Annotated in this window: 48 protein-coding genes (1 of these 48 running past the window's edge); 28 read left to right on the top strand and 20 right to left on the bottom strand. The window is 64.8% G+C overall.

The features are described 5' to 3' along the window. The first annotated feature begins 128 nt into the window (after positions 1 to 128). The 3 genes from VOI18_RS08160 (at position 129) to VOI18_RS08170 (ending at position 4,010) form a co-directional block, all read left to right on the top strand. A complete protein-coding gene (locus VOI18_RS08160; protein WP_323761902.1) occupies positions 129 to 1,337 on the top strand; it encodes an NAD-dependent epimerase/dehydratase family protein in 1,209 nt (402 codons plus the stop codon). A 126-nt stretch (positions 1,338 to 1,463) separates the two neighbouring features. Further along, positions 1,464 to 2,834, top strand: a complete 1,371-nt coding sequence (locus tag VOI18_RS08165; protein WP_323761903.1) for a DUF1800 domain-containing protein — start codon at positions 1,464 to 1,466, stop codon at positions 2,832 to 2,834. 9 nt (positions 2,835 to 2,843) lie between these two features. After that, positions 2,844 to 4,010, top strand: coding sequence for a DUF1501 domain-containing protein (locus tag VOI18_RS08170; protein WP_323761904.1), 1,167 nt, complete (start codon positions 2,844 to 2,846; stop codon positions 4,008 to 4,010). A 71-nt stretch (positions 4,011 to 4,081) separates the two neighbouring features. Here the strand turns inward: VOI18_RS08170 and argE are convergent, their stop codons facing one another. After that, positions 4,082 to 5,251, bottom strand: a complete 1,170-nt coding sequence (argE, locus tag VOI18_RS08175; protein WP_323761905.1) for an acetylornithine deacetylase — start codon at positions 5,249 to 5,251, stop codon at positions 4,082 to 4,084. Between the two features lie 247 nt (positions 5,252 to 5,498). Between argE and VOI18_RS08180 the strand changes: the two genes are divergently transcribed. Continuing rightward, positions 5,499 to 7,058 (top strand): pilus assembly protein TadG-related protein, encoded by a 1,560-nt coding sequence (locus tag VOI18_RS08180; RefSeq protein WP_323761906.1) that lies wholly within the window; start codon positions 5,499 to 5,501, stop codon positions 7,056 to 7,058. 43 nt (positions 7,059 to 7,101) lie between these two features. On the opposite strand, the gene VOI18_RS08185 is transcribed toward VOI18_RS08180, so the two are convergent. The 3 genes from VOI18_RS08185 to VOI18_RS08195 form a co-directional block, all read right to left on the bottom strand. Beyond that, positions 7,102 to 7,812 carry an FKBP-type peptidyl-prolyl cis-trans isomerase gene (locus tag VOI18_RS08185; RefSeq protein ID WP_323761907.1) on the bottom strand — a complete coding sequence of 237 codons (711 nt, stop codon included), beginning with the start codon at positions 7,810 to 7,812 and terminating at the stop codon, positions 7,102 to 7,104. Positions 7,813 to 7,836: 24 nt separating this feature from the next. Continuing rightward, complete coding sequence (locus VOI18_RS08190; protein WP_323761908.1) at positions 7,837 to 10,713, bottom strand: M16 family metallopeptidase; 2,877 nt, start codon at positions 10,711 to 10,713, stop codon at positions 7,837 to 7,839. 83 nt (positions 10,714 to 10,796) lie between these two features. Next, on the bottom strand, positions 10,797 to 12,656 hold the full coding sequence (locus VOI18_RS08195; protein WP_323761909.1) for a dipeptide ABC transporter ATP-binding protein: 1,860 nt from the start codon (positions 12,654 to 12,656) through the stop codon (positions 10,797 to 10,799). Positions 12,657 to 12,896: 240 nt separating this feature from the next. Between VOI18_RS08195 and VOI18_RS08200 the strand changes: the two genes are divergently transcribed. Next, complete coding sequence (locus VOI18_RS08200) at positions 12,897 to 16,382, top strand: PAS domain-containing protein (RefSeq protein WP_323761910.1); 3,486 nt, start codon at positions 12,897 to 12,899, stop codon at positions 16,380 to 16,382. Positions 16,383 to 16,418: 36 nt separating this feature from the next. Here the strand turns inward: VOI18_RS08200 and VOI18_RS08205 are convergent, their stop codons facing one another. Genes VOI18_RS08205 through VOI18_RS08215 form a run of 3 tightly spaced genes read right to left on the bottom strand, consistent with a single transcriptional unit; the run spans position 16,419 to position 19,803 of the window. Next, on the bottom strand, positions 16,419 to 17,654 hold the full coding sequence (locus tag VOI18_RS08205; RefSeq protein ID WP_323761911.1) for an ABC transporter permease: 1,236 nt from the start codon (positions 17,652 to 17,654) through the stop codon (positions 16,419 to 16,421). After that, positions 17,651 to 18,331: an ABC transporter ATP-binding protein gene (locus tag VOI18_RS08210; protein ID WP_323761912.1), complete on the bottom strand. Its 681-nt coding sequence runs from the start codon at positions 18,329 to 18,331 to the stop codon at positions 17,651 to 17,653. Before VOI18_RS08210 ends, VOI18_RS08205 begins: the two co-directional genes overlap by 4 nt. Further along, positions 18,331 to 19,803, bottom strand: a complete 1,473-nt coding sequence (locus VOI18_RS08215) for an efflux RND transporter periplasmic adaptor subunit (RefSeq protein ID WP_323761913.1) — start codon at positions 19,801 to 19,803, stop codon at positions 18,331 to 18,333. The genes VOI18_RS08210 and VOI18_RS08215 overlap by 1 nt, the downstream gene beginning before the upstream one ends. A gap of 202 nt (positions 19,804 to 20,005) precedes the next feature. Here VOI18_RS08215 and VOI18_RS08220 point away from each other — a divergent pair, with 202 nt between their 5' ends. From VOI18_RS08220 to VOI18_RS08240, 5 genes are all read left to right on the top strand, one after another. Continuing rightward, entirely contained in the window at positions 20,006 to 20,323 is a 318-nt protein-coding gene (locus tag VOI18_RS08220) for a hypothetical protein (protein WP_323761914.1), read from the top strand. 2 nt (positions 20,324 to 20,325) lie between these two features. Further along, a complete protein-coding gene (locus tag VOI18_RS08225) occupies positions 20,326 to 21,375 on the top strand; it encodes a helix-turn-helix transcriptional regulator (protein WP_323761915.1) in 1,050 nt (349 codons plus the stop codon). Between the two features lie 107 nt (positions 21,376 to 21,482). Beyond that, positions 21,483 to 22,022 (top strand): hypothetical protein, encoded by a 540-nt coding sequence (locus tag VOI18_RS08230; protein WP_323761916.1) that lies wholly within the window; start codon positions 21,483 to 21,485, stop codon positions 22,020 to 22,022. An 85-nt stretch (positions 22,023 to 22,107) separates the two neighbouring features. Next, entirely contained in the window at positions 22,108 to 22,455 is a 348-nt protein-coding gene (locus VOI18_RS08235) for a zinc ribbon domain-containing protein YjdM (RefSeq protein WP_323761917.1), read from the top strand. Between the two features lie 111 nt (positions 22,456 to 22,566). Continuing rightward, positions 22,567 to 25,299 (top strand): pitrilysin family protein, encoded by a 2,733-nt coding sequence (locus VOI18_RS08240; RefSeq protein WP_323761918.1) that lies wholly within the window; start codon positions 22,567 to 22,569, stop codon positions 25,297 to 25,299. Positions 25,300 to 25,395: 96 nt separating this feature from the next. Here the strand turns inward: VOI18_RS08240 and VOI18_RS08245 are convergent, their stop codons facing one another. The 3 genes from VOI18_RS08245 to VOI18_RS08255 form a co-directional block, all read right to left on the bottom strand. Then, positions 25,396 to 25,821, bottom strand: a complete 426-nt coding sequence (locus tag VOI18_RS08245; protein ID WP_323761919.1) for a hypothetical protein — start codon at positions 25,819 to 25,821, stop codon at positions 25,396 to 25,398. Positions 25,822 to 26,078: 257 nt separating this feature from the next. Next, positions 26,079 to 26,762 carry a hypothetical protein gene (locus tag VOI18_RS08250; protein ID WP_323761920.1) on the bottom strand — a complete coding sequence of 228 codons (684 nt, stop codon included), beginning with the start codon at positions 26,760 to 26,762 and terminating at the stop codon, positions 26,079 to 26,081. Positions 26,763 to 27,057: 295 nt separating this feature from the next. Further along, on the bottom strand, positions 27,058 to 27,837 hold the full coding sequence (locus tag VOI18_RS08255) for an SDR family oxidoreductase (RefSeq protein ID WP_323761921.1): 780 nt from the start codon (positions 27,835 to 27,837) through the stop codon (positions 27,058 to 27,060). An 855-nt stretch (positions 27,838 to 28,692) separates the two neighbouring features. On the opposite strand from VOI18_RS08255, the gene VOI18_RS08260 reads away from it, so the two are divergent. Beyond that, entirely contained in the window at positions 28,693 to 29,145 is a 453-nt protein-coding gene (locus VOI18_RS08260) for a hypothetical protein (protein WP_323761922.1), read from the top strand. Between the two features lie 111 nt (positions 29,146 to 29,256). Here VOI18_RS08260 and typA read toward each other — a convergent pair whose 3' ends face one another. The 3 genes from typA to VOI18_RS08275 all read right to left on the bottom strand — a co-directional run bounded on the left by typA (position 29,257) and on the right by VOI18_RS08275 (position 33,058). Further along, the gene (gene typA / locus VOI18_RS08265; RefSeq protein ID WP_323761923.1) at positions 29,257 to 31,083 is read right to left on the bottom strand and encodes a translational GTPase TypA; all 1,827 of its coding nucleotides are present in this window, start codon (positions 31,081 to 31,083) and stop codon (positions 29,257 to 29,259) included. A gap of 111 nt (positions 31,084 to 31,194) precedes the next feature. Beyond that, positions 31,195 to 32,460: a cache domain-containing protein gene (locus VOI18_RS08270; protein ID WP_323761924.1), complete on the bottom strand. Its 1,266-nt coding sequence runs from the start codon at positions 32,458 to 32,460 to the stop codon at positions 31,195 to 31,197. A 73-nt stretch (positions 32,461 to 32,533) separates the two neighbouring features. Next, the gene (locus VOI18_RS08275) at positions 32,534 to 33,058 is read right to left on the bottom strand and encodes a MarR family winged helix-turn-helix transcriptional regulator (RefSeq protein WP_323761925.1); all 525 of its coding nucleotides are present in this window, start codon (positions 33,056 to 33,058) and stop codon (positions 32,534 to 32,536) included. A gap of 191 nt (positions 33,059 to 33,249) precedes the next feature. Here VOI18_RS08275 and hppD point away from each other — a divergent pair, with 191 nt between their 5' ends. The 12 genes from hppD (at position 33,250) to VOI18_RS08335 (ending at position 43,128) form a co-directional block, all read left to right on the top strand. Further along, entirely contained in the window at positions 33,250 to 34,329 is a 1,080-nt protein-coding gene (gene hppD / locus VOI18_RS08280; protein ID WP_323761926.1) for a 4-hydroxyphenylpyruvate dioxygenase, read from the top strand. 9 nt (positions 34,330 to 34,338) lie between these two features. Further along, entirely contained in the window at positions 34,339 to 34,872 is a 534-nt protein-coding gene (locus VOI18_RS08285) for a VOC family protein (protein WP_323761927.1), read from the top strand. Positions 34,873 to 34,997: 125 nt separating this feature from the next. Then, positions 34,998 to 36,527: an alpha/beta hydrolase gene (locus tag VOI18_RS08290; RefSeq protein ID WP_323761928.1), complete on the top strand. Its 1,530-nt coding sequence runs from the start codon at positions 34,998 to 35,000 to the stop codon at positions 36,525 to 36,527. A gap of 119 nt (positions 36,528 to 36,646) precedes the next feature. Then, entirely contained in the window at positions 36,647 to 36,880 is a 234-nt protein-coding gene (locus VOI18_RS08295) for a hypothetical protein (protein ID WP_323761929.1), read from the top strand. A gap of 212 nt (positions 36,881 to 37,092) precedes the next feature. Beyond that, positions 37,093 to 38,085: a PhoH family protein gene (locus VOI18_RS08300; RefSeq protein WP_323761930.1), complete on the top strand. Its 993-nt coding sequence runs from the start codon at positions 37,093 to 37,095 to the stop codon at positions 38,083 to 38,085. 87 nt (positions 38,086 to 38,172) lie between these two features. Beyond that, on the top strand, positions 38,173 to 38,604 hold the full coding sequence (locus VOI18_RS08305) for a hypothetical protein (RefSeq protein ID WP_323761931.1): 432 nt from the start codon (positions 38,173 to 38,175) through the stop codon (positions 38,602 to 38,604). Continuing rightward, the gene (locus tag VOI18_RS08310; protein ID WP_323761932.1) at positions 38,601 to 39,377 is read left to right on the top strand and encodes a hypothetical protein; all 777 of its coding nucleotides are present in this window, start codon (positions 38,601 to 38,603) and stop codon (positions 39,375 to 39,377) included. The genes VOI18_RS08305 and VOI18_RS08310 overlap by 4 nt, the downstream gene beginning before the upstream one ends. After that, positions 39,374 to 40,132 (top strand): hypothetical protein, encoded by a 759-nt coding sequence (locus tag VOI18_RS08315; protein ID WP_323761933.1) that lies wholly within the window; start codon positions 39,374 to 39,376, stop codon positions 40,130 to 40,132. The genes VOI18_RS08310 and VOI18_RS08315 overlap by 4 nt, the downstream gene beginning before the upstream one ends. Next, positions 40,129 to 40,869: a hypothetical protein gene (locus VOI18_RS08320; protein WP_323761934.1), complete on the top strand. Its 741-nt coding sequence runs from the start codon at positions 40,129 to 40,131 to the stop codon at positions 40,867 to 40,869. Before VOI18_RS08315 ends, VOI18_RS08320 begins: the two co-directional genes overlap by 4 nt. After that, positions 40,866 to 41,663: a hypothetical protein gene (locus tag VOI18_RS08325; RefSeq protein WP_323761935.1), complete on the top strand. Its 798-nt coding sequence runs from the start codon at positions 40,866 to 40,868 to the stop codon at positions 41,661 to 41,663. Before VOI18_RS08320 ends, VOI18_RS08325 begins: the two co-directional genes overlap by 4 nt. Beyond that, complete coding sequence (locus tag VOI18_RS08330) at positions 41,660 to 42,406, top strand: hypothetical protein (RefSeq protein ID WP_323761936.1); 747 nt, start codon at positions 41,660 to 41,662, stop codon at positions 42,404 to 42,406. The genes VOI18_RS08325 and VOI18_RS08330 overlap by 4 nt, the downstream gene beginning before the upstream one ends. After that, positions 42,403 to 43,128: a hypothetical protein gene (locus VOI18_RS08335; protein ID WP_323761937.1), complete on the top strand. Its 726-nt coding sequence runs from the start codon at positions 42,403 to 42,405 to the stop codon at positions 43,126 to 43,128. Before VOI18_RS08330 ends, VOI18_RS08335 begins: the two co-directional genes overlap by 4 nt. 73 nt (positions 43,129 to 43,201) lie before the next feature. Here VOI18_RS08335 and VOI18_RS08340 read toward each other — a convergent pair whose 3' ends face one another. After that, a complete protein-coding gene (locus tag VOI18_RS08340) occupies positions 43,202 to 43,891 on the bottom strand; it encodes an SOS response-associated peptidase (RefSeq protein ID WP_323761938.1) in 690 nt (229 codons plus the stop codon). Positions 43,892 to 44,751: 860 nt separating this feature from the next. Between VOI18_RS08340 and VOI18_RS08345 the strand changes: the two genes are divergently transcribed. The 4 genes from VOI18_RS08345 to VOI18_RS08360 all read left to right on the top strand — a co-directional run bounded on the left by VOI18_RS08345 (position 44,752) and on the right by VOI18_RS08360 (position 50,758). Next, a complete protein-coding gene (locus VOI18_RS08345) occupies positions 44,752 to 46,482 on the top strand; it encodes a hypothetical protein (RefSeq protein ID WP_323761939.1) in 1,731 nt (576 codons plus the stop codon). A 70-nt stretch (positions 46,483 to 46,552) separates the two neighbouring features. Then, positions 46,553 to 46,969 (top strand): endonuclease domain-containing protein, encoded by a 417-nt coding sequence (locus VOI18_RS08350; RefSeq protein ID WP_323761940.1) that lies wholly within the window; start codon positions 46,553 to 46,555, stop codon positions 46,967 to 46,969. Next, on the top strand, positions 46,966 to 50,214 hold the full coding sequence (locus tag VOI18_RS08355) for an error-prone DNA polymerase (protein ID WP_323761941.1): 3,249 nt from the start codon (positions 46,966 to 46,968) through the stop codon (positions 50,212 to 50,214). The genes VOI18_RS08350 and VOI18_RS08355 overlap by 4 nt, the downstream gene beginning before the upstream one ends. 133 nt (positions 50,215 to 50,347) lie before the next feature. Further along, entirely contained in the window at positions 50,348 to 50,758 is a 411-nt protein-coding gene (locus VOI18_RS08360) for a hypothetical protein (protein WP_323761942.1), read from the top strand. Between the two features lie 83 nt (positions 50,759 to 50,841). Here the strand turns inward: VOI18_RS08360 and VOI18_RS08365 are convergent, their stop codons facing one another. From VOI18_RS08365 to VOI18_RS08375, 3 genes are read right to left on the bottom strand one after another with little or no spacing between them, the layout of a single operon-like run. After that, positions 50,842 to 51,612, bottom strand: coding sequence for a DUF1295 domain-containing protein (locus tag VOI18_RS08365; protein ID WP_323761943.1), 771 nt, complete (start codon positions 51,610 to 51,612; stop codon positions 50,842 to 50,844). 9 nt (positions 51,613 to 51,621) lie between these two features. Continuing rightward, positions 51,622 to 53,322, bottom strand: a complete 1,701-nt coding sequence (locus VOI18_RS08370; RefSeq protein WP_323761944.1) for a sodium:solute symporter family protein — start codon at positions 53,320 to 53,322, stop codon at positions 51,622 to 51,624. Further along, entirely contained in the window at positions 53,319 to 53,648 is a 330-nt protein-coding gene (locus VOI18_RS08375) for a DUF4212 domain-containing protein (protein WP_323761945.1), read from the bottom strand. The genes VOI18_RS08370 and VOI18_RS08375 overlap by 4 nt, the downstream gene beginning before the upstream one ends. A 125-nt stretch (positions 53,649 to 53,773) precedes the next feature. Between VOI18_RS08375 and VOI18_RS08380 the strand changes: the two genes are divergently transcribed. Further along, the gene (locus VOI18_RS08380; RefSeq protein ID WP_323761946.1) at positions 53,774 to 54,139 is read left to right on the top strand and encodes a BlaI/MecI/CopY family transcriptional regulator; all 366 of its coding nucleotides are present in this window, start codon (positions 53,774 to 53,776) and stop codon (positions 54,137 to 54,139) included. A gap of 3 nt (positions 54,140 to 54,142) precedes the next feature. On the opposite strand, the gene VOI18_RS08385 is transcribed toward VOI18_RS08380, so the two are convergent. The 3 genes from VOI18_RS08385 to VOI18_RS08395 form a co-directional block, all read right to left on the bottom strand. Then, positions 54,143 to 55,093: an alpha/beta fold hydrolase gene (locus VOI18_RS08385; protein ID WP_323761947.1), complete on the bottom strand. Its 951-nt coding sequence runs from the start codon at positions 55,091 to 55,093 to the stop codon at positions 54,143 to 54,145. A 111-nt stretch (positions 55,094 to 55,204) separates the two neighbouring features. Then, positions 55,205 to 57,502 (bottom strand): TonB-dependent receptor, encoded by a 2,298-nt coding sequence (locus VOI18_RS08390; protein ID WP_323761948.1) that lies wholly within the window; start codon positions 57,500 to 57,502, stop codon positions 55,205 to 55,207. Further along, positions 57,499 to 57,671, bottom strand: the final stretch of a protein-coding gene (locus tag VOI18_RS08395; protein WP_323761949.1) for an alpha/beta hydrolase. Its footprint extends 739 nt past the window's final position; only the last 173 of its 912 coding nucleotides appear in the window; the start codon falls outside the window, past its right edge — the gene reads right to left on this strand; its stop codon occupies positions 57,499 to 57,501. The genes VOI18_RS08390 and VOI18_RS08395 overlap by 4 nt, the downstream gene beginning before the upstream one ends.

The following is a 57,671-nucleotide window of genomic DNA, read 5'->3' on the forward strand; positions in this document are numbered from 1 at the left end:
ACGGCGCGCCGGTCGGGGCCCGTCGCCCTTCGCGGCAGCAGCGTCCGCAGCAGGCCACCCCTTGCCATGCCCGCGCGCCACTGCGAGAACAAAATGTCTAGGGATTTAACGTCAAGGGCAGACGTCGCATGAAAGTAATCGTTCTGGGCGGAGACGGCTTCTGTGGATGGCCGACCGCACTTCACCTCTCCAATCTCGGCCACGACGTCGTCATCGTCGACAACCTGTCGCGCCGCAAGATCGATATCGAGCTCGAGGTCGAGAGCCTGACCCCGATCCGGCCGATGTCGGAGCGCCTGGCCGCGTGGAAAGAGGTGTCGGGCCGCGACATCGCCTTCGTCAACATGAATATCGGCAAGGACTATCAGGAACTGGTCGACCTGATCGAAGCCGAGCAGCCTGACACGATCGTCCATTTCGCCGAACAGCGCGCCGCGCCCTATTCGATGAAATCAGCCCGCCACAAGCGCTACACGGTCGACAATAATCTCAACGCCACCAATGACGTGCTCGCCGCCATCGTCGACAGCGGTCGCGACATCCACCTCGTTCATCTCGGGACGATGGGCGTCTATGGCTATGGCACCGCCGGGATGAAGATCCCCGAGGGCTATCTGAAGGTGAAGATCGAAACCGATGAGGGCCTGAAAGACCAGGAAATCCTCTACCCGGCCAATCCGGGCTCGATCTATCACATGACCAAGACCCAGGATCAGCTCTTCTTCCATTTCTACAACAAGAACGACAAGGTGAAGATCACCGATCTCCACCAGGGCATTGTCTGGGGCACCCAGACCGAAGAGACCAGACGCGATGAGCGCCTGATCAACCGCTTCGATTATGACGGCGATTACGGCACGGTGCTGAACCGCTTCCTGATGCAGGCCGCCGTCAACTATCCGATGACCGTGCACGGGACGGGCGGCCAGACACGGGCCTTCATCCATATCCAGGACACGGTGCGCTGCATCCAGCTGGCGGTCGAAAATCCGCCCAAGCCGGGCGACAAGGTCCACATCCTCAACCAGATGACCGAGACCCACCGGGTCCGCGATCTGGCCCGGATGATCTGCGACCTGGCCGGCGCCGAGATGCAGCTGGTCCCTAATCCGCGCAATGAGGCCGACGAGAACGACCTGCATGTCGAGAACAACACATTCCTCCAGCTCGGCCTCCAGCCGACCACCCTGGCCGACGGCCTGATGGAAGAAGTCACCGACATTGCCCGCAAATATGCGGACCGCTGCGACAACTCGAAAATCCCGTGCATCTCCTACTGGGGCAAGGGCCGGGAAGATGCGGCGGCAGCACCGGCGGAGACCACAGCGGCTGAGTAGTTTCCACTCGCCATTCGCACACAAAGGGCGCCCGCTGAGGCGCCCTTTTTTGTGCTTCTTGCCGGAAGCGCGACGGAAATGCCGGCGCCGCCCGTATAATAACGGGAATGGCAGGGGAGTTTCGCGATGAGTCGACTGGATACCGCCATAGCCCTCACCCGCTTCGGCGTGGGCGCCAGACCCGGCGAGATGGACCGGATCGGATCCGCCGGCCGGGACTGGTTGCGTGAGCAGATTGGTCAGGTGGAAACGCCGCAAGGGCGCGACTTGCGGACGTCCCGCGAAGCGATCCTTTACTTCCGCGAAGAATACCAGCCACGCCTTGCCGCGCTGCAGGATGGCACAACCGAGGACCCGGAACGGGCCCGCACCGAGCTCGGTCGCCTGCTCCGCTCAGGTTCGGCCGCCGCCATTCTGGCCCGCACCCAGCTGGCCCTGACGACCGAGGCCGGATTCGTCGAGCGGTGGGTCCGTTTCTGGTCCAATCATTTCAGCGTCTCGATGACCTCGCCGCCGATGGCCCTGCTCGCACCGACGCTGGAGATGGAGGCCATCCGGCCGCACGCCTTCGGCCGCTTCGAGGACCTCCTGCTCGCGGCCGAACTGCACCCGGCCATGCTCTTCTATCTCGACAATGCCAGCTCGGTGGGTCCAACCTCGCGTGCCGGCCGACGACGGGGTCGCGGCCTCAATGAAAACCTCGCGCGTGAGACCCTGGAGCTGCACACGCTCGGCGTCGATGGCGGCTACAGCCAGGACGACATTGTCGCGTTGGCACGTCTTCTGACTGGCTGGACCATCGGCAATGAGCGCCTGCGCCATCGCAGCAACCAGATCGGCCGGACCGTATTTGACGAACGCATCCATGAGCCCGGTGCGCAGACATTGCTCGGCGAGCGCATTTCAGGCGCGGCCGAAGACAAGGCCCCGACGGCCCTGCGGCAACTGGCCCGACACCCCAGCACTGCACAGTTTGTGGCCACCAAGCTCGCCCGGCACTTCATTGCCGATCATCCGGACGCCGCTGACATCGCCCATATCGCCCAGGCATTTATCGACAGCGACGGTGACCTGGCTCAGGTCGCCAACGCCGTGATCACAGCGCCCGGCGCCTTCCAGCCGGACCCGCAAAAGTTCAAGACGCCGGAGGAATACCTGGTCTCGACGGTGCGCGCGCTCAATCTGCCCCGACTCCAGATGCGGGCCCTCCGGGCATCACTTGCCGCCCTCGGCCAGGTGCCGTTCCGGGCCCCTTCACCGGCCGGTTGGCCGGATACCGAGGCGGAATGGGGCGGGCCGGACGCCCTCATGAAACGTCTCGACTTTGCCAATGAGCTGGCCCGGCGGGTCGGCGCCAGTGCGCGGCCGCGCGAACGCGCCCCGGAAATCCTCGGCCCGCGGCTCGAGGGTGCCACCGCCCTCGCCATCGCCCGGTCGGAGTCGGCCGAACAGGGTCTGACCCTGTTGCTCATGTCGCCCGAATTCCTGCGCCGCTAGGAGATCACCATGACCCGTTTCCCGCTTCACCGACGCGCCCTGATGACCGGTGCCCTCGCCACCGGCGCCCTGGCACTGGGTGGCCCCGGCATCGCCCATGCCCGTACCGCAAGCGACCGCAAACTCGTCGTTGTCATCCTGCGCGGTGCCATGGATGGCCTCGCGGCGCTGATCCCTGCTGGAGAAGCCCGGTATCGCGAGCTCCGGCGCGATCTCGCCATTTCCGGCGGATTCGATGTCGGTCAGGGCTTTCGGCTCCATCCGCGCCTCACCAATCTGTACCGGGCCTGGGGTGACAATGAGCTGGTCTTGCTGCCGGCAACCGCGACCGGATATCGCGAACGGTCGCATTTTGACGGCCAGGATTATCTGGAAGCGGGCACCGCGGTAATCCGCGATGGTTGGCTCAACCGCGCCCTGCAGCTGACCCGGCCGAACCCCTCCGCGGTCGGAATCGGCCAGACCGTTCCGCTCATCCTGAGGGGTAATGCCGCTGCGACATCGTGGTCACCGGGCGTCCTGCCAGACCCCAGCGACGACACGATCAGCCGGCTCATCGACCTTTATGCCGGCGACCCGAGGCTCGCCGAGACCCTCGCCATGGCCGTCGAGACGGATGCCATCGCTGGCGGCATGTCGATGGCCGGCATGGGCGGTGGGAGCGGGCCGGGCCAGGCCTATGTGCAAACCGCCCGCGCCGCCGCCAACCTGCTCGCCGCGCCGGACGGGCCCGGGCTGGCCGTTATGAGTCTGGATGGCTGGGACACCCATGTCCGCCAGGGCAGCGATGAGGGTCAGCTCGCCAACCGGCTGGGCGCGCTTGACGAGGCCCTGGGCATCCTGCGCGACGGGCTCGCGGCGCACTGGCCGCGGACCGCGGTACTCATGGTCACAGAATTTGGCCGCACGGTCCGCGCCAATGGGTCCGGCGGAACCGATCACGGCACCGCAGGTACTGCCTTCCTGCTGGGAGGGGCCGTCCGGGGCGGCCGCCTCATCGGCGACTGGCCCGGCCTCGGGACGCTCCATGAGGACCGCGACCTGATCCCGGCCAACCGAACCGAGGACCTGTTCCGAACCGTCCTCGCAGAGCATTGGGGTCTGGCCCGCAGCGATCTGGACAGGCACGTGTTTCCGGACCAGCCAGGCGCCGGGTTTGAGGGCCTGATCGGATAGACCTGCATACTCGGCGCAAACCGGGCTGGGCCATTCTGGAAACGTCGCGCTTTCAGCCCGGTTCCAGGCCGCTAGCCCTCCAGGGCCCGCACCATTTTTTCCAGAAACACGCAACACTGATCGAGTTGGTCGATCGCCACGAACTCGTCGGGCTGGTGTGCCTGGCTGATCGAGCCGGGGCCGCAGACGACGACGCTGAGACCCGCTGCCTGGAACTGCCCGGCCTCGGTACCGTAGGACACGACGCGGGTGGAATTGTCGCCGGTCAGCTGACGGGCGAGGCGTTCCGCGGCGCCGTCCTGTTCCGGCGCAAAGGCGGGGACGTCAGAGCGGACCTTGATCTCGATCGAGGCATCCGGCGCACTCTTTTTCATCTCCGCCTCGATGATGGCGGCGCGCTCGCGCAGGCCGGCGGCTATCGCGTGCGGATCGTCCCACGGGCAGGGCCGCATCAACGTGCCGAATTCGCAGTCCAGCGCCAGAATGTTGAGCGCGGTGCCGCCCTTGATCTCGCCGATGGTCAGCGTGCCATGTGGAGGATTGAAAGGACTGTCGGCGGGCGCGGCGGCCACCATGGCTTGCGCCTGATCGACCAGGTACTGCATCAGCGGCACCGCATGGGTGATGGCGCAGGCGCCATCCCTCACCAGCGAGGAGTGCGCTTCACGGCCCCGCACTGTCACAATCACCGAAAACAGGCCCTTGTGGGCCGTGACGACTTGCATGTCGGTCGGCTCACCCACCACCACCATGGCCGGCTTCACCGGTCTCTCCATGATGCGGTCGATCAGTGCCGGGGCGCCCAGACAGCCGACTTCCTCGTCAAAAGACAGGGCGATATGGACCGGCTTTTTCAGGTCCGCCGCGGCAATTTTCGGCGCCAGGGCCAGAATGCAGGCGGAAAACCCCTTCATGTCGCAAGTACCGCGGCCATAGAGCCGGCCATCGCCCTTGTCGGTCAGCAGCCAGGGATCAGAGGTCCAGGGTTGGCCATCGACCGGTACGACATCGGTATGGCCGGACAGGACCACACCACCATCGATCGCCGGACCGAAACGGGCATGCAGGTTGGCCTTGCTGCCGTCCTCATTGGGGATGCGTTCGCACACCGCTCCCAGCGCCAGCAGCCTGGCTTCGACATGGTCGATCAAAGGCAGGTTGGAGTTGCGCGAAGTGGTGTCGAAAGCGACCAGATCGCGCAGTTCGGCAATGGCGGTGTCGAGATGGGTTGAGGCGGGCATGGCGACAATCTGATCCGTATTTGATTGCGGCTGTTATGGAGTTTTTCACGGCGATATCAAACAACGCTGCACCGGGCAGGCCAAAGCAGGCATCCTGTCGGCTTCAGCACGGGACCCGACGACAAAATACGGCCCACGCGTCCCGATCCGGATGCAGGCCGAATTAACGTCCCGATAACCGTGACTTATAACACCGCCTTAATCCCCCATCGCTAGGATTGAGCGCATTGTGTACGGGATAAATGCCATGCCGCTCAAAGGCCTGATCAAACTTGGCGCCCGCTTCTGCCGCGAGACCCGTGGCAATGTGGCGACGATTTTCGCCCTCACACTGGTCCCGGTTGCCCTGCTGTCGGGCGGCGCGGTTGATCTGAGCCAGTCGATGAACGCCCGCTCGCGTTTGGCCCAGGCCCTGGATGCGGCCGCCCTCGCGGTCGGCGTCAATACCAGCCTGTCGAGCGCGGAAGCGACCAGCATCGCCAATGATTTCATCGACGCCAACTATCCCGGCCGGGAGCTCGGCGTCGTCCAGAACGTCAATGTCCGCATCGATGACGTCACCGACACGGTGACCGTGTCCGGCGAGGCGCGGGTCCGCACCACCATGCTCGGCATGATCGGACTCGACTACATCACGGTCCACTGGGAGAGCGAGGTCCAGCGGGCCCGCCAACGGTTGGAACTGGTCATGGTGCTCGACAATACCGGTTCGATGGGCGGCTCGAAGATCCGCAATCTGCGCGACAGTGCCGAGCTGCTTACCGAAATCCTGTTCGACGCCGCCGATGATCCGGAGGACGTCAAGATCGGCCTGGTGCCCTTCGCGGCGACGGTCAATCTGGGCACCAATTACCAGCGCGCCTGGTGGCTCGACCCCGATGCCCTGTCTCCCCTGCACGCCGAATGGGCCGGCGGCAGCACGGTCGAGGTCGAGACCTGCACCGGGCGGCGCCGGCGCCGTCGCTGCACGACCGAGGAAATCACCATCAATCACTGGGACCTGTTCGACGATTTGCGCAACACGTCCTGGGGCGGCTGTGTGGAGGCCCGCGCCATCCCGCACGACATCGAGGACACCCCGCCGTCTCGCGGCAATCCGCAAACCCTGTTCGTGCCCTATTTCGCGCCGGACGAGCCGGACAATGACAGCGATTATTCCAACGACTATCTCAGCGACGGCCTGACCGGCGGCCTGCTGGGACGCCTGCTCAACCTCGCCAAGTATGACCGGGGCCGGCCCAGCGGTGGCAGCCCGAACATGGCCTGCACAACGGAACCGGTCACGCCGCTGACCACCGATCGCTCGCGTCTGCTCAACGCCATCCGGGACATGGATGCCAGCGGGACCACGAATATCCCGCAGGGTGTCGGCTGGGGCATCCGCCTCCTGTCCCCGCAGGAGCCCTTCACCGAAGGCGCGGCCTATGACGACCGCGAGATCATCAAGGCGATGGTCATCCTGACCGATGGCGAGAACGTTCTGAGGGGGCGCTCCACGGATCTGCGGTCCGATTATTCTGCCTATGGCTTTTCGGCTCACGGACGGTTGGGCACGACTTCATCGAGCAGCAGTACCTTGTCGAACCGCCTGGACAACCGGCTGGAAGACGCCTGCATCTATGCCAAGGCCCAGGGCATCCGCGTCTACACCATCACCTTCCAGGTCAACTCCAGCTCGACCCGCAGCCTGATGGAGGATTGCGCCAGCCATCCGAGCCTGTACTTCGACTCGCCGTCATCGGAAGCGCTGGAAGACGCTTTCGAGATGATTGCCGGCGACCTGACAAACCTGCGCCTGTCGCGTTAAACGACAGGCGTCAGGTCGTTTCATTCAATTTCCGGACGTCGGCTCAGCCCGGCAGGTCGAGCAATTCCAGCTCGAACACCAGTGCCATGTTCGGACCGATCGGTCCGCCCGACGTGCCGCGCATGCCGTAGGCCAGGTCCGGATGGATGAAGAGTTCCCAGCGCTCACCAACCTGCATCAGCGGCAGGGCCTCGACCCAGCCGGCGATCAGGCGATCGGACGGGAAGGTCGCCGGCTCGCCGCGCGCCCATGAGCTGTCGAACTCCTCGCCATTGAGCAACTGGCCGCGATAATTGACCGTTACCATATCGCCACGCATCGGGCTCGCGCCCTCTTCCACGGCGGTCCGGATCCGGAACATCAGGCCCGACGGCAGGGCGAACACGCACGGCTCGTCTCGCATGGCGGCCAGATAGGAATCCGCCTGGGCGCCATTGGCCGCCGGGTCGGTGGCATCCTCCGGCAGGTCGACCAGCGGAATGGTCACGCTCTCATCGACGGAGCAGGTGCGCGCCTCATCAACAATCAGCTGGCGCGCGATCAGTTGATCGAGATTGGGAACGACGCGCTGTGCCAGTTCGAGGCGGGCGCGCAGGGCGGCCTCATCACCGGTGGCGACGGGTTCGGTTTGCGTGGTGTTTGAGGTCATGGTCTCGGTTTCAGTCTCGGTTTCCGGTGTGGCCGTGTCGACGGGTTGCGAACAAGCCGACAGCGCCAGGGCGCAGCAGGTCGCGGCGAGGGCAAAACGGGTCATGGTATCAGTCCTGTAGGCTGGAAGTTATTCGGCATCGCGCGGCACGATGGTGACGCGCCAGCTGCGCTCGGGAGCGATGTAGGTTTCGGCCAGGGCGACGAGATCCTCGCGGGTCACGTTTTCATAGTCCGACTGCAGGGACCGGATCCGGTCGAGCCGGTCCGGATGGGCCCAGGACTGTGACAGCCAGGCCATCCAGGCGCCATTGCTCTCGCGTGCATTCTCGATCTGTTCAAGCAGGGGCGTGCGCGCTCGCAGCACCTCATCATCGCTGATCGACCCGGCTGCCAGGTCGGCGGCCAGCTCATTGATCGCAGTGTAGGTCTGGTCAAGCGTCTCGAGGCGGACATCGGCGCCGACATAGAGATATCCATACCCGGGATAGACATCGGACTCGCTCGCCGCGTTCGAGGCCGAATAGGTCAGCCCTTCCCGTTCGCGCAGGCGCTCGGTCAGCTTGAGATCGAACACCGCATTGAGCAGCGACATCGCCCGCGTACGGGCCGGGTCACTGTCGTCGAAGGTCGGCCAGTAGACATTGGCGCGGGCCTGGTCGGCCGGTCCATTGTGCTCGAGCACCACCGGCTCATCGACCGGTTCCGGGAAGACCAGCGTGCGGGCCTCGTCATAGTCGGGCCAGCTGTCGGCCCGGTCCGGCAGGGCGCCCAGGGTCGCGGCCAAGGCATCGACCAGGGCGCTCTCGCTGACATCACCGACAATCGTTACCTCGATCGGCGCGCGTTCCAGCGCCGGCGTGAGAAACTCGCGTACCGCCGCCATGTCGACACCGGCAACCTGTTCCGGGTCGGGCAGGCCATAGCGCTCATCCCCGGACCGGATCAGCCGTGCAACCTCGGCCGACATGACACCGCCCGGCGTGGCATAGGCGTTGCGGCGGATTTCCGGGATCACGGCGCGGAACTGGTCCATGCCTTCCTGGCGCCAGCCCGGATCGGTGAGGAAAGCGGTCAGAAGGTCCATCTGGATGCGCAGGTCGCCCGGCGTGGTCGCCGTGTTGAAGCTGAAACTGTCATCCCCGACACTGAAGCTGTAGCCGATATTGCGGCCCGCCAGGACACGGCCGAGTTCATCGGCAGAATGCGCCCCCAGGCCGGACGCCGTGAACACGGACCCGGCGATGATGTCGACCGCCGGCATCGCCCGCGGTTCCAGCTCGCCGCGGCCGAAGTCGAGGCGGACACGGACTGTTCCGTCCTCGAAGTCAGTCGGTTTGAACGTTACCGCCACGCCGTTTTCAAAGCGCAGGCGGACCAGGCCCAGATCGGCAATTTCCTCCCGCGAGGCGATCGCGCCGGCCGGGCCGAAATCAGTGTAGGCGAAGTTCAGCTCGCCCTGGTCTTCCGGCGCTTCGACGGGTTGGGTCGCGCTGGACTGCCAGGCGTCGATCAGGCGCGATTGCGGATCTTCCAGCTCGACCGAGGTGGCAAGGAAGAGCAGCGGTTCAACCCCGTCCCAGCGGGCCCGGAAGGCTGCCGAAACAGCCTCCGGGGTCACGTCCGGCAAGGTTGCCTCGAAGCGCTCCAGCATAGATTGCGGCGTGGTCAGGACCTGGTCCGAGCGCCAGTTCGACCAGATCTGGTCGGCAAGGCCGGAGGTCGGCCGCGTGCCCGCCTGCTCGGCACCATCGCGCAAGGCCGTGTGCAGATTGGCGATCTGTTCGGTCAGCTCGGCGCGGGTGAAGCCATGCTCGAGCGCCCGGCGCAATTCCTGCTCAACCGCAGCGACGCCCTCTTCCCAGCGCTCCGGGCGGGCTATCGCCAGCACCGACGCCCGGTCGGCAACGCCGAAATCCGAGCCGTGATTGGCCGCTGCCTGAATCAGCGGCGAGGTGCCCGAACTGGTCAGGGTGGCGAAACGGCGACTGAGAATCGCGTCACCGATATTGGCCAGGTTATTGTCAAAACGGGCCGCTGCACTGTCGAGGACCGGCGTGAAGGGGCGCACCGCATCGACCGTGAAGATGGTGTAGATTTCCGGGTCATGGAAATAGCCCGCCGAGATCGGGCGGTCTGCCGACACGGTGCCAAGGTCGGGATCTTCCCGCGGGGTCTCGAGACCGTCCCAATCCGCGAAACTGGCCTCGATCCGGGCAATCACGGATTGCGGATCAACATCGCCAACCACGACGACCATGCCGCGCTCGGGCGTGTAGAAATTCTCGTAGTAGTCGATAAAACGGTCGCGTTGGGCGTTTTCCAGCACTTCGGTCGTACCGATGGCATCGCGATCCGGGATCAGCGTGTCGGGCAGGCGAAAGCGCCACAAGGCATTGTTCCAGCGACGGATCGGGGTGTTGCGGACGCGTTCCTCCGACAGCACCACGCCGCGCTCTCGGTCGATCGCCTCGGGGTCGAACAGGATTTCGCTGGCAGTCTGGCGCATCAGGAACAGCGCGGTCTCGACCGCATCATCGCCGGCATCGGGCAGATCGAGCTGGTAGCCGACGGTCTCATAGCCGGTGAAAGCATTGGTATCGGGCCCGAATTGCAGGCCATAACGCTCCAGCAGGGGCACCATCTCGCCCTCGGGCACGTCGGTGGTGCCGTTGAAGGCCATGTGCTCGATGAAATGGGCCAGGCCGCGCTGGTCGTCGGCTTCGCCGAGCGAGCCCATGTTGAAGACCATCCGCACCGAGGCGACATTGGGCGGCGTCTCATTGGTCCGCACCGCATAGCGCAACCCGTTCTCGAGCTGGCCATAGATGATGTCCGGATCGGCGGGAAGGTCCGTCACCTCGTGGACAAAGGCATAGTCGGTCGGGATAGCGGCGGCCGGTTCAGCGGCTTCCTGAGCCGGTTGGCAAGCGGCGAGCGCCACAGCCAGCACGACAGTCGCTGTCAGGCCGGTGACGCCCGTTCCCGTTCCGAATTTCAATGCCATCTATGCGCTCCAGGTCATGGTTTCAGGACCGGAACCTAGTGGTGTCCGGTCCAAAGTCGAGTGAATTAGCCGCAAACCACGTATCAGTCGGCAGGGCGCTCGAACGGGTCGTGTTCGGCGACCCAGTGCCCCTCGGCCACTTCCATCAGCTGCGGTCGGTACTGGTCGGCATCAGGATCGTCGACCAGCTTGGACTTCATGAAGCGGAGCTGGGCCCGGCTGTCCATGGGCGAGGGAAGCTCGCCGTCCAGCTTGACGCGGACACGCGCCTTCTCGACCACGGGATCCGGCACCGGCACGGCAGAGATCAGTGCCTGGGTGTAGGGGTGACGGGCATCTTCATAGATGGCGGTCCGGTCCGCCAGCTCCACGATCCGGCCGAGATAGAGGACCATGACCCGGTGCGAGACCTCTCGCACGACGGACAGGTCGTGCGAGATGAAGATCATCGACAGGTCCATTTCCTGCTGCAGCTTGATCAGGAGCTCGACGATCTGGGCCTGGATCGACACGTCGAGCGCCGACACTGCCTCATCACAGATGACGAGTTTGGGCCGCAGGATCATCGCCCGGGCGATGCCGACGCGCTGGTTCTGGCCGCCCGACAATTCATGCGGGTAGCGATTGATCATGTTCGGGTCGAGGCCGACCTTTTCCATCATCTCCTTGACCACGACTTCCCGTTCCGCCCGCTTCATCGACTTGCGGAAAGTCAGAAGCGGTTCCTCGATCGAGGCACCGATGGTCATGCGCGGGTCGAGCGAGGCAAGCGGGTCCTGGAAGACGATCTGGAATTCCTCGCGGGTCTTGCGCAACGCGTCGCGCTTGAGACCGAGCAGGTCGCGACCGATCCACGACACGGCGCCTTCCTGGGCCGGAACCAGACGCAGGACGGCGCGGGCCAGGGTCGACTTGCCACAGCCGGACTCGCCAACCACGCCGAGGGTTTCGCCGGGCCTGAGGTCGAAGCTGATGCCGTCGACGGCGCGCAGCATCTTGAAGGTCGGACGCAGGCCTCCGCCGACCTGGATCGGGAACTGGACCTTGACGTTGTCGACCGCGAGCAGCGGCTCGGCGTCGGCCGCGGCGGCAACCGGTTTGAGCGTCGTATGGCCGGGCCGGTCCGGCCGATCAAGGCGCGGCATGGCTTCCAGCAGCATGCGCGTATAATCATGTTGCGGATTGGCGAAGATGTCCTCGATGGTGCCACCCTCGACATAGACGCCGTGCTTCATCACCTGGGCCCGGTCGGCCATGCGGGCGACGACGCCCATGTCATGGGTGATCAGGGCCAGCGCCGCGCCGGTCTCGTGCTTCAACTCGTCCATGATATCGAGCACTTCAGCCTGGACCGTCACATCAAGCGCGGTGGTCGGCTCGTCACAGATCAGCAGGTCGGGCTCGCACAACATCGACATGGCGATCATCACACGCTGGCGCATGCCACCGGACAATTCATGCGGATACTGCGCCAGTCGGCGCTTGGCCTCGGGAATGCGGACCCGGTTGAGCCAGTCCAGGGCGCGGGCATCCGCCGCCTTGCCGCGCATCTTCATGTGAATGCCCAGCACTTCGCGCATCTGGTCGCCAACCGTCATGTGCGGCGTCAGCGAGGTCAGCGGGTCCTGGAAAATCATCGTCATCGAGCGACCGCGGACCCGGTTCAGCTTGCTCGCGGACAGGCCGAGGATCTCCATGTCGCGGTACTTGATGGAGCCGGTCGCCTTGCCGTTCGAGGCCAGCAAGCCCATCGCTGCAAGGAAGGTCTGGCTCTTGCCGGACCCGGACTCGCCGACAATCGCCAGGCATTCCCCGGCATTGATCTCCAGCGACACACCCTTGACCGCCTCGACCTCGCCGTCGGGGGTCTGGAAGTTCACATTGAGGTCGGAGACCTGCAGGATCGGTGCTGTCGCGGACAGGCTGGCATGGGCCTTGGGCACAATTATACTCCCCAAATACTCGGTAGCGGGGGAGCATATCGACACAATGGCTCATGACCAGCCTCGTTCTCAGGCCCAGCTGCCCGAGGGGCGGGATGTCTTTGCGTGACGGCACCACCGCGACGGTGCTAAGTTTCCGGGGCATCAATCCTTTTCCTTCCGGGCGGGACTCAGTCACACTGTCACAGACGCAAATGCCAAGAGGTTGTGGATGACACACGCTGCGGGAGCCTGGACGCGATGACCTCACGGTCCGCCGATATGCAACGCGCGTTGTTCGCCAGCTCGCCGCTGGCCATTCTCTCCCTCGACGCCAACGGCACCATCACGGCCGTCAACGCCGCTGCGGCCGAGCTGTTGGGCTATGACCGGGCCGACCTGGCCGGCAAGCGGGCCCAGATCGTGTTCGCCGACCCGCGCGCCTATGACGGGCTCGAGGCGAACCGGTTCAACATTCCAGACGACTTGGCAGAGGGTCGTTTCACGGCCCGCTACCGCACCCGCGCCAGCCGCGTTTTCGACGGCGAGACCGTTGCCGCCCGGGCGGCCGGCGGGGAAGACGGACCGGAAGACGGGAGGGAAGACGGGAGGGAAGACGGGAGGGAAGACGGGGGGCCAGCAACCCTGCTGTTCATCCGTGATGTGTCCGCCGAGCTGAGCCTGAAGGCCAAGCTGGAAGCCAGCGACATCCAGTTGCGGGCAGCGCTGTCCTCGGCCAATGAAGGCGCGTTCTCGCTCAACCTGGTCACGCGTCTGGGCTCCACGCGCGGCTTCATCAACGAGTTCCTCGGCATTTCCAGTGCCGACGCCACGATCTCGCTGGAACGCTGGCTGGAAACCACCGCCGAGGACGATCGCGAAGCGCTCGCCGGCGCGTTCGAAACCCTGCGCACACAGCCCACGCGGCCGCTCGACATCGTGTTCCAGGCCACCCGGGCCGACGGCGAAGCGCGCTGGCTCCACATGCGGGGAAAAGTCACGGAATTCACCCGCGAGGGCGAGCCATTGCGCGTCTCGGGCGTGGTCGCCGATGCCACCGAACGCCACCGGCTGGAAGCCCGGCTCGCCGCGCGCGAGCGACAGCTCGCCGAAGCGATCGAATTCGGGTCCAGCGGAGTCTGGGAAGTCGATCCGTCCACCTTGAAGGTGACCCCGATCGGACCGATCCGCGCCATGCTGGGCCTTGGGGAGCACGACGAGGAGGAGATGGATGGCGGGCTGTGGCTCGAACGCATCCATGTCGATGACCGTGACGAAGTCGCGCGTCAATTGCGGGCGCTGGCGGATGGCACGGCCAACGTTCTGGACGTGGAGTATCGCCTGCTCGACGCCCGCACCGGGTCATGGGTCTGGCTGCGTTCGCGCGGCGAGGTCAAACCCGACACCCGGCCTCCGGTCGCCATCGGCATGCTGGTCGACATTACCGAGCGCAAGGTGTTGGAACTGAAACTGGCCGAGACCGAACAGTTGATGCGCGAAGGCCTGGAAGGCGCCAATGACGGCGCCTGGAGCTTGGATATCGCGGCCGGTCGCCTGCGGATTTCCGGCCTGTTGTCGCGGCTGTTGCAGGTTGAGGACGGGGCCACCATCACGCTGGAAGACTGGTTCGGCCTGATGCCAACCGACGCCGAACAGCTCGCCCGTGACCGGTTTCAAGGCTTCACCGATCAGGTCCGGGGCAAGGATGATGCCGGCACCAGCCAGGATCTCGGACGGTTCCGCGTCATCGGACCCGACAGCTCGGAAATCTGGTTGCGCTCGCGCGGCCGGGTCGTGGAATGGACACCGGAGGGGCGCGCCGCCCGCGCCGCCGGGATTGTCAGCAACATCACCGAGGAGCGACGCCTTGAGCGGGCCCTGGCAGAAAGCGACCGGCGACTGCGCGAAGCCCTGCTGGCGGCCGGAGAAGGGGCCTGGCGGATCAATCTGAAAACCCGCATCGCCGAAATCAGCGCCGTCATCGCCGAGATGATGGGCCTGCCACCCGCCGATGCCCGCGTCACCTACGACGACTGGGAAACCCGCGTTCACCCGGATGATCTGGAAACCACCCGCGAGGCCATTCGGGGGCTGCAAACGGGGGACAGGGACGCAGTCGATTTTGTGGTTCGTTACCAATCCGACCGGGATGGCTGGATCCGGATCCACAATCGCGGCCAGATTTCCAAGCGTGATGCTGCCGGCAATCCGGTCAGTGCCACGGGATTCATCGCCGACATCACCGAACGCCTCACCACGCAGGAGGCCCTGGCCGATCGTGAACAGCAGTTGTTGCAGGCGGTGACCGCGGCTGCGCTCGGCACCTGGCGCATCGACCTGGTCGGCCAGACCATCAATTTGCGCGGCACGATTGTCCCCGAATTGTTCGGGGATGACGAAGCGCACACCGTGCCGCTGGACGAATGGCGCAAGCGCATCCACCCGGACGATCTGGTCGCGGTCGATGCCGCGGTCGCGCACATCCTGACGTCGCCCGATGTCCAGGCCGACGACCAGTACCGGTTGCGCGACTGGCATGGCGACTATGTCTGGCACCGGGCAACCGGGCGCATTGTCGAACGTGACGAGACCGGTCGGGCAACCGCCGCGTCCGGCGTGTTGTGGAATATCGACGCGACCCGGCGGCTGGAAAACCTGATGGCGGACGAACGGGCCCGTTTCGAACGCATCTATCGTGCGACACCGGCGATGATGCACACGATCGATGCCGATGGTTTTATCGTCGAGGTCAGCGATTTCTGGCTGTCCCATCTGGGCTATACCCGATCGGAGGTCATCGGTCGGCGCTCAACCGATTTCCTCGCCCCGGAATCGCGTGATCGCGCCATTCAGGTCGAACTGCCCAAACTGTTCCAAGCTGGCCAGAACACCCATACGGAGTACCGCTTTTTGCGAAAGTCCGGAGAGCCGGTCGATGTTATCCTGTCGTCCTTCCTGGAGCGCGACCCGGAGGGCAAGCCCCAGCGCAGCTACGCCACCCTCACCGACATCACCGAGCTCAAGACCATCAATGAACAGCTCGAGCGGACAAATCTAGAGCTGGACCGGTTCGCCACGGTTGCCTCGCACGACCTGCAGGAACCCCTGCGCAAGGTGGCGGCGTTCTCGTCGCTGGTGCGGCGCCGCTATTCTGACAAGCTGGATGAGGACGGGGCCCGCAGCCTCGACTTCCTCGCCGACGCCGCCGAACGCATGCAGCGGCTCATCAACGACCTCCTGTCCTATTCCAAACTCGCCAGCCAGCCGCTCAACCTCCAGAAAGTCGACATGACCGCGCTGGTCGCCGACATCATCGACCAACTGGAAACCCCGATCAGCGAGAGCAGGGCCCGCATTACCGCGGCCGAGCTCCCGGTAATCCAGTCCGACCGCGTCCTGCTCACCCAGATCATGCAAAACCTGATCTCAAATGCCGTGAAGTATCGCGGCGAGCCCGATCCGCTCATCCTGATCGAGGCCGAGGCTGATGAGACGGACTGGACTTTTTCCGTCACCGATAACGGGATCGGACTGGAGACGCGGTTTGCCGAAAAGATCTTTGCGCCATTCCAGCGCCTGCACACGCGCGACCAATATTCAGGCACGGGGATCGGGCTGGCCGTGGTCCGTCAGGCCGTCGAGCGACTGGGTGGGCAGATCCGGGTCGAGTCGACACCGGGTCAGGGCTCAACATTCATTTTCAATCTGCCCCGCACCCCGCCCGCCCCGATCCGGGACGCCGGCTGACAGGGCCCGAACGGCCAACCTGTTCAACCTGTCAGCCTATTCAAAACGCAGCGCATCAATCGGATTGAGACGCGAGGCGCGGTGCGCCGGATAGAGCCCGAAGAACACACCGACAAAGGCCGAGGCACCGATGGCGATGGCCACGATGACCGGGTCGATCACGATCTCCAGCTGGCCGACCTCGGCATAGATGAGCGTGCCGCTGACGCCAACCACAAGCCCGGCCAGCCCGCCAATCACGCACAGCACGATACTTTCGATCAGGAACTGGTTGCGCACATCCGCCCGGCGCGCGCCAACGGCGAGGCGCAGGCCGATTTCACGCGTTCGCTCGGTGACCGAGACCAGCATGATGTTCATGATCCCGATTCCGCCGACCAGCAACACGATGCCCGCACCAACGGCAAGCAGCAGGCCGAGCTGGCTCTCGGTCTCATTGCGGGCGCGAATGAATTCGGCCAGCGACCCGACCGCGAAGTCATCCTCGGCACCGGGCTGGATCTCGCGCCGGATGCGCAGCAGGTCCTCGATGTCGGCGATGACCCGCGACGTCGACTCGCCCGGCGCGATATCGGCGTAGATCGTCGACACGCCGTCGCGGACTGTCACCCGCATCCCGGCGCCGAAGCGCTGCCGCACGGTCGAGAGCGGGGCGAAAACGACATCGTCCTGGTCCTGCCCCCACGAGCTCTCGCCCTTGGGCTCCAGCGTCCCGATAACCTCGAAGGGCTGGCCGCCGATACGGATCGACTGACCGAGCGGGCTGGCGCCATCAAACAGCTCGCGAATGATCGTCTGACCCACAACAACAAAGCGTCGGCCGCCTGTATCCTCGGCTCCCGAGAAGGCCCGGCCTTCGTCGATCACCCAGCCGCGGGCCGAGAAATAGTCCGGGTTCACACCCTGGATGCGAGAACTCCAGTTAATGCCGCCGAACACCAGGGTCGTTGACGCGGAAACCTCGCCCGAGACGCCCGCAAGGCCGGCCACTTCATTGCGGATCGCCTCGACATCACCGTCCGTCATCGGATCGGCCGAACCGGCCCCGCCGCGGCGGCCGCCAAACATCGACGAGCCCGGCCGTATGATCAGGAGATTGGCGCCAAAGCTGGCGATTTGCGCCTCGACCGCCTGCTTGGTGCCCTCACTGATGGAGACCAGAACGATCACCGAGGCAACGCCGATGATGACACCGAGCATGGCGAGAGCGCTGCGCAGCGCATTGATGCGCAGCGCCGTCAGCGCCACGCGGAGCGAAGCAAAGGCATTCATGAGCGGTCCTCCACGACAACGCCATCCCGGAACACGATCTGGCGCCGGGCATGATCGGCGACTTCCTGCTCGTGCGTCACCAGAATGACCGTGATGCCCTCGCGATTGAGCTGGTCGAAGATCGCCATGATGTCGTCCGATGTCTTGGAATCCAGGGCGCCGGTTGGCTCGTCGGCGAGCAGGATCTTGGGGTCGTTGACCAGGGAGCGGGCAATGGCGACGCGCTGTTGCTGGCCCCCGGAGAGTTGCGAGGGATGGTGATCGGTGCGGTCGCCCAGACCAACCTGGGTCAGGCGCTTCATGGCCCGGTCGACGCGGTCGCGATGCGGCATGCCGGAATAGACCAGCGGCAGGGCCGCATTCTCGACCGCGCTGGTGCGCGGCAGGAGATTGAATTGCTGGAAGACGAAACCGATGGTCCGGTTGCGAAAGCGCGACACCGCGTCCGGCCCCAGCGCCCGCACATTCTCGCCGGCAATCCGCAGCTCTCCCGAAGTCGGCTGGTCGAGTGCGCCGAGCAGGTTCATCAGGGTCGACTTGCCCGAGCCCGACGTGCCCATGATGGCAACATATTCGCCCGCCTCGATATCCAGCGAGACGCCGTTGAGGGCGTGCACGGTCTGGTCGCCCATCGTGTAGGTCTTGACCAGATCACGGCACTCGATCAGCGCCGGCATTATTCGCGCACCTCGCGGGCCCGGGTGATGACGGCCTCGCCAGCGGCCAGCTGGCCGCCGACCACCTCGGTCTGCTGGGTATCATTGATGCCCACGCGAACCCGGCGCTCGGCCAGCGTTCCATCGTCTTCCAGCACCCAGAGCGTGACGCTGCGAGTTTCGCGCATTTCGCGCTGGATCTCGCGATAGCGGGTCATCTGTTCCGGCGTGAACACGGCCTGCAACTCGCGGGTGATTTCGGCCTGGGCCGCCGCGCGGTCCGGCGTTTCGCCCGACTGGGCGGCTGCGGCCATGCGGCCGAAGACCTGCCGGAAGATCGCGCCGGCGCGTTCCTGCTGATCCTGGGTAAGCTCCAGCTGCTCGGCCATCTGCGCCATCGGATTGCGTCCGCCGCCCGGACCACCCCGGCCGCCGCCAGGGCGACCACCGCGCTGTCCGCCCGCCTCAACCGGCTGTGACCGGCTTTCCAGCGCTGGCGACGGACGAAAGCGCAGCGCCGAATTCGGCACGGTCAGCACATCGGTCCGCTCGCCGGTGATGATGTCCATATTGGCCGTCATTCCGGGCAGGAGGCGCTGACCGGGATTGGTCGCCGAGATCACGACGGTATAGGTGACGACATTGTTCAGGGTCTGCGGTGCCAGACGGATCTGCTCGACCACGCCCTCCAGCTCCAGCCCCTGATAGGCGTCGACGGTGAAGGAGACCGGCTGGCCTTCCGAAATCTGGCCGATATCGGCCTCGTCGACCTGGGCATCAATCTGCACCTGGCCAAGATCCTGGGCGATGGTGAACAGGGTCGGCGCCGACAGGCTGGCGGCGACGGTCTGGCCCTCATCGACAGCCCGGTCGACAACGATGCCATTGATCGGCGCGCGGATGGTGGTCCGTTCCAGATCGATCTGAACGCCTTCAAGCGTTGCGTCACGCTGGGCGAGCACGGCTTGGGCGTTGCGGATCTGGGCGTCGGAAACGGCAAGATTGGCCTGCGCCGCTTCCTGCGCAGTCAGGGCATTGTCGAGCGCCGCCTGGGCCGAGATACCCCGGTCGAACAGGGCCCGGATACGGTCATACTCCTGTTGTGCGGATCGGGCATTGGCCTCGGCCGTCAGGCGGTTGGCCCGCTGCAGGGCGAGCGTGGCGGCCGCGGTGGCGCGATTGGCCTCGGCCTCGCGGATCCGGGTCTCATAAGTCTCAGGATTGAGCTGGGCAATGACCTGGCCCGCCTCGACCGTGTCATTGAAATCGGCATAGAGGCTCTCGATCTGCCCGGACAATTGCGAGCCGACCTCGACCGTCACCAGCGCCCGAACGGCGCCCGATGCCGCAACAATCCGGCGCACTTCGCCCTGGGTGACCTCGTGGGTCTCGATCACGATCTCTCCGGCACTGTCCGCGCCGCGTGACATCCACCACCAGCCGGCCGCAGCCAGCACCACAAGACCGATCACTCCGATCCAGATCCGCTTCATCGACATCATTCCTGTAAACCTGTCCCCGAGCCTGTTGTCGCCAGTGAAACGCGCGCGGGCCTGTTGATCCGTCGCCGCCGTCACCGGCAATTGCACACGACACCGCCTGCGGCGCCGTCCCTGTGCGGATGTAGCGCGCGGGTACCGGAAAGGCTAATGAGAAGGTGCCCGCCGCCTTTGCCGGGACGTTTGAGTTCTTGTGATGTTTGATGAATTGAAAATCCTGTTTGACCTGCCCGGTATGGACCTGGCCCTGAAATTCGCCCCGCTCGTATGGGCCGCCATCTGGATATTCATCACGGTGTCGCTGTGGCGAGGCGGCTTTGTCGACCTGGTAGAGAAACTGACCCGGCCCCGATGGGCCGGCCCGGAGCGGGTCCGTGCCGTGATGATGTTCCCCGTACGGGCGGTCATGCTGGCGCTGGTGGCAGCGCTGGCCGCGACCATCACGACACTCGGCATCGCCTTCAATGCGGCTGTCATTGCCGGCGTGGTCCAGGCGATCGGCGCCGGAGGCTGACCTTGACCCTGATCGACGCGGTGCAATTGCTGGCGGCCTATCATGCCGGCGGTCTGGCCGGCTACCTGCTGGTCCGGCGCATCTCGCCCAGCCTCGCCATCCTGTGCCTGGTGTTCGCGGCGCACATGCTGGCCAATCTGGTGACCACGCTCGCCCCGCTACCGCCGCAGGCTGATATCACCAGCGCGTTCGGCCTGCTGTACGGGCCGGGACTGTGGTTGTTCGTGCGCGGGCTTTGCTACCGCGAGGCCCGGCCGGGGTGGCGGGATCTCATTCATCTTGTCCCCGCCCTGCTGGTGGTCCTCGTCCGCCCCGCGGATCCCTGGCCACAACTGGGCGGCCTGCCCCTGTTGTTGGGCTATGTGGCCGCAACCTTCCTGGCGCTGCGCGACCATGGGCGGCTGGCCGGCCAGGTCCGCGCCGATGACGACCGGGTCAGCCTGCGCTGGGTCCGGCAGGCCTTCTTTGCGTTCGTGGTGATCGCCGCCTTCGACATTGGTCGCTCGACCTTCGCCGCGCGCCTTCCCGAGCTGGACGATGCCGGACTGGCCCTGGTCCTGGTTGCCGTGACGGCGCTGCTGAGCGCGCTGACCTGGCGCAGCCGCATCCATGTTCGCGACCGTGGAGCCCTGTCGCCACGCGGACTTGAAGCCGGGCGGGCCGGGGCCGCGTCCGGGCCGGACGATGCCGACGCGCTGGCCGATTTCGCCCGCATCGACCGGATCGTCCGCTCGCAGGAGCTGTGGCGCGAGCCGCGCCTGTCACTGGCCGACGTCGCTCGCGCAGCAGGAGGCAGTACGCGGGACGTGTCGCGTGCCGTGAATACCGGTAGCGGGCAAAGCTTCTCGGCCTATGTGAACGGGCTGCGGATCAATGCCGTTGATGCCCTGATGTCCGACCCCAAGCGCGCCGACGCGACCCTGCTCACCCTCGCCTTCGAGGCCGGGTTCAATTCCAAATCCGCCTTCAACCGGCTGTACCGGACCGTTCGGGGTGAGACACCGAGCCGGGCCTTTGCGCGGGCGGCGGCGGCACGCCCGTCGCAGGACTGACGTCCCGCATCGCGACCCGGCACGTCCCGTATCCTGATCCGGGACGACCGGACGGGGCCGGTCGGACAAAGCTTGGCCATTGTCAAAATGGTTGAAGGACCTCCCCCATGAAAAATCCCGCTCCCCTCTTTTCGGCGCTGACCCTGCTGGCTGTCGCCACCGCCACACTGACCGCCTGTGCCAGCGCACAGCCCGCCGCCTCCGCCGGCCCGGACAGCGCGCCGGATGCGGCCCGATTCGGGGCCAGCCTCGCCACCATCCGCCCGCTGCTCGAAACCGCCTGCACCACGCTGACCATCCGCGAACTGCCGTTAGAGGAATTGCCGATAGCGCAGACCCGTCACATCCAGGCCGAGTGCGGCGGCCTCGCCCATGCCGGCGCCCCGCGCGACGCCGAGTTTGTCTTTGCCGATGACGCTCTCGCCTTCGTCTGGGTGCTGACCGATGCCGGGGAAGCCGACACCCTGCGCGCGGCGCTGGAAGCCGCCCACGGCGCGCCCAGCCACGACCTGCCGCCGGCGACCGCCTTCACCCAGGCCCGCCTCGCCCTGCGCCACGACACGCCCGAGCTGCTCTATTACGGCGCCCATGTCGCGCCGATGTATGAGGGCTGGTTCGACCAGATGGCGACGCAACTCGCTCAATAGACCTGCAGCTCACGGCTGGACGAATACCGGGCGGGCGCGTTTATGGGCGGGCCTGCCCCGACCGGCCCCGCAAAGGACCTGAGCCATGAGCGACCTGCCCGCCTGCCCGCAATGCGATTGCCAGTGGACCTATGAGGACGGCGCCCTGCTGGTCTGTCCGGAATGCGCACATGAATGGTCAGCCGAGGCCTCAGCCGCTGCCGGCGAGAGCGAGGCGGGCCGGGTCTGGCGTGATGCCAATGGGGCCGAACTGGCCGACGGTGACACGGTGACGGTGATCAAGGACCTCAAGATCAAGGGGACCAGCCAGGTCGTGAAAGTGGGCACCAAGGTCAAGAATATCCGCCTGGTTGACGGCGATCACGACATTGACTGCCGGATCGAGGGCGTCGGCCAGATGGGTCTGAAAACCGGGTTCGTCAAAAAGGCCTGATCCGGCCGGGCCCCGCCTGCCACAGACCGAAGATTACCGGAAATTTACTTCACCTGTGGCGGCAACAATCTATGTCTGTCGCATCTATCAACGCTGAGGTGGGAGAGACTCATGCACCGCTTACTCGCGGCGACCTTCGCGGCGGCCCTGTCCTTGACAGGTCTGGCCAGCGCCCAGGTCCCGGATGTCGACATTCCGTTTGAACAATTCGAGCTCGATAACGGCCTGACCGTCGTGGTCCATGAGGACCGCAAGGCGCCGATCGTCGCCGTCTCGATCTGGTATGGTGTCGGATCCGGCGCCGAACCGGAAGGCCGCACCGGCTTCGCCCACCTGTTCGAACACCTGATGTTCAACGGGTCGGAAAACTATAATGACGAGTATTTCGGGCCCTTCGAGCAGGTCGGTGCGACCGGCATGAACGGCACCACCTGGTTTGACCGCACCAATTATTTCCAGACCGTGCCGACACCGGCCCTGGAAATGGCGCTGTGGATGGAATCCGACCGGATGACCCACATGCTCGGCGCCATTGACCAGGACCGTCTCGATGAACAACGCGGCGTGGTCCAGAACGAAAAGCGCCAGGGCGACAACCAGCCCTATGGCATGGTCGAGTACTCGCAGCTGCGCGCCCTGTTCCCGGAAGGCCATCCCTACGCCCACTCGACCATCGGTTCGATGGACGATCTGGACGCCGCCTCGCTGGACGATGTGCGTGAGTGGTTCCTGCAGTATTACGGCGCCACCAATGCCGTGCTGGTTCTGGCTGGCGACATCAATGCCGAGGAAGCCCGTCCGCTGGTCGAGCGCTATTTCGGTGACGCCCCGGTCGGCCCGCCGCTGAACCGTATCAATGAGTGGATCCCGGAGCGCCGCTACGACACCACCGAAGTGCTCTATGATGACGTGCCGCAATCGCGCATCTACCGCACCTGGGTCGTGCCGGGCCGGATCACCTCCGAGCGCAATGACCTGCAACTCTTCGCCACCGTGCTGGGCGGCGGTCGCACTTCGCGCCTGTACCAGGACTTCGTGTTCGGCCGCCAGGTGGCCACCAGTGCCTTCGCCTATGTCGAAGCCCATCAGCTGGCCAGCCAGTTCCATATCCAGGTCACGCTCAATCCGGGCGAGGACGTGGACGCGGCCTCGGCCCGGATCGACGAGATCGTCGCCGAACTGCTCGCCGAAGGCCCGACGACAGACGAACTGGCCGCCGCCCGCACCCGCATCAATGCCGGTGTCGTACGTGGCCTGGAACAGATCGGCGGATTTGGCGGCAAGGCCGTCACCCTCGCCGAGGGCGCGCTGTATGCCGGTGATCCCGGCTTCTGGCGGACCCAGCTGGAGCGTCTCAACAATGCCGACGCCGACCAGGTCACGGCAACGGCCAATGAATGGCTGACCACCGGTTCGCACGAGATTACCGTGCTGCCGTTTGGCCAGTATGCCAGCGTTGAAACCGACGCCGACCGCTCGGCCCTGCCAGTCGTGGATTCGACGCCGGAACTGGTCTGGCCGTCGGTTGAAACCGCACAGCTCTCCAACGGTGTCGACATCGTCTTCGTGCGCCGCGACGCGGTGCCGGTTGTCGAGATGCAGATGGTCTTCGATGCCGGCTATGCGGCTGACAGTGTCGAGGGCGGCCAGCTGGGTCTCGCCAGCTTCACCATGAACCTGCTGGACGAAGGCGCCGGCCGGATGGATGCCACCGACATTGCCGCACGGGCCGAAAGCCTGGGCGCCAATCTCAATACGGGTGCCGGTCTGGACACCTCGTCGGTGACCCTGTCGGCCCTGACCGCGAACCTGCGTCCGTCGGTCGAGCTGATGGCCACGGTCATCACCGATCCCAGCTTCCGGGACGAGGACATCGACCGTGTCCGCGCCCAGACGCTGAACGGCATCCAGCAGGAAATGGCCAATCCGATTGCCATCGCCCTGCGCATGCTGCCGCCGGAAATGTTCGGCGAGGGCCACGCCTATTCGGTGCCCTTCACCGGATCGGGCACGCCGGAAGCGGTGACCGGCTTCAGCCGTGCCGATCTTCTGGCCCACCAGCAAGCCTGGTTGCGTCCGGACAATGCCACGCTGTTCATCGTCGGTGACACGACGCTGGACGAGGTGACGCCGATCCTCGAGCGGGCCTTCCGGGGCTGGCGCGCACCCGACGCGCCGCTGCCGCAGAAAAACCTGACCGAGGCCAGCAATGCCGACGAGGCCCGGGTGATCATCATCGATCGTCCGAACTCGCCGCAATCGCTGATCCTGGCCGGACTGATCGGCCCGTCCGGTTCGGTCGACAATCCGGAAGTCTACTCGGCCATGAACGACGCCATCGGCGGCTCCTTCACGGCCCGGGTCAACATGAACCTGCGTGAGGACAAGGGTTGGTCCTATGGTGCCCAGACCCTGCTCTGGGGTGCCCGTGGCCAGCGGCCCTGGCTGGTCTATGCACCGGTCCAGACTGACCGCACCTCGGACTCGCTCGCCGAACTCCTGCGCGAGTTTGACGAGTTCACCTCGACCAACCCGGCCACGGCCGAGGAGCTGCAGCGCTCCGTCAACAACTCGACCCGCTCCCTGCCGGGTCAGTTCGAGACCTCGGCTGCGGTCCGCAACTCACTGGCCAACAGCGCCAATCTGGGCCGCGACTGGAATTATCCGGCCACGATCACCGAGCGCTACCACGCGCTCGATCTGGAAACGGTCCGCGCCGCGGCGCAGGAAGTCGTGCACCCGGAACAGCTGGTCTGGCTGATCATCGGCGACGCCGCCGAGATCGAAGCCGGCATCCGCGAGCTCGACATGGGCGACGTGGAAGTGCGTCGCCTGGAGCAATAAGCTCCGACAGGCAGCGACACAGCGCTGAAACAAAGACGGGCACCGGAGGACACTCCGGCGCCCGTTCTTGTTCCGGTCATGCGAACGGCCCGCCCCCTAGTGCAGAAAGCGACGCTGACGCAGCAGGATGACAAGGCTGAGGATCACGAAATACTGGACGAAGGCCGACCATCCCAGCAACACGGCCAGGGGTTCCGGACTGGGCGACAGCAGGGCCCAGTCGATTTTCGCAATGCCCGCAGCAATACCATACATCCACAACACCGCCTTGCGTCGCGACACCAGAAGGATCAGGGCTGCGATCACGCCCAAATAGCCAGCCAAATAGATCACGTCCTGCCAGAGCGGGATTCCGGGTAGCCAGTGCTGCATCTCTGTCGGAAGGCTCTGAAGCGGCAGCAATCCGGTTCGGTATCCCAGCGTGATCAGAACACCATTGGTGTAGCGATACACCGAGATCGCCATCACCAGGACAGCGATGATCCATACCAGACGATTGATGCTCACTCGTGGCCTGAACATTGCGAATATCCTCTCGCTCCCTCGATAACCAGGAGAGGACAACTCAAGCCATCAATGCCGCAGTACGGCAATGCTATTTAATATGACCATTCAGGGCGTTGAAACTGATACCCGAAAAGCGGTGACCCTACCCGCTGCATCCGAATAAATCTCTCGCGGGCATCGAAAAGGGGCGGGCCCGCATACCCGCGCCGGCACGAATGTGGCCGCTGGCGGAAACTTTGGCGCCTGCTTCCCATGTCGGCCCGGGCGCGACCCTACCAGCTAAACCCACCGCCGAGTCGGGCAGCCGCGTTGTCGTCGCTGACGGCGAAAGACGCAGACATGTCCATTTGGTCCCGGCGGGCCGCAAAATTGACAGCAAGGGCATGCTGGTCACCCGCCGCACCAACTTCAAATCCCAGCCGGTAATTGCGTCCGGGTGCGGGGCTGACCGCCATCAATGCCGCAGACAGGGCCGTTCCAGATTCCACACGCTGCCGGGTGCGCTCATTCAATGTCGCCAACTGAGCCGGAAAACCCGCCACGGCCCCGGAAAAACCGGCCATCTGGCTCTCTAGAGCCTCAATCCGGGCCTGGTTGACCCCGACGGCGCCGTGGAGCGTCTCGGCCAGTGCCAACAGTTCGGACCGTTGCGCCAGAGCACACAGCGGAATCTCCATATTCTGGTCGGCCCGAACACTCCCGGACACGGCGTTGCGATTGTTGGGCTCGACGTTGAAGGCGGAAATCCGCAGACCAACCCGGACATTGACTTGTGGGCTGGAGAACAGGTCGGGGCGTCCGGTTTCGCTCGACGGGGTAAAGTCCTCACGCCGGTACTCGGAACCGACACCGGAGGAGGCAACGAAGACCGGCCAGCTTCGGCTGTCCTCGGCGATACACGGGTCCAACGCGGCGGTTTGCAGGGTAAGGGTGGCGATCAGGGCGGATAACGACATGGCGACCTCGCTGTCTGGGTTCACAGAGCGATACGGTATCGGATATCGTGTGGGGTGAGCCGGGCCTCGCATGGCCGGTCGTTGTAAACGCGCCCAGATCCGCCGCACCGGGACGAATTCCACACGCACTAACCAACACCGGCAACGATGATTTGGCTCGCCGCCACGAGGTGGCCCGCGGCGGCCCGACCGCTATCGTACGACCGTCAGACATGGCACAACCGCGCGACCAGCCACGAGAAAGGGCAGGCCCTCACCGAGCCCGCCCTCATTCAATCCAGCATGGCCTGGCGCCCTAGAATGCCCCGCGTGCCTGGGCCACGCCGCCATCGACCACCACGGTCGAGCCGACCACATAGTCCCCGGCCCGCGAGGCCAGGAAGATTGCCGCGCCGGCCATGTCCGACGGTTCGCCGACCCGGCCCGACGGTACGCCCTGTGACACCATGTCCGCATGATCGCGGGCGACCTTGTTCATGCTCGAGGCGAAAGCCCCCGGCGCGATCGCCGTGACATTGATGTTTTCCTTCGCCATCTCCAGACCCAGGCGCTTGGTCAGGTGGATGATGCCGGACTTGGACGCGGCATAGGAATAGGTCTCCATCATGTTGACCGACAGCCCGTCGATCGAGGCGATATTGATCACCTTGGCCGGCTGTTGCGGCGAGGCGGCCGCCTTGAGGGCGCCGTGCAGGGCCTGAATCAGGAAGAAGGGCGTCTTGACATTGAGGTCCATGACCTTGTCCCAGCCGCTCTCGGGAAACTCGTCCAGCGGCGCGCCCCAGGCGGCGCCGGCATTGTTGACCAGAATGTCCAGCTTGGTCTCGTGCTCGAGGAATTTCGCCGCCAGGGCCCTGGCCCCGTCAGCACCGGACGCGTCGCCCGGCAGGGCAATACACGTTCCGAACTCCGACAGGCGCTCGGCCGTGGCGAGGCATTCCGGCGCCTTGCGCGCGGTGATGTAAACCTTCGCCCCGGCCCGCACATACCCCTCGGCAATCATCTCGCCAATCCCGCGAGACCCCCCGGTGATGAGCGCCACACGGCCTTCAAGGGAAAACAAATTATCAAACATGGTACGGACCTCCCGTCGGGGTTTGCGTTTTGTTACGGGATGCGTAGCGGGTGGAAGCGAAACTGTCGAGGGTCGGGTATGGAGAAACCTTTCCGTCTCACAGCGTGGGAAGCCACGCCCCCATCACGGGGAAGAAACGTGCCGCAGGTCCTCATCCCCATTCCCGCTCATTTTTCCCGGAGGCGCGCAGCGCCATCCGGGACCGACGGGAGACTCATCGCTTGCCGGAGGGTCTCGTGGGTCCCGGCTCTTCGCCCCGCTTTTGCGGGGCTGCGGCCGGGAAAAATGCGCTTTGGGTTGGCGGGCTATTGATGAAACGGCGCCGCCTTTATCCCCGCCCACGCACCCCTTTCCTTCTCCCTTGGGAGAAGGTGGCCGAAGGCCGGATGAGGGGGATTCCTGCTGCACTCACCGGGATTTACCCCTCACCCTGACCCTCTCCCGGGGGAGAGGGAAAGTGCGCTCTGGCAAATAAAATCAGCAAACTTATCCTCCCCCCTCCCCACCAGGCGATAATGGCCTCGGTTTTCGGGATGGGAGGCACGGGCCCTGTCACTTGTGCCCGGAAACTTGCGGAGCCTGTCCGCGTGTCGGGGATGACGTCCCGATGCTCCGGCAGGGCGTGCGATCAGGTCCAGGGGCACTACACGACCGACCCTCAGTACCTGGCGCATTGGAATCGGTCGCGAGAGCGTCCGGGAAATCTCCGCGAACGGGATGTCGGCGATGTCACGTTATAAAATCAACCGGTTATCGGCATTGGCCGACATCCCGTTCTCCTCCCGCCTCTCGCCCGGCCAACGCCGCGCGAAACACTTTTCCCTGTCTGAAACCTGCCAGAAATTGGAGATCACCATGCCTCGCTCACCCCGTTCGATCGACCCGCAAACGCCGATCACCCCGAAAAACCCCGACCTCACCACCACGCAAGGCGCGTTGATCGGCGATTGCGTGCATTATGAATGCCTGGCCCTGAAGGCCATCCACGACGCGATGCATCAGCAACTCGACAAGGGCGACAGCAAGGCCGCCATCGCGACAGCCGAAATCCTGCTGGACCGTCTCAAAGCGAGCTGGCTGGCCAATGCGCTGGATGAGCTGACGGAGTACTTCCGTGCCGATGATGACAGTATCCGCCTCGACATGGTGCAGACCCTGCGCGACATCGCCCGCATGCTCGACGGCGAGTTCGGCGAAGGCATGGAGCCCAACGCCTGGGCCCGCGATCCCGACGAGTATCACAAGCTGCTCAAGCAGGCGAAGAAACAGGCCGAGTCCGGCAAGCGCAAGCTTTATGTGGGGACGTGAAAATGCATAAAGGGGACAGGTGTAATTAACGCGGCCGCGTTAATTACACCTGTCCCCTTTATGGCGCCGGGCTCCGCCGGACATCCGACGGGGATGACAAGGGTTTGATGCCTATTCTTTCCCGCGTGACGCTTTCTTGCGCTCGTGTTCCTTCAGGAAGGTCTTGCGGATGCGGATGGTTTGGGGGGTCACTTCGACGAGTTCGTCGTCATTGATGAATTCCAGCGCGTATTCCAGGGTCAGCTTGATCGGGGTGGTCAGGACGATGTTCTCGTCGGTGCCCGAGGCCCGCATATTGGTCAGCTTCTTGCCCTTGGTCGGATTGACGATCATGTCGTCATCGCGGGAATTGACGCCGATGATCATGCCTTCATAGACCTCGACCGCGTGGCCGACGAAGAGCTTGCCGCGTTCCTGCAGGTTGAACAGCGCAAAGCCCAGCACCTTGCCGTCGATCATCGACACCATGGCGCCGTGGTGACGCTGGCCGATTTCGCCGCCGGTCTTCGGGGCGTAGTGATCAAAGGTGTGGAACATCAGGCCGGTGCCCGAGGTCAGGGTCAGGAATTCGGAACGGAAGCCAATCAGGCCGCGGGTCGGGATGACATAGTCGATGCGGACCCGGCCATGCCCGTCCGGCACCATGTTCTTCATCTCAGCCTTGCGCTGGCCGAGCTTTTCCATGACGCCGCCCTGATGGTCTTCCTCGAGGTCGACGGTGAGGCTCTCATAGGGCTCGCACTGGACGCCATCGATCTCCTTGATGACAACCCGCGGACGGCCGACCGCCAGCTCGAAGCCTTCGCGGCGCATGGTCTCGATGAGGATGGACAGGTGCAGTTCGCCGCGTCCGGAGACGGTGAACTTGTCCGGATTGTCCTGCTGCTCGACCTTCAGTGCCACATTGTGGATCAGCTCGCGCTCGAGGCGTTCTTTCAGATTGCGCGAGGTGACGAACTTGCCTTCGCGGCCGGCAAACGGGCTGTCATTGACCTGGAAGGTCATCGACAGGGTCGGCTCGTCAACGGACAGCAGCGGCAGCGCCTCGACAGTGTCGGGGTCGCACAGCGTGTCGGAGATTTTCAGATTGTCGATGCCGGTGAAGGTGATGATGTCACCCGCCTGGGCGCTTTCCAGCTCGATCCGCTCGAGGCCGTGGAAGCCGAAGATCTGCTGCACCTTGCCGCGGACCTGGCGGCCATCGGCCTTGGCCACGATGACCGGCTGGTTGCGGGCCACCCGGCCACGGGCGACACGGCCAATGCCGATCACGCCGGTGAAGGAGGAATAGTCCAGCGCCGAGACCTGCAGCTGCAACGGGCCGTCCAGGTCGACGTCGGGGCGCGGCGTGTGGGCGGTGATCATCTCGAACAGCGGCGTCATGTCGGTGCCGATCACGCCGGCCTCGTTGGCGGCCCAGCCCTGAAGGGCAGAGGCGTAGACAACCGGGAAATCGAGCTGTTCCTCATTGGCGCCGAGACGGTCAAACAGGTCGAAAGTCTGGTCGACGACCCAGTCGGGGCGGGCCGAGGGACGGTCGGCCTTGTTGATCACGACGATCGGCTTGAGACCGCGGGCCAGCGCCTTCTTGGTCACGAACGAGGTCTGCGGCATCGGGCCGTCGACGGCGTCGACCAGCAACAGGACACCATCGACCATCGACAGGACGCGCTCGACCTCACCGCCGAAATCGGCGTGGCCGGGGGTGTCGACGATGTTGATGTTCCAGTCATTCCAGGTGACGGCGGTGTTCTTCGCCAGGATGGTGATCCCGCGCTCTTTTTCCAGATCGTTGGAATCCATCATCCGCTCGGACACATTGGCCCGCTCGCCCAGCGTTCCGGACTGTTGCAGCAGCTGGTCGACCAGCGTGGTCTTGCCGTGGTCAACGTGCGCCACGATGGCGATATTGCGCAGCTTGTCGAGGGACGCGCTCATGATGTCATTCCTGTCGTGAAAAGGCGCGCCCTCTTACGCTGTGAGGGCGTGGCTGGCCAGTGCTTATTCCGTGCAGTGGCCGTGAAGGGCGGGGTTGGCCGCGCGAGGCGGTCAGGTCGCTGTCGGCGGTTGCGGCTCCGGCCCGGGCGGCTGTCGGGCCGGCTCGGCCCCACCATCGGGGTCCGGCGTCGTGACCGGGACATAGCGACGTGCCGGCGGCTTCGGGGTCTGCGGCTCGAGGAAGGCCCGCACCAGATGGGAGCGCCGCAGCAGACCGCGAATGCTGGTGATCACCACCGAAATCACAAAAATGAAGTAGCCCAGACGCCAGCCCCAGCGGGTGGCGGTTTCCTTGATCCCGGCCAGGTGACTGACCGAGACGAAATACCATTCAGGGCCGGCAATGCGGCTGAAAGCCACCAAAAACTCGCTGCCGGACGATCCGACCACGCCACGCGGTCGTGGATCATCGCGCAGCAGGGACATGATCTCGACCGGGTTGATGCCGATGGCCCGGGCCTGCTGCAGGGTCTGGCCGCGGGCAATCACATTGCCGTCGCGATCGAACACCAGATTGACGCCGCCGGCCGGTGGCGCCTCGAGCGAGGAGGCCAGATGCTCGGTCATGTCGATCGAGGTCCCGAAGGCCCCCATCAGCTCGCCATTGACCCGGATCGGTTTGCGACAGGCCGTGGCCGAACGCTCGCCGCCATCGGAATAGACGAAGCGGGACAGCTGGGTGCACTGCATCGCGTTGTCGGGATTGGTGTCTTCACTGAAGAGACGCGGGTCCTCATCCGCCTGGAGATTGAAATCGGCCGGTGCTTCGTAGCGGTAGAAGGCGAGGCGGTCCTGCCGGTCGGGGGCGAAAATGACGACGCGTCGGTCGGGCGTGAAATAGTAAAGGCTGGAGAACTCGCCCAGATGGGCCTCGCCGAACGCCCGCACCACGTGGAAACCGGCCATGTAGCGCCGCTGTTCCTCGGGCGTCATGGCAACCCCGTCGCCAAGGAAGGCGCCGATGCCGTACACATGGTCGGCACCGGGCATGACACGACCATCAAACAAGTCGGGGTGGGACCGGCGGGTGCCGTCGCCAAAATCCGGGAACAGGGCGTCGAACTCGTCGAGGATCTCATCGGCGACCAACAGCTCGTGGCGACGCAAGAATGCGGCTTCGGCGGCCTCGGTCAGGACGCGGGCCTCGTCGAACAGGGTCTGTTCGCGGTCCGCCCGGACGCGGATATAGGTCTGCAACATCTCGGCGCGGGCCGTCGACAGGGACGACATCAGTATGTTGTGCGCAGCCAGTCCCGATATCGCGGCAAAGGCCGCCGACAGAAGGACGTGAACACAAATGATGACAGCCTGACGCACGGCGGGACCCTTTTTCCAACGATCCCTATACACCGTCAAAACCTAATATCCGGTGATATTTGATGAATGAAATTCAGCCCGACCGGTCAGCTTCGGGAAGCGAATTGGCCAGTCGCTTCACCAGTGCACAGAAGGCCGCCTGCTCGGCTCGATCCATCATCCGGTTGCCGGAAAGCGGCACGGCTTCCACCGACTGACGCAGCTGCGCATACACGCCCCGGCCCTTGCCGGTCAGATAGAGGTGGCTGACCCGACCATCCGCCTGCGATGCCCGTCGCACGACCAGGCCGGCTTCCAGCAGTGCCTTGGTTGCGCGGGAGACAATGCCCTTGTCCATCGGCGTCACCGTCACGACCTCGACCGCTGTCCGTCCGGGCGCCTCGGCGATGGCCGCCAGTACGCGCCATTGCGACAGGTTCAACCCTGCCTCGCGCTTGACGATGGCCGAAGTCTGGCGGGCAATCCGGTCGGCCAGTACGGTAACCTGATAGGGCCAGTATTCGTTCAGCCGGATGACATCCTCGGCCCCGTCCGGCGCCGGTGCGGCAACGGCCTCGGAGACTGACACAAGGTCAGCGGCCGGACGATTGTCCGTCAATTGTCCGTCGCCCGCAGGCTGACGTCGGGACTGCGTATCAAACGAGTTCATGGCGCCATGATAGTTGCAATCACAACTTGACGCAATAGCAACAAACGCGGTAATCAACGCCCCAATCGACAATGGCACGCCGCCGCATCGACGCCCGACGCGTCACGCCGGCGTCCCCTCACCTTCGCTGGAGACAAGACATGGCTGACCTGTTTGAAAACCCGATGGGACTTTGCGGTTTCGAGTTTGTTGAATTCACCGCGCCGGAACGCGGTGTGATCGAGCCGGTATTCCAGGCCATGGGTTTCACCCATATCGCCAATCACCGCTCCAAGGACGTGGAATTGTGGCGCCAGGGCGGGATCAATTTCCTGATCAATTATGAGCCCGACAGCCAGGCGTCCTTCTTTGCCAAAGAGCATGGACCCTCGGCCTGCGGCATGGGGTTCCGCGTCAAGGACGCCGCCCAGGCCTATGACGAATGCCTCGAGCGCGGCGCCGAGCCCGTGATGACCGAACCGGGCATTTCCGAACTTGTCATCCCGGCCGTCAAGGGCATCGGCGGCGCCACGGTCTATCTCATCGACCGCTTCGAGGACGGCAAGTCGATCTACGACATCGACTTCAACTATCTCGAAGGCGTCGACATCCATCCCGAGGGTTGTGGCTTCAACGTGATCGATCACCTGACCCACAATGTCTACAAGGGCCGGATGGATTATTGGGCCAAGTATTACGAGGACCTCTTCAACTTCCGCGAAATCCGCTATTTCGACATCAAGGGCGAATATACCGGCCTGGTATCGCGCGCCATGACGGCCCCGGATGGCCTGATCCGCATCCCGCTGAACGAAGAAAAGTCGGACGCAGTCGGCCAGATCGAGGAATATCTGCGCGAGTACAAGGGCGAAGGCATCCAGCACATCGCCTTTTCCTGCGACAACCTGATTGAATGCTGGGACCGCCTCAAGAAGGCCGGCACCGTCTTCATGACGGCTCCGCCGGAAACCTATTATGCGATGCTGGAAGACCGTCTTCCCGGGCATGGCGAACCGACCGAAGAGTTCAAGAAGCGCGGCATCCTGCTCGACGGCACCACCGAAGGCGGCCAGCCGCGCCTGCTGCTGCAGATCTTCTCGGGCAAGGCCATCGGGCCGATCTTCTTCGAGTTCATCCAGCGCAAGGAAGACGAGGGCTTCGGCGAGGGCAATTTCAAGGCCCTGTTCGAAAGCATCGAGCGCGACCAGATCGAGCGCGGCGTCATCGAAGCGGCCGAGTAGGAGGACGACATGTCCGTCAACATCAAGCGCATCCACCACGTCGCCTATCGCTGCAAGGACGCGAAAGAGACGGTCGAGTTCTACCAGCGGGTCATGGGCATGGATTTCAAACTCGCCATTGCCGAGAATGAAGTCCCCTCGACCAAGGCACCGGACCCCTACATGCACGTCTTCCTGGACGCCGGCATGGGCAATGTCCTGGCCTTTTTCGAGCTGCCCAACTCGCCGGAAATGGGTCGCGACGGCAACACGCCGGAATGGGTCCAGCACATCGCCTTTGAAGTCGAGGACATGGACGCCCTGAACGCCGCCAAGGCCCATATCGAGGCCGAAGGCCTGGACGTGCTCGGCCCGGTCAATCACGGCATCTTCAAGTCGATCTACTTCTTCGACCCGAACGGTCACCGTCTCGAACTGGCGGCCAATACCGGCACCGACGAACAGATGGCCGAACTCAAGCGCGTCGCCCGGCCGATGATCGAGGAATGGAGCCAGACCAAGCGCGCACCCAAGCACGCCGCCTGGCTGCACGAGCAGGACTAGACCGTCACCGGTCTCGAACACGAAGAAGCCCCGGCAATCCTGCCGGGGCATTTTTGTCATTCGCCTCAATCGGCGCCATGATGAAGCGTGCCGCGGCTCTCGTCGGAGGCAATCAGGGGGATACCATGTTCGAAACATGCCGCTGGCTCGCCGCGATCACCCATATGCGCTGTCTGGCTTTGCAACTGGCCGCAATCTCGGCATCGGCGGCGGCCGTGTCGAGCTGCGCGCCGGCACCCGATGCAACCCCGGACGGCATCACCCGCGAGGGCCTGCCGCGCTTTGAGACCATCGACGCGAACGCCGATTTCCCGGTCTCCGTGCCGAGCAGCTGGGACAGCCTGCGCGGCTATCTCGTGGTTGCGGAAGACCGTGCGTCCGCGGAACCACGCGAACTTCGTTTGCCGGTCGCTATGGTCCGGGCGCGAACTCCGGAACCGGGGCGTGCACCGGTGCTTTTCCTGCCCGGCGGCCCCGGCCTGGGCTCGCTTTCGGCAGCGGCCTATCCTGGCGCCTATCCCTGGACATCAGATCGCGATTTCATCGTCTTCGGGCGGCGCGGCAGTGTCCATGCCGAGCCCAGCCTGATGTGCGAGCAAATCGGCGACGCACTGGTCCGGGCCGACAGGCCCAATGCGCCTGCGCTGATCGACGCTGTCACCACCTGCCGCGAAACGCTGGAAGCGGGCGGTATTGATCCCGATCAATACAATTCCGCCGCTCATGCCGCCGATATCGAAGACCTGCGGCAGGTCCTCGATATCGAGCAATGGGGCCTGTTCGGGCTTTCTTACGGCACCCGCGTCGCGCTGACCCTGGTCCGCGACTACCCGGACACCGTTGAGTCGATGGTGCTCGACTCACCCCTGCCGCATACCGCCCGTTATGATGATGAAAGCGTGTCCAATTACGAGGCGGCGCTGCGCAGCGTCGCCGACGCCTGCGAGGCCGACGAATCCTGTGCGGCGGCGCACCCCAATTTGGCCGAACGCTATTTCGCTCAAGTCGAGCGCGCCAAGAATGAGCCGCTTACGCTGTTGGGCGAAGGCGACACGGAACGGTCCGTCAGTGCGGCCGAGCTGGCCGGCGTAACCACCCTTGGCTCGCGCGCCGCACTGGCACGCGCGCCGCTGATCATGGATGCGGCAGCGCGGCTTGATGGCAACATCCTGGCGCCTTTGCTCGACGCGCGTGGATCGCCTAGCAATTACGCTTGGGGCCTGCGCCTGTCGGTCTGGTGCAGTGAAGCCCACCCCTTCAGCGAACGCGCGAGCGCGCCTGTCCCGGAAGACCGGTTTGGCGGGCTGGACGGGGCCGTCTTCCACCCCGATGTCTGCGAGGCTTGGGACGTTTCCCAACGTCCGGAAGCCGAGATCGAACCGACGCGGTCCGCCGTGCCGACCCTGATCATCGCCGGCGAGTATGACGTCCTGACGCCCCCGCGCTGGGCCGATGACGCCGCGCGGTTTCTCGACCGCGCGCGGGTCGTGGTCATCCCGGACGGTTTTCATGGCGAGACAACAAATTGGGGCGGTGACGGCTGTGCCATGTCGCTGGCGGCGGCGTTCTTCGATGATCCGGCGACCATTGTCGACGCGCCCAGCGCTGAATGCCTCACCGGCGGTCAGCCCCCGGAGTTTGTTGTTCGCGAATGATGTCCGCCGTTCGCGCGTCGACTGAGCACGTTGCCTGGTTGCACCAGCAAAACCAGCAGCCCACAAAGCCAAGGGACCCGGCAACGACCTGTCGCCCCGCGAGAGCTGGAGGTGCTGTAGTGGCTGGTCCCGGGCGACAGCTACAAGGCCCTCGCTCGCTGGGCATTTCGTCCAATACCGTGAAAGCCCACCTCGTCCGCCCGTTCGACAAGCGGGATGTCAGCAGCCCGGTCCGGGCGATCACGGCGCGCGAGATAGTCACCATGCATGACAAGTGGTGGCTCCGCCTGCGAATGAGATTCGCCGAGACTTTCCCGGTCGGCGACCTGCTCAGCCTCGTGTTGGTGCCCTGATGCGCTACCGCAACCTCCCGCACCGGCGGGCCTGTATGAAAACCGGACGAGCACCGGACAACACTTGAAATCGGCGGGGATGGTAGACTGTCCCGGCGCCGCTTTTGGAATCACGGGTTCTGGTGCAGGATAGCCCACACCAAGGGGGATTGCTCCATCATGATCAACAACTTGCCCGTCGCCGCCCAAAGCCCGTCAGGAGCCACCCGCCTATGACCGACAGCCAGACCGCCGACGACGCTGAGCCCTTTCGCGCCTCGCTGGACCTGTCCAACGCGTTCGCCGGGCAGATCCGGACCGGTGGCGCCGATGTCCTCAGCCGGCTCGTGCCTGAGATGGCGCCCTATCATGCAACGCTGCGCCTGACCGGCAACCGTCTGGATGTGACCGGCGATGAGGCGGCCGTCATGATGCTTCAGGAAGTCGTCCAGACTGCGGCAGAAGCCAGCCAGGACGGTGCCTCGCCGGAACAGGTCTGGGCTGCTGACGCCATTGCCGCCAGCCTGCGGCAGGCCCTGGAACGCGGCCTGGCTTTCCGCGTTCCCGGTCTGCGCAATGCGGTTCGACCCAAGACCGTCATGCAGCATGCCTTCATGAGTGCATTGCTGGCCAAGTCGCCGCCGGTCATCATCGGCGCCGGGCCGACCGGGACCGGCAAGACCCATCTGGCGCTTGCGGCCGGTCTGAACCTGCTGGAAGACGGCAAGTACCGCCATCTCGTCATCGCTCGCCCGCATGTCTTCGAGCCGGGTGACGTGGTCACGGCGCAGACGCGGGCCGATACCGCCTATGACGGCCAGTTCGCCGCCATCGAGGACGAGCTGATAGACCTCGTCGGACCGGAAGAACTGACCCGGCTCCGGGAAGCCCGTCGGCTCGAGATCATGCCGGTCGGCCGGATGCGCGGCCGGACTTTCCAGAACGCCTATGTCATCGTTGACGAGGCGCAGAACATGAATGTCCAGAAGACAAGGATGGCGGTCACCCGCCTCGGCCAGAACTCCCGTATTGTGCTGACCGGCGACCCGAGCCATGTCGAACTCAAGGATGAGGGCCCGTCCGGCCTCGCTCACCTGATGGGCCTCGTTGAAGGCCAGGCCATCGCGCGGGTTTTCCGCTTTGCTGCAAGCCAGATCGTTCGCGACCCGGCGGTGGCAACGCTTGAAGCCCTCTACGCTCAAGACAATCCGTCGGCGCCGGCCTGACCGGGACGCGGCCGGTCCGGTTTCCCCTTTAGCCGATCCGGAAATCAGGCTTGGATACCGCTCAACCGGCTGGGGAGGCGGTAATGGATGTCTGATTTCGAACTGGCGCTGCTGTTCTCGGAATATCTCAACACGGCCAACTTCATCTTCTCCAACTTCATGGCGCTCGTCTTCGCCATGCTGACGGCCTCTTTCTTTCTGGCGCACCGCATGGAGCGCTGGGTCGCGGCCCTGTTTCTCGCCCTCTACACGATCGGAGCCGTGATGACCGGATCCGGCGTGCTCTTCGCCTTTTCCGACTTTGCCGCGCTGGGCGTGCATATCCACCAAACCGCCAGCCAGTCCGCCGACCTCGCCTGGCTCGGGCCGGCTGGGCCGGGCGGCGCCGGCATGGAGGTCATGCCGGTGATGATTTCGGTCCTGCTGGCCGTCACCTATATCGGCTCGCTCGGCTTTTTCTTCGTGGTCCGCGCCAAGCGTATCGTCCGGCCGGAGCCGGACGCTGAGGCCGCGCCATGATCCTCGCCCGCCTCACCGCCGCCATCCGCGAACAGAGCTGGTTCGCCGTCGTCCTGGAATTCGTCATCGTCGTCGCCGGTGTGCTGCTGGCCTTCCAGATTTCGGCCTGGAGCGGTGAGCGCGCTGATCGCGCCTATGCCCGCGACATACTGGATCGGCTGCACGCCGAACTGATCGTGATCGGCACTGTCAGGAACAGGGTCCGGCCCCAGTTGGAAGAGCGCGTCGAGCAACTCAACTCCGCCCGCCCGGTGATCATGGGCGTTTCCGATCGCGAGGTCCTGACAACAGAGGAATGCTATCACATCGGCCGTTCTCACCTGACACCGGCGCCGCCCGACCAGCTGCCCACCCTGGATGAATTACTCGCCTCCGGGTCTTTGCGCGTCATCGATAATTCCGCGCTTCGCCGCAACGCCTCGGCGCTCGAAGCCATGAGCGGGGCGGGTCGAGGCAGTTGGACCAATCTATCAGCCCTGTTCGACAACCTGGCCGAACACTATCCGGGTGCCATTCAACCGGTTCTGGTCGCGGCGGTGGCGGAGTCTGGAGACCAAGCCTGGTCGCGCGCCTATCACTGCGATCTCGAAAACATGCGGGCGCAGCCGGATTTTCAGGCGGCTCTGCTGGAGAATATCAGCGTCCTCGACAGTATAGCAGCCTACAATTACCGCACCATCGACGCCATGATCGAGACCGTGCACGCGGCGATCGATGACGAACTCGGCATCGATCACACAGCCGATCGCGGCGCGGAGGAAGACACACCATGATCCTCTCCCGCCTCTCCCGCGCCATCCGGCAGCAGAACTGGTTCGCCGTCGTCCTGGAATTCGTCATCGTCGTCGCCGGCGTCCTGCTGGCCTTCCAGATCAGCCAGTTCGCCTCCGCCCGGTCGGAACGCGCCTATGCGCTGGATGCGATGGCCCGGGTCGAAACCGATGTGCGTGAAATCATGGCGTTCCGGAACAGGACCCGGGCGGCGCTCGAGCTACAGCTCGAACAACTGGCCGCGGCACTATCCCTCCTCGACGGCGACGACGCGGCAGATTCCCTGACGCCGGAGCAGTGTCAGTCCATGGCCACGTCCAGCTACATCAGTATGGCCGTCGACGCGGTGCCGACGCTTGATGAAGTGAGGCGGTCAGGGGCGCTCGCAGCGATCGATAACGAGCCCCTGCGTCTCGCCATCCTGCGCTTCAGTTCCAGGCAGGACACCACGCGCGAATATGCCCGCCGGCATGACGACGATGTCATCGACCTGACGACCGCATTTCCCGAGGTGATCCGGCTCGAGCGCGTGCCGGCCCCGGAGGTCGAGGGCGGCTGGACCTACCGAGCCTCCTGCGACCTTGCCGCCATGCGCGCCTCCCCCGCCCTGCAGGCCAGTGTGACCCGCAACCACCTCACGGCCCACGCCTTCGGGGTCTTCGTCTTCGGGCATCTCGACGAGGCCTTCGAGACCCTTCATGCCGCTCTGGATGCCGAGCTCGGCCTTATCCATGCCGACACGGAGCCAGCGCCATGATCCTCTCCCGCCTCACCGCCGCCATCCGGCAGCAGAACTGGTTCGCCGTTGCCCTGGAATTCATCATCGTCATTGCCGGTGTGGTGATCGGTTTCCAGATCACCGCGTGGAATGCGGCGCGCGCAGAAACGGCCCGCGAGGCGGCCTATCTGCAGCAACTGGACGTCGAGCTGACGACCATCGTGTCCACACTCGAACGCCGCGGGGAAGAAGCGGACGCCTATTTCAATTGGGTCACGCTCTTCCTTGAAGGCGCCGAGACCGGCGATCCGGAGCTGGCGCAGGAAGGGTCGTGGGGTTTGAACGCGATCACTGAAGTCGTGCGAGCAAACATTGTGCCGGCTGTGCTGACAGAGCTTATCAGTACCGGTGAGCTGCGTCTGGTCCGCGACACCGAGCTTCGCAACGCCCTGGCCTCCATCCCGCAGATGCACAACGACTCCCAGTCCCGGATGGAGCAAATGGCCATGCGGCTCTCGCCTGTTGCTTTCGAAATTTCGCAGCGCTTCGAAGCCCGGCTGGAGGGCGTCGCCGACATAGAGAATGCCAACTACACCACAGAGACCCTGCAGTTCGATTTCGACGCGGTCGCTCAGGACGAGACCTTCTTGCGTCGACTGAATTACGCGGCACTGCAGAACCGGTTTCAGGCCAGCCATCTCTTGAGCCGCCGAAAAGAGTTGGAGATCATCCGCGACCAGGTGCGCGCCGAAATCACGGAACGAGGCTTCGAATGATCCTCTCCCGCCTCACGGCCGCCATCCGCGAACAGAACTGGTTCGCCGTCGTCCTGGAATTCGTCATTGTCATTGCCGGCGTGGTGATCGGTTTTCAGGTCAGCGAATGGGCGGCCAACGCCCGGGAGCGCGTCGACGATGAACGTGCGCTCGCAAGGCTTCGCTTGGAGTCCGAAGCCGTGGTCGAATTTTGGGCGGGCAGTGTGGGCGGCATGACCGAATGGGACCGGCAACGCCTTGCCTTGTTGCGCGCACTGGAAAGCGGGACCATTGCGCCGGGAGAGGACATGGACGTCTATCTGGGCCTCGAGCGCCTGTATTTTTACCCTGCCATAACGCCGCCACGCACCGTGTTCGACGAATTGCTGGCCTCGGGTGGACTGGCCCGCATCTCTGATCCCGACGCTCAGAACGCCGTTTCAGAGTACGCCGACTCGCTGACCTTCATTATCGGCCAGCTCGACCAGTTCCGGACCTCAACCGAGCCCGGGCTGACCAATCTGGAAAGCCGCGTATTCAGCCAATACGACCCGACCTCGCCGAGCCTTCGCCGGTTTCAATATGACATCGCCGCACTGGCAGCCGATCCGGCATTCGTCAGCTCGGTCGTCAACGCGGCCCGAAACCAGCGCGTCTTCCTGTTCTTCCGGATCGGCGCCCTGCAAGATGCCTACGAGATGTGCGAGGCCCTGTCCCGCGCGCAAGGCGATGTCTGCGAGACGGCGCAAGCCGGCCGGGACGAATACCAAGCGGCGCGGGCTTATATCGACGACATGCAGGAGCCGGCACCATGATCCTCTCCCGACTCACGGCCGCCATCCGGCAGCAGAACTGGTTCGCGGTGGCGCTGGAATTCGTCATTGTCATTGCCGGCGTTGTAATCGGTTTCCAGGTTTCGCAATGGGCCAATGAACGCACCGCCGAGGAACGGCGGGACGCAGCGCTGGAGCGTTTGCATGATGAAGCAGAACAGATCATTGCCTATCATCAGGAACACATCGAACTCCACGAACGGATGAATGTCCTGCGCACCGAGGCCATCGAGCGGTTGATCGCCAATGACTGGGCGGAGGCCGACCGCCACGACATGGCGCAGGGCCTCAACTCGGTCGGCGTCTTGCCCGGAGCCTTTCCGCCACGCTCGGTCTATGACGAGTTGATCAATAATGGCGCGTTTGCCGAGATCGGCTCGCCGGAACTGCGCGCCGCGATCGGACGCTATCATGCCCAGCTGACTTTCCTGCAGGCACAGATCGACTATGTCCGGCTGCGTATCGAGGACCCGCTTTTCGTGGGCCAGCCCGGAGCCCGGGTGGTTTATGTTCCGGATACGGTCCGCGAGCGACGTTGGGAATTCGACTTCGACGTCCTGAGCCAGGACGATGCGTTTCTTCAGCGTCTTCTTCTCGGCAATAACAGTCAGCGAGCGGTCACGGATTGGACTCGCCATACACTGGAGCTGGCACAGGAGATGTGCACAGCCATAGCGGAATCGACGGCACGCCCCTGTGAGCCGCCGGAGGAACCATCCGAATGATCCTCTCCTCCATCACCCAGGCCCTGCGCACCCAGAACTGGTTCGCCGTCATCGTCGAATTCATCATCGTACTGGCCGGCGTGGTCATCGGCTTCCAGATCTCCGCCTGGAACGAGACCCGGATCGAGCACCAGCGCGAAGCGCTGATCCTGGAGCGCTTGCACGCCGATTTCACCGAGATCGAGCAACGAACCGAAAGCGTCGTCGACCAGTTCGAGACGCGGATCGAGGCGGGCCGTGCCCTGGTGGCTGTTTTGCGGCGCAATCCGGACGAGGTCAGCAACCGGGACGTCCTGCGGGCCCTGGAAAGCGCCATCGGCACGCCGGTGCCCAACGGCCGCTCGGCCACCTATGCCGAACTGGTTGCATCCGGCGAAATGCAGCTGATCCGGTCCGAACACTTGCGGACCGCGCTGGTCGAGTTCGACGAGCAGGTTCGACGCCAGGAACTGGCCTACGCCTCGCTGGCGCGGATGATCACCGACAATGCCGGCAGCCTGCTCGAGGCCAGCACATTCGCGTCCAGCGACATGGATGCCCTGCCCCTGCATTTGCAATCGGCCTTCTACGATTTGCGTGCCTCACCGGAGCTGTATGCCGCCGCGGGGCTGGCCCTGCGCACAAACCTGACCAACCGCGTCTGGCATGAAGGCACGCTGGAACGGGCGCGCGACGTGCTCGCGGCGATGCCCGAAGACACCCGACAAGGGGACGCGCCATGATCCTTGTCCGCCTCACCCGTGCCGTCCGGGACCAGAACGGATTTGCTTTCGGACGTTCGGATGACGCCACCCCCTAGATCAGCCCGACCCGCTGCGGGCCATCGCCGGGCTCGATCAGCCAGTCCTCGTCGATGCGGACATTGCCGACCGCCTTGTTGGCCTCTTTGATCACCATGGCGTCCGACGGCAGTCCTTTGAGCAGGCTGTCGACCTCCATGTTTTCGGTATCGGTCCAGGCCTCGAAATCCTCGGGGCCCAGAATGACCGGCATGCGGGTGTGGATGGCGGCCATCGCCGCGTTCGGCTGGGTGGTCAGGATGGTGAAGCTCTCGATTGTTTCGCCCTCGATTTCGACCCGGTCCCACAGGCCGGCAAAACCGAACCAGTCCTGGTCCTTCACGGTAATGAAATGCGGCTGTTTGGCACCCTTCGGGCCAGTCCATTCATAGAAGCCGACGGCTGGAATGATGCAGCGACGCTTCTGGAAGGGGACCCGGAAGCTGGGCGCGGTGGCGGCCGTCTCCGACTTGGCGTTGAAGGTTGAGTATTTCATCGCTTTCAGCGGCTTCTGCCAGAAATAGGGAACCAGCCCCCAGCGCGCCATGACCGCTTCGGTGCGTCCGTCCTCACGCCGGATGATCGGCGCCCGCTGCGTCGGCGCGATATTCCAGCGCGGTTCCATGTTGAGCGCGCCCTGCTGGAGCTTGAACGTCTCCTGCAGGATCCACCACTCAAGCTTTCCAAGGGCATAGCGTCCACACATGGCGGGGAGTCTAGCGCGTTTGGTCGGCCATGCGAAAGCACTCGGATTCGACGCTTGACTCTTCCTCCTCAAATGAGAACATAAGAAGAACATCAAGCGAGAGCCAAACCTGATGACTGTGCCGTCACACCCTGACCGGCGGCAGCAGCTAGCCGAGTTGCGCCGTCAGATACGGGCCCTGGATATGGGCGAGACCGCACCGGCCTCCCTGGCGGCAGGAAGCGGGCAGATTGTGTCTCGTGATGCGGCCCGCTGTCGCGATGCGGCCCGCTGCGGTGATCATCCGCTCGAGCTGGCGCCCGGCCTGCACGAGATTTGTCCGGCCGGCTATCTCGACACGCCCGCCGCCCTGGCCGTCCAGGCGGGTCTGATGGCGACGCACCTGCGCCGCCGCGAGCAGGAACAACCGGTGCTGTGGGTCCGGCGGACGATGGGGACGGGCCAGGATTTCGGTGGCCCCTACCCGCCGGCGCTGGCGCAATGGGGGCTTGATCCGGCCCGCCTCATCCTGGTCGAAACAGCCAGCGAAACCGACACGCTGTGGACGCTGGAAGAAGGCTTGAAAGCCGGTGCCGTGGTGATCGGCGAGACCGGTCCCTCGGCCCGCTATGACCTTGTCGCCACCCGCCGGCTCGACCAGGCGGCCCGGCGGGCCGGGGCGCTGGCCCTGGTGCTACGACCGCATGAGGGCCTTGCGCCCAGCGCCGCGCTCAGTCGCTGGCGCATCGCCGCCCGCCCGTCCCCGGCACGGGCGTGGATCGGCGCACGAGGGCTGCCGGGATTGGGAGAACCGCGGTTTCATGCCGCCCTGGAACGGGTCAGGGGCGGCCCGCCACAGGAATACGAAATCGAGTGGAAACATGCGTCGTTTCATGTCCTTGAGCCTGCCCCGCTGGCCGACCGACCGGCATCGCCAAAGCGCGACACCGAGCGCGATATCCAGCCTGACACCCGGCCCGGCGTCCAACCCGGTATCGCCGCCAATTCCGGCGTCGGCCAGGCGCTGGCCGGACAGGTCATCCGCCTCACCGGATAGCGCGCCCGCCGCGCCGGGTCATGACCGGGCCGCGCCCTTTGCCCTGGTCCACAGCACGAACGGCGGCGAGCGCCTGTATGCGCTCGATGCCGAAGCCACCCGGCGCGGGCTGCAGGTCGGCCAGGCCGTCTCCGACGCCAAGGCGCTGGAACCGACCCTGCGACTGCGTCCGGCCGACCCCGCCGGCGATATCCGCCGCCTCGCGGCACTGGCCCGCGGCTGTGGTCGCTGGTCGCCCTGGACGGCCCCCGACCCGGGCCAGCCGGGCGAGGACGGCGTATTGCTGGAGATGACCGGCTGCGCCCATCTGTTCGGCGGCGAAAAGGCGCTCCTCAGCGAGGCCCTGCAAGCGCTCGCCCGTCAGGGTCATGTCGCCCATGGGGCCATCGCGCCAACCCTCGGTCTTGCCTGGGGCCTGGCCCGTCATGCCGCGCCGGGCCGGGCCGACGGCATGATCATCGCCGACGACATCCCGTCCGCCCTCAACCCGCTGCCGGTCGCCGCCCTGCGCATCGGCGACACGGCTGCAACGCTGCGCCGCTTCGGGCTCAAGCGGATCGGCGATATCATCGACATGCCAAGGGCCAGCCTGTCACGCCGCTTCGGACGCACACTCGTCGACCGGCTCGACCAGGCAACAGGGCGGGTCCGCGAAGTCCTCAATCCGCTGCAAGCGGTCACACCGTTTCGCGCCCGCACCCGCTATGTCGACGCCCTGCTGCTGCTCGACGGGCTGAAACAGGGAGTGAAGGATACAGCCGAAGGTCTGTGCGAGGCCCTGGAACAGGCCGGTCGCGGCGTTACCCGGCTCGATCTCCACCTGTTCCGCGTCGACGGCAAGACCCACCTCCTCACCCTGGGCACCGCCGCTCCGGCCCGCGAGGCCGGCCATCTCGCCCGCCTGTTCAATGAAAAGCTCGACCGGGCCGAGATCGACATCGGTTTCGGCATCGAGATGATCGAGCTGACCGCCCGCGCCACCCAGCGCCTCGGCGAGCGCCAGGACGGGCTGATTGATGATGGCCGCATCGATGAAACCGATCTCGCCCGCCTGACCGACCGGCTGGTCGTCCGCCTGGGCGAGGACAAGGTCCAGCGCGCCGCCCGCCGGGCCACCTACCAGCCCGACCGCGCCGCTCTGTGGCGCCCGGCCATTAATGTCACCCCCCTCCCTGCCCGCCCGTCGGCATCCCGCACATCCATGCTGGCTGTCGCCGAACCGCCGCCGCAGGACGCCCTCCTGCCGCCGCCCGGCCGCCCCCTGTTGATCCTCGCCCGACCGGAACCGGCCGAAGCCGTCGCCGAGATCCCCGACGGTCCGCCGCGCAGCTTTGTCTGGCGCCGAATCCGCCACCAGGTCGACCGCGCCGAGGGCCCCGAACGCCTGGCCCCGGACTGGTGGCGCGACGGTCCCTGGCAGAGCGATCGCCCGGCCCGCACCCGCGATTACTTCCGCGTCGAAACCCGCGAGGGCCGCCGCTTCTGGCTTTACCGCGACGGCCTCTACGGCCTCGAAACCACCCGCCCCCAATGGTTCGTCCATGGCGCGTCGTGACCCTCCCCTGCAAAGCGGGGGAGGTGTCGAGCGAAGCGAGACGGAGGGGGAGGTCAGAAAGGAACCGCTTATGAGAGAGAACCGCGAACGCGCCACCCAACAGGCCCGACACCTGCGCCGGAACATGACGATGAGCGAAGTCCGCCTCTGGCAGGGCCTGCGCGGACGCCGCCTCGACGGGTTCCGCTTTCGGCGCCAGCACCCGCTGGGACGCTATATCGTCGACTTTGCCTGCCTGGCGGGCCGGCTTGTCGTGGAGGTTGATGGTCCGTCACACCAAAGCCCCGGGCAGGCTCTTTATGATGCGCAGCGGACGGACTGGCTGGTCGCGCAAGGCTGGACAGTGCTGCGTGTCGACAATAACGCCGTGTTTCAGGATTTTGATCGGGTGCTGGCTGATATTCGCGGCGCGCTGCCGGACTTTCCCCCATCGACCCGTCGCTGCGCTCCGGGCCACTTCCCCCGCTCTGCAGGGGAAGATCGATGACGCCGGGCTTTGCCGAGCTTCTCACCGCCAGCAATTTCACCTTCCTGACCGGGGCCTCGCATCCCGACGAGATGGCGGCGCAGGCGGCGGCGTTGGGTCTGACCGCCATCGGGCTGGCCGACCGCAACTCCTTTGCCGGCATGGTCCGCGCCCATCTGGCCGCGAAGGATGCCGGGATCACGCTGGTCCCGGGCACCCGACTGGTCACCCGTTGCGGCCTGGAAATTGCCGCCTACCCGACCGATCTGGACGCCTGGGCCCGCCTGACCCGCCTGCTCACCGACGCCAATTTCGCGGCCACCAAGGGCGATTGCGATCTGCACGCCGGGGATGTCGCCGCTGCGTCAAAGGGTCAGGTCCTGCTGGTCATCCCGCCGCGCGAACCCGACCGCGCCTGGCAGGACAAGGTCACCGCCCTTTTGCCGACGCTGAATGGCGAGACCCATCTGGTGCTGACGCGCTGGTTTGACGGCCGCGATGGCGAACGCCTGCACCGGCTCAGCGCACTGGCGCGGGGCTGGGGCCTGACCACGGTCGCCAGCACCGATGCCCGCTATCACGCCCCCGGTCGCAAGCCGCTGGCCGACGTCGTCACCTGCATTCGCGAGCATGTCCGCATTGACGAGGCCGGCTTCCATCTCGCCGCCAACGCCGAACGCCATCTCAAGCCCGCCGCCGAGATCCATCGCCTGTTCGACGGCTATGAAGACGCGGTGGCCCGCTCGGTCGAGATTGCCCGGCGGCTGACCTTCTCGCTCGACGAGCTGGTCTATAATTATCCCGACGAGGTGATCGGCGAGAACGAGACCCCGAACGAGACGCTGCGCCGCCTCGCCGCCGAAGGCCTGAAGACGCGCTATCCCGGTGGCGCCCCGGACAAGATCAGGACCGCCGTCGCCACCGAGCTCGACCTGATCGAACAGCTCGACTACCCGTCCTACTTCCTCACCGTGCAGGACGTGATCCGCTTTGCCCGTTCACGCGGCATATTGTGCCAGGGGCGCGGCTCGGCAGCCAATTCGGCGGTCTGCTTCGCCATCGGCATCACCGAGGTCGACCCGGACCGGATCGACCTCCTGTTCGAGCGCTTCATCTCGGCCGAGCGCGGCGAGCCACCCGATATCGATGTCGACTTCGAACACAATCGCCGCGAAGAGGTGATCCAGTATGTCTATGAGAAATACGGACGCCGCCGCGCCGCCATGACCGCGACGGTCAATTGCTATCGCCCGCGCGGCGCCGTGCGCGAGGTCGGCAAGGTGTTCGGCCTGTCCGGCGATGTGATCTCGGCGGTCTCGAAAAGCCTGTGGGGCTGGTCCTCCGGCGAAATCCAGGAAGAGCGCATCCGCGACGAGCTGGGCCTCGATCCGGACAGCCCGGCCCTGGCCATGACGCTGCGCTATGCCCGCGAACTGATGGGTTTTCCGCGCCATCTCGCCCAGCACCCCGGCGGTTTCGTGATGACCCGCGCCCGGCTTGACGAAATCGTGCCGCTGCACAATGCCGCCATGCCCGAACGCACCATGCTGGAATGGGACAAGGAGGATATCGACGCGCTCGGCCTGATGAAGGTCGATGTGCTGGGCCTGGGCATGCTGACCTGTGTTGCCCGCGCCTTCGAACTGCTGGCCACCCATCATGGTCGCCATCTGACCATGGCCACCGTCCCGGCCGAAGACCCGTCCGTCTATGACATGATCTGCCGGGCCGACACGGTCGGCGTGTTCCAGATCGAGAGCCGGGCCCAAATGACGATGTTGCCGCGACTCAAGCCGCGCAATTTCTATGATCTGGTGATCGAGGTCGCCATCGTCCGGCCCGGCCCGATCCAGGGTGACATGGTGCATCCCTATCTGCGCCGCCGACGCGGCGAGGAAGTGGTGGAGTATCCGTCCCAGGCGCTGGAGGACGTGCTCGGCAAGACACTCGGCGTGCCGCTCTTCCAGGAACAGGCGATGCGGATCGCCATCGTCGCCGCCGGCTTCACCCCGTCCGAAGCCGACCGGTTGCGGCGCTCCATGGCGGCTTTCCGGCGCTCCGGCTCGATCCATGAAATGGGCCAGAAGCTGATGAATGGCATGATCGCCAATGGCTATGAGCCCGCTTTCGCCGAGCGCTGCTTCAAGCAACTGGAGGGCTTCGGCGAATACGGCTTCCCCGAGAGTCACGCCGCCAGCTTCGCGCTGATTGTCTGGGTCTCGTGCTGGCTCAAGCATTATTATCCCGACGTCTTCCTCGCCGCGATGCTGAACAGCCAGCCGATGGGGTTTTATGCCCCGGCCCAGCTGGTTCGCGATGCCCGCGAGCATGATGTCGAGGTGCGCCCGCCGGACATCAATCACTCCGACTGGGATGCCACGCTGGAAGAGACCGCGATGCCGCGCCGCGACGGCACCGGCATGCGCTTCGCCGTGCGCCTCGGCCTGCGCCAGATCAAGGGCATGAAGGAGCCCGCCGCCGCCCGTCTCGTTGCCGCCCGCCAGGCTGCGGGCCCGTTCGACAGCATTGCCGACCTGGCCCGGCGGGCCCGGCTCGACAAGGGTTCGCTCGACCGGCTGACCAATGCCGACGCGGTCGGCTCGCTGGACCTGGACCGGCGCAAGGCCAGCTGGACCGCTCTCGCCGAGGCCGGCAAACCACTCCCCCTCTTCCAGCATGCCGACAGCTGGGGCACCGAGCATCCCGTTGCCCTGCCGGAACTGACCGGCGGCGAGCAGGTCGCCCAGGATTACGCCACGCTGCGCCTGTCCCTGAAAGCTCACCCGTTGAGCTTTTTCCGCGGCGAGTTGGCCGAGACCGGGCATGTGCCCTGCGCGGCCCTGGGTGAGATGCGCGACGGGCGCTGGGTCACCCTGGCCGGGCTGGTGCTGGTCCGGCAGAGACCCGGCTCGGCCTCGGGCGTCATCTTCGCCACGCTGGAGGACGAGACCGGCATCGCCAATGTCATCGTCTGGCCCAGCTGCTTCGAACGCCACCGCCGCCTGGTGATGTCCTCCAAGCTGATGGGCGTGACCGGGCGGGTGCAAAAGGAGGGCCGCGTCATCCATGTCGTCGCCAACCGACTGGTCGACCATTCCTGGCGCCTCGCCGCACTTGCTGACGGCGCTGATTTCGCGGAAACCGTCGCCCGCGCCGATGAAATCGCCCGCCCCAATGCCGACCCCCGAACCGTCGCCCTCTATCGCCGCGTCATGCAGGGCGAACGGTTGGAGGACATATTGCCCAAGAGCCGGGATTTTCATTGAGGGGGCGGAAAAGGTCCTGTCCGCCGCGCGGGCCTTGGGGATACGGACGTCGGATCGGACCAGGCCGGTCCATTGAATGTCGACCTGATCAACCTAGTCTCTTTCGCATAAGGCGAGCTGCCTCGGAGAGATCATGCGCATCAATCGAGTCCTGTTCGCCCTCGCACTCATCTTGTTCGCAATCACGCTGTACCGTTACTCATCCGGGGCCTGGTACACGGTCGGATACCGGACCGGACTGTTGTCCCTGGACCGCCTGCCCGAGCACATGCAGGACTGGTTACCAGCCACGCCCCTGTGGCAGGACGCGATTTACCTGGGCGGCTATTTCGGCACCCTGGCATCCATCGTCCTGCTGGTCATGCGTCGCTCGATTGTGGTCTGGGTCTATCTGATCGCCGGAGGCTTGGGCCGTCTGGACTGGGCCCTCCTGCCGTTCAGCCCGGCCCCGATGGCCCTGTTCCTCGGCTGGACCGCCTTCCTGCAATACGCCGTGCTGGTCGGCCTGATGGTCGCCCTCAACCGGCGCGGCTTCTTTCGCTGACACCGGCAAAGACCGTTGCGACCGCACCCCGGCCCCCGCGCGGTCGGTTCCGGGAGCAACCGCGCGCCATCATGCCCGTCATCTCACCCGGCCTTCGGCCACCACGGCACAAAGCCCGGCGTCCGGGCGACGTAGTCCGCATAGCCGGGGCGGCTTTCGTGCAGGCCGTCCTCCAGCATTTTGGCGCCGGTCCAGCGGGTCAGGGTAAAGGTGAGGAAGAGGGGACCGATGACGGTCCACCAGCCATCACCGTCGGCGACAGAGATCAGCCACAGGCCCCAGAACAGGACGGCATTGCCGAAATAATTGGGATGGCGGGTATAGCGCCACAGACCGGTATCCATGACCTGACCCTTGTTGGCCGGGTCGGCCTTGAAGGCGACCAGCTGACGGTCGCCGACCACCTCGAAGGCGAGACCGATGGCGAACAGGACGATCCCCGCGATTGCAGCGGGCGCGGCGTAGCTGGCACCCTCCATCACCGCATGCTGAACCGGCAAGGCCGTCACCCACAAGAGGACACCCTGCAGCCCGAAGACCGCGACCAGCATGAAGACCGCCTCCTTGCCCGGCGGCGAGCGCTCCAGGAGCTTTTGATAGCGCTTGTCCGGCCCCTCATGCTGCCAGCGTGTAAACAGGTGATGGCCCAGTCGTAGCGCCCAGATCGCCACAAGTGCGACATACCAGGTCGCGCCATCGGCCCCGGCAAAGAGCAGTGAAGACAGCGACAGCACGAGAAATCCGAGCGGCCAGATGGCGTCGATATAGGACGGATCCTTGCGCGCAACGCTGAAGGGCCAGGTCAGGACCATGACGCCGAGGATGACAGCGAGATTGAGGAGGTAAGGGGTCATGGCCACGATCTAGGGCGCCCGTATCCGTTCGACCAGCTCGCGCACTTCGGCCGGCGGCGCCGGCGTCAGCAGCGAGACCGTCACCGAGACGACAAAGCTGATCATCATGCCGATCGTGCCGAAGCCTTCCGGCGAGACACCGAGGAACCAGTGCTCGGCATCATTGGGGATCCAGCCGAAGATCTTGTAGGTGAGGATATAGGCACCGGTGACTCCAAGCCCCGTGACCATGCCGGCAATCGCGCCTTCCTTGCTCATCCGCTGCCAGAAAATGCCCAGCAGGATGGCCGGGAAGAAGCTGGCGGCTGCGAGCCCGAAGGCCAGCGCCACGACCGAGGCGACAAAGCCCGGTGGATAGATGCCGGCAAGGATGGCGATCAGCACCGCCCCGGTCGCCGACAGGCGGGCGATCAGGAGTTCCTGCCGGTCAGTCATCGATTTGAACAACACCTTGCGGCACAGGTCATGCGAGATCGAGGACGAGATGACCAGCAACAGGCCCGCTGCCGTCGACAGGGCAGCGGCGATGCCGCCGGCGACGACCAGGCCGATCACCCAGCCGGGCAGGTTGGCGATCTCCGGATTGGCCAGCACGAAGATGTCGCGATTGAGCGTGGTGACCTCGTTGACCTCAGGGTCGGCGCGATACTGGATCCGGCCATCGCCATTGCGGTCCTCGAAGGCCAGAAGGCCGGTATTTTCCCAACGATGGAACCAGTCCGGCGTCGCGCTTTCGCCGTTGGCCAGGACCGTGGTTTCGGCGTCATAGACGCTCTCATTCACCGTCTCGATGAAATTGGTTCGGGCAAAGACCGCCACGGCTGGCGCGGTCAGATAGAGAATACCGATGAAGAGCAGTGCCCAGCCGGCCGATTTGCGGGCATCGGCGGCCTTGGGAACGGTGAAGAAGCGCACAATGACATGCGGCAGGCCGGCGGTTCCCGCCATCAGCGCCAGGGTGATCGCGAACACGTCGAACGTGGACTTCGAGCCATCTGTATAGGGCGCGAAGCCGAGCTCGGTCAGCATGCCGTCGAGCTTCATCAGGAGCGGCGTGCCATCGGCGACATTGCCGACAAAACCCAGCTGGGGCACGGGCGATCCGGTCAACTGCAACGAAATGAAGATCGCCGGCGTCATGAAGGCAAAGATCATCACGCAATACTGGGCGACCTGGGTGTAGGTGATGCCCTTCATGCCGCCGAGGGTGGCGTACATCAGCACCACCAGTCCGCCGATCACCACACCGGCCTCGATGGGGATTTCAAGGAAGCGCGAGAAGGCGATGCCAACGCCCTGCATCTGTCCGGCGATATAGGTGAAGGAGACGAAGATCGCGCAGATCACAGCGACCACGCGAGCGGTGCCGGAGTAATAGCGGTCGCCGATGAAGTCCGGCACGGTGAACTTGCCGAAGCGTCTGAGATAGGGGGCCAGGAGCAGGGCCAGAAGCACATAGCCCCCGGTCCAGCCCATCAGGAAGACCGAGCCGTCATAGCCGGAAAAGGCGATCAGCCCGGCCATCGACAGGAAGGATGCCGCGCTCATCCAGTCGGCGGCCGTGGCCATGCCGTTGAAGACCGGCGGAACATGGTGTCCGGCGACGTAGAACTCGTCGGTCGAGCCCACACGGGACGCGATGGCGATGCCGATATAGAGCGCGAAGGATGTGATGACGAAGAAGCCGGTCCAGAACAGGGTCGCGGTCATCGGGCATCCTCCGGTGAGATCGCGTCCGCCGCAATCACATCCGGGCCCGGCCTGTCATCGCTGCCGAGCCGGTCGGCGAAGCGGGCCTCGAGCCGGTTCATGGCCCAGGCATAGTAGAAGATCAGTACGATGAAGGTGAGGATCGACCCCTGCTGGGCGAACCAGAAACCGAGCGGCGCCCCGCCCAGCGACACGAGATCCAGCCACGGTCGCAGCAGGATGCCGAATCCGAACGACACCGCAAACCAGATCGCCAGCAAGACCCCCATCAGGCCGAGATTGGCCCGCCAATACGCCTTGCGCGCCTCAGACTTGTCTTGCGCCATGTGCTCCCCCAGATTGGTCGCATGTCTACTTTTGCAACCTTCGGCGTGAGCTTTGCAAACAAATCCTTAACACACCAGACCTGTTGCAATTCAGGTCAGACCGAATTTGTGGGAGGATGACGACCATGAGCCAGAATGACCGCCTCACCGACGACGAGAACGCCACCATGCGCATCCTGTGGGACCGCGGCGGCGCGTCTGTCAGCGAGCTTGCCGTGGCCACGCGTCAGCCGGCTGACACCACCCTCGACGTGCTGCATGGCCTGCGCCGAAAGGGCGCGGTCGAGCGCCAGCAGGACGGTCGAACCATCGTCTACCGTCCGCGCCTGAATCGCGAAACCGCCCGCACCCATGCGCTGGGTCGGCTATTGTGCGGCGACGCCCCGGCCCAGGACCATGGACTGGGCGTGGTGGTTCTGCGCGAGAGCGATGTCGACCCGCAGGACTGGGCCGACCTGCAAGCAGAGATCGCCCAGCGCCGCAAGGCCTGAGTCCTAGTCTTCGTTGAGAAAATCGCGCAGGTCAGCCAGCGTTAGCTCCGGCGCCTCCTCGTGTACGACATGGCCCAGACCGGGATAGGTGATCAGCCGGGCATCCGGCATGGCCTCGACAAATTGCGCACCGTGCGCCGCCGGGATGATGACATCCGCAGCGCCCCAAAGGATCAGGGTTGGCGCTTCGACCTGCCCGAGTTCGGCGGTCGGCTCCGGCAGGGTGAACACCCGCAAGCGCTCGATCATGGCCTGGCCAACACCGTCCCCGCGCATCAACTGAAGCACCCGTTCGGGCGTTTCCGGCGCCATGGCGGCCGGGTCACCGTAAAGCGCGCCGGTCGCCGCCGTGATGATCGGTTGGGGCGCCTGCGTCAGGTAGAATTGCACGCCCATTGGCACAGGGACCGGGTTTTCGGTCACACCATTGATCGAGAAACCACCCGGGGAAAGCAGAACAAGCCGATCCACCTTGGTCGGATGCGTCGCGGCCTGACGCCAGGCGACCAGCCCGCCCAGTGAGTTGCCGATCAGGGTCGCGCGTTCGATCTGCAACGCGTCCATCAGCCCGTCCAGGAAATCGACCGTTTGCGGCACCGAGTAGCGGGCCTGCGGGTCGGGTCCGGTCAGGCCATGGCCTGGCAGGTCCATGCGGACGACGCGGTAGTCGGCGGAGAGCGCCTCCGCCCAAGCGTCCCAGCTTTCCAGCGAATGGGAAAACCCATGCACCATGATCAGGGCCGGGGCGTCCACTGGGCCCTCGATTCGGACACGGGTGCGGACACCGGCCACATCGACAAGACGGTCAGCATCGGTCCACCAGGGCGAGTCCACCGAGTCCGCCATCGCACCCTCCGAGGGCGTCTCGGAGCCGGTCGATGGCCGGTTGAGGAGATAGACCACAATCCCGGCCAGAAGCGCGAGACCGAGGAGGACAACAATCAGAAAGCGCATGACAAACCCCTGAGCATGAAAATGAGCGCGGCGACACCCGTCAGGGCGCCGCCGCAAGCATAGTCCGGATACGACGGGCGGGGGAGGTTCCCGCCCGTCGCAATCGGCAGCCTAGTAGCGCCAGGCGATAGTCGCCGTGACGGTGCGCGGTGGACCGTAGTAACCGATCAACGTACCTTCCAGGCCCAGCTCCGGAGCCAGGGTGGTGTTATTGACGAAGTCATAGCCGGAGACCCGGTATTCCTCATCGGTCAGGTTCCGACCGTGCAGGCCGAACTGCCAGTGGCCGTCCTCACCTTCCCAGACCATCGATGCGTTCCACAGGGTGTAGGCACCCTGGTCAAGCAGCGGGAAGGGGAATTCGAACTGGCTGGAGTCACCCCGGTGACTGATCGTATTGATCACCGACAGGTCACCGCCGTGCAGGGGCGTGATGTAGGTCAGCGTCGCGGAGGCCGTGGTGTCCGGCGTGTTCTGGATAACAACCTGGTCCGAGACATCGACGCCGAAAGCATTGACGAACTGGTCGTACTCGCCGTCCAGCAGGCCGATGGCCCAGCCGAGGGTCATGAAGTCGCCCTGGGCAAACACGTCCTGACCGAGATCCAGCGAGCCTTCATATTCGATACCGCGGATGGTGGCTGCGCCGGCATTGGTGGTCACGCCGGTGAAGGTGTCGTTGACGCCGTCATTGTCGGTGTCGATGCCGACCGACCCGGGAACCTGGATGTCGGTATAGTCCATGTTGAAGACGGCCAGGCTGTGGCGATACCCATTGCCCTGGTATTTCCAGCCGATTTCGATGCTGTCGACCGTCTCCGGATCGAAGCTCATGAACCGGAAGACTTCATCGGCCTCGATCGTGCCGCTCTGGTCAAAGTCGGGCGTGCCCGTCGTCTGGGCGCGCGGATCGAAACCACCGCCTTTGAAGCCCTGCGAGTAGGTCAGGTAGAAATTATTGGCGGCGTTCGGCTGCCAGGCAAGCGAAGCCGTCGGCGAGAAGTCATCCCAGGAGTTGGTGCCCGTAAAGTCCGAGGTCGTGGCGATCGGGAAGCCCGAGCCGCCAAAGAACTCGGAGAAACCGCCCAGATAGGTCCGGCGCAGGACCGTCGAGGTCCGCTCGTCTTCGGTATAGCGGCCGCCCAAGGTCAGCGAGAACTCGTCGGTCAGATCATAGGTGAAGTTGGCAAAGACCGACCAGGTCTTGGTGTCGACTTCGCCGAAGGTCTGGGCGTTGAGACCCGCCAGGAGATTGTCCAGCAGAACGTCAAACACGGTCATCGCACTGGCGTCGAGATAGTAGTAGCCGACCAGACCGTTCAGGCGCTCACCGGAATAGAGCAGCTGGAACTCTTCGGAGAACTGCTCGTTCTCGTAGATCGCCGGCACGTCGAGGTCGCCCGAAGGCAGGTTGTCAAAGTCGATCGGCGTGATCGAGGTATCATTGCGATCGGCAAGGATGTTGCGAACCGTCCAGTTATCGTTGATCTGCCATTCGGCTGTCAGGGCAAGGCCGTCACCCTCGACGTCCTGGTCGACCACATTGAGGCCGGCGCGGGTGTCGTGGACATTGTCCAGGACAGGAGCGCCGGACAGAGCGCCTGGAATCAGGCGGTGGCCGCCACGGGCGTTCGATGTGTCAGAGACGCTGTCATAAGCCAGACGGACGAAGAAAGTGTCAGTCGGCTCCCATTCGGCTGAGACACGATAGCCGAACACGTTCTTGTCGTAGTTGTCTTCGCCGGTGTTCAGGTTTTCACCGTAGCCGTCACGGGTAAAGCGACCCATTGTACCACCGACGCGGAACGTGTCGGACAGCGGCGCTGTGCCGGACAACACGGTGTCGAGCTGGCCGTAGCTGCCGACACCGAGGCGGGCTGACAGGGTCGGCTCGTCGGCATCGATGCGACGGGTGACGTATTTGACTGCGCCGCCAATGGTGTTGCGGCCGTAGAGCGTGCCTTGCGGGCCGCGCAGGACTTCGATCCGGTCGACATCATAGATATCGAGCACGGCGCCTTGCGGACGGTTCAGGTAGACGTCATCGACATAGATGCCGACACCGGCCTCAAAGCCGGCAACCGGGTCCTGCTGACCGACGCCGCGAATGAAGGCGGAGAGCGTCGAGTTGGTGCCGCGAGACACTTCCAGCGTGATGTTCGGCGTCGTGTCGGCGATGGCGACAATGTCCAGTGCGCCCATGCGCTCGAGATCTTCACCGCTCATGGCCGTAACCGACAGCGGCACGTCCTGCAGCGTCTCTTCGCGGCGGCGGGCGGTGACGGTGATGACATCACGGCCTTCCGACGCGCCATTGTCCTGGGCCACGGCGGGTGCCGCGACCAGGGCTGAAGCGGCCACCGTGCTCAACAGAAGCGCGGTGCCCGTAAGGGTCTTGAATTTTTTCATGAGATACTCCCCTCAGAGGTTACATGGGTTGTCGCCGTCGCCAGGGCCTGGCGGGCGAAGTTTCGGACCACATCAACAAACTCTTCCGGCTGTTCGAGATGTGGTGCATGCCCGGAGTGGGCGAACCCGTGCGCCGTTGCAGCGGGCAGGGTTTCGACGAGATAGCGGC

The organism is Maricaulis sp. (genome assembly GCF_034670125.1).
GTDB lineage: Bacteria > Pseudomonadota > Alphaproteobacteria > Caulobacterales > Maricaulaceae > Maricaulis.

What these genes read in the sequence shown, in the direction of transcription:
- VOI18_RS08160 (WP_323761902.1), top strand. Translation starts at nt 129, where the DNA reads ATGAAAGTAATCGTTCTGGGCGGAGACGGCTTCTGTGGATGGCCGACC.
- VOI18_RS08165 (WP_323761903.1), top strand. Translation starts at nt 1,464, where the DNA reads ATGAGTCGACTGGATACCGCCATAGCCCTCACCCGCTTCGGCGTGGGC.
- VOI18_RS08170 (WP_323761904.1), top strand. Translation starts at nt 2,844, where the DNA reads ATGACCCGTTTCCCGCTTCACCGACGCGCCCTGATGACCGGTGCCCTC.
- argE (WP_323761905.1), bottom strand. Translation starts at nt 5,251, where the DNA reads ATGCCCGCCTCAACCCATCTCGACACCGCCATTGCCGAACTGCGCGAT.
- VOI18_RS08180 (WP_323761906.1), top strand. Translation starts at nt 5,499, where the DNA reads ATGCCGCTCAAAGGCCTGATCAAACTTGGCGCCCGCTTCTGCCGCGAG.
- VOI18_RS08185 (WP_323761907.1), bottom strand. Translation starts at nt 7,812, where the DNA reads ATGACCCGTTTTGCCCTCGCCGCGACCTGCTGCGCCCTGGCGCTGTCG.
- VOI18_RS08190 (WP_323761908.1), bottom strand. Translation starts at nt 10,713, where the DNA reads ATGGCATTGAAATTCGGAACGGGAACGGGCGTCACCGGCCTGACAGCG.
- VOI18_RS08200 (WP_323761910.1), top strand. Translation starts at nt 12,897, where the DNA reads ATGACCTCACGGTCCGCCGATATGCAACGCGCGTTGTTCGCCAGCTCG.
- VOI18_RS08205 (WP_323761911.1), bottom strand. Translation starts at nt 17,654, where the DNA reads ATGAATGCCTTTGCTTCGCTCCGCGTGGCGCTGACGGCGCTGCGCATC.
- VOI18_RS08210 (WP_323761912.1), bottom strand. Translation starts at nt 18,331, where the DNA reads ATGCCGGCGCTGATCGAGTGCCGTGATCTGGTCAAGACCTACACGATG.
- VOI18_RS08215 (WP_323761913.1), bottom strand. Translation starts at nt 19,803, where the DNA reads ATGAAGCGGATCTGGATCGGAGTGATCGGTCTTGTGGTGCTGGCTGCG.
- VOI18_RS08220 (WP_323761914.1), top strand. Translation starts at nt 20,006, where the DNA reads ATGTTTGATGAATTGAAAATCCTGTTTGACCTGCCCGGTATGGACCTG.
- VOI18_RS08230 (WP_323761916.1), top strand. Translation starts at nt 21,483, where the DNA reads ATGAAAAATCCCGCTCCCCTCTTTTCGGCGCTGACCCTGCTGGCTGTC.
- VOI18_RS08235 (WP_323761917.1), top strand. Translation starts at nt 22,108, where the DNA reads ATGAGCGACCTGCCCGCCTGCCCGCAATGCGATTGCCAGTGGACCTAT.
- VOI18_RS08240 (WP_323761918.1), top strand. Translation starts at nt 22,567, where the DNA reads ATGCACCGCTTACTCGCGGCGACCTTCGCGGCGGCCCTGTCCTTGACA.
- VOI18_RS08245 (WP_323761919.1), bottom strand. Translation starts at nt 25,821, where the DNA reads ATGTTCAGGCCACGAGTGAGCATCAATCGTCTGGTATGGATCATCGCT.
- VOI18_RS08250 (WP_323761920.1), bottom strand. Translation starts at nt 26,762, where the DNA reads ATGTCGTTATCCGCCCTGATCGCCACCCTTACCCTGCAAACCGCCGCG.
- VOI18_RS08255 (WP_323761921.1), bottom strand. Translation starts at nt 27,837, where the DNA reads ATGTTTGATAATTTGTTTTCCCTTGAAGGCCGTGTGGCGCTCATCACC.
- VOI18_RS08260 (WP_323761922.1), top strand. Translation starts at nt 28,693, where the DNA reads ATGCCTCGCTCACCCCGTTCGATCGACCCGCAAACGCCGATCACCCCG.
- typA (WP_323761923.1), bottom strand. Translation starts at nt 31,083, where the DNA reads ATGAGCGCGTCCCTCGACAAGCTGCGCAATATCGCCATCGTGGCGCAC.
- hppD (WP_323761926.1), top strand. Translation starts at nt 33,250, where the DNA reads ATGGCTGACCTGTTTGAAAACCCGATGGGACTTTGCGGTTTCGAGTTT.
- VOI18_RS08285 (WP_323761927.1), top strand. Translation starts at nt 34,339, where the DNA reads ATGTCCGTCAACATCAAGCGCATCCACCACGTCGCCTATCGCTGCAAG.
- VOI18_RS08290 (WP_323761928.1), top strand. Translation starts at nt 34,998, where the DNA reads ATGTTCGAAACATGCCGCTGGCTCGCCGCGATCACCCATATGCGCTGT.
- VOI18_RS08300 (WP_323761930.1), top strand. Translation starts at nt 37,093, where the DNA reads ATGACCGACAGCCAGACCGCCGACGACGCTGAGCCCTTTCGCGCCTCG.
- VOI18_RS08305 (WP_323761931.1), top strand. Translation starts at nt 38,173, where the DNA reads ATGTCTGATTTCGAACTGGCGCTGCTGTTCTCGGAATATCTCAACACG.
- VOI18_RS08310 (WP_323761932.1), top strand. Translation starts at nt 38,601, where the DNA reads ATGATCCTCGCCCGCCTCACCGCCGCCATCCGCGAACAGAGCTGGTTC.
- VOI18_RS08315 (WP_323761933.1), top strand. Translation starts at nt 39,374, where the DNA reads ATGATCCTCTCCCGCCTCTCCCGCGCCATCCGGCAGCAGAACTGGTTC.
- VOI18_RS08320 (WP_323761934.1), top strand. Translation starts at nt 40,129, where the DNA reads ATGATCCTCTCCCGCCTCACCGCCGCCATCCGGCAGCAGAACTGGTTC.
- VOI18_RS08325 (WP_323761935.1), top strand. Translation starts at nt 40,866, where the DNA reads ATGATCCTCTCCCGCCTCACGGCCGCCATCCGCGAACAGAACTGGTTC.
- VOI18_RS08330 (WP_323761936.1), top strand. Translation starts at nt 41,660, where the DNA reads ATGATCCTCTCCCGACTCACGGCCGCCATCCGGCAGCAGAACTGGTTC.
- VOI18_RS08335 (WP_323761937.1), top strand. Translation starts at nt 42,403, where the DNA reads ATGATCCTCTCCTCCATCACCCAGGCCCTGCGCACCCAGAACTGGTTC.
- VOI18_RS08340 (WP_323761938.1), bottom strand. Translation starts at nt 43,891, where the DNA reads ATGTGTGGACGCTATGCCCTTGGAAAGCTTGAGTGGTGGATCCTGCAG.
- VOI18_RS08345 (WP_323761939.1), top strand. Translation starts at nt 44,752, where the DNA reads ATGCGTCGTTTCATGTCCTTGAGCCTGCCCCGCTGGCCGACCGACCGG.
- VOI18_RS08350 (WP_323761940.1), top strand. Translation starts at nt 46,553, where the DNA reads ATGAGAGAGAACCGCGAACGCGCCACCCAACAGGCCCGACACCTGCGC.
- VOI18_RS08355 (WP_323761941.1), top strand. Translation starts at nt 46,966, where the DNA reads ATGACGCCGGGCTTTGCCGAGCTTCTCACCGCCAGCAATTTCACCTTC.
- VOI18_RS08360 (WP_323761942.1), top strand. Translation starts at nt 50,348, where the DNA reads ATGCGCATCAATCGAGTCCTGTTCGCCCTCGCACTCATCTTGTTCGCA.
- VOI18_RS08365 (WP_323761943.1), bottom strand. Translation starts at nt 51,612, where the DNA reads ATGACCCCTTACCTCCTCAATCTCGCTGTCATCCTCGGCGTCATGGTC.
- VOI18_RS08370 (WP_323761944.1), bottom strand. Translation starts at nt 53,322, where the DNA reads ATGACCGCGACCCTGTTCTGGACCGGCTTCTTCGTCATCACATCCTTC.
- VOI18_RS08375 (WP_323761945.1), bottom strand. Translation starts at nt 53,648, where the DNA reads ATGGCGCAAGACAAGTCTGAGGCGCGCAAGGCGTATTGGCGGGCCAAT.
- VOI18_RS08380 (WP_323761946.1), top strand. Translation starts at nt 53,774, where the DNA reads ATGAGCCAGAATGACCGCCTCACCGACGACGAGAACGCCACCATGCGC.
- VOI18_RS08385 (WP_323761947.1), bottom strand. Translation starts at nt 55,093, where the DNA reads ATGCGCTTTCTGATTGTTGTCCTCCTCGGTCTCGCGCTTCTGGCCGGG.
- VOI18_RS08390 (WP_323761948.1), bottom strand. Translation starts at nt 57,502, where the DNA reads ATGAAAAAATTCAAGACCCTTACGGGCACCGCGCTTCTGTTGAGCACG.